Annotated in this window: 49 protein-coding genes (2 of these 49 cut by a window edge); 26 read left to right on the top strand and 23 right to left on the bottom strand. The window is 44.6% G+C overall.

Annotated features, from left to right (window positions below; all coding sequences use genetic code 11):
* From QF117_RS12210 to QF117_RS12200, 3 genes are all read left to right on the top strand, one after another.
* A protein-coding gene (locus QF117_RS12210) for a phage minor head protein (protein ID WP_282389169.1) crosses the window boundary here: on the top strand, positions 1–1,257 show its 3' portion. Its footprint begins 84 nt before the window's first position; only the last 1,257 of its 1,341 coding nucleotides appear in the window; its start codon lies beyond the left edge, outside the window; its stop codon occupies positions 1,255–1,257.
* Positions 1,258–1,332: 75 nt separating this feature from the next.
* A complete protein-coding gene (locus tag QF117_RS12205; RefSeq protein WP_282389168.1) occupies positions 1,333–1,524 on the top strand; it encodes a hypothetical protein in 192 nt (63 codons plus the stop codon).
* A gap of 189 nt (positions 1,525–1,713) precedes the next feature.
* Positions 1,714–2,769, top strand: a complete 1,056-nt coding sequence (locus QF117_RS12200) for a DNA methyltransferase (protein ID WP_282389167.1) — start codon at positions 1,714–1,716, stop codon at positions 2,767–2,769.
* A 46-nt stretch (positions 2,770–2,815) separates the two neighbouring features.
* On the opposite strand, the gene QF117_RS12195 is transcribed toward QF117_RS12200, so the two are convergent.
* From QF117_RS12195 to QF117_RS12185, 3 genes are all read right to left on the bottom strand, one after another.
* Positions 2,816–3,049 carry a DinI-like family protein gene (locus tag QF117_RS12195; RefSeq protein WP_172379794.1) on the bottom strand — a complete coding sequence of 78 codons (234 nt, stop codon included), beginning with the start codon at positions 3,047–3,049 and terminating at the stop codon, positions 2,816–2,818.
* Between the two features lie 50 nt (positions 3,050–3,099).
* Positions 3,100–5,655, bottom strand: a complete 2,556-nt coding sequence (locus QF117_RS12190; RefSeq protein WP_282389166.1) for a phage tail tape measure protein — start codon at positions 5,653–5,655, stop codon at positions 3,100–3,102.
* 138 nt (positions 5,656–5,793) lie between these two features.
* Positions 5,794–6,222 (bottom strand): hypothetical protein, encoded by a 429-nt coding sequence (locus tag QF117_RS12185; protein ID WP_282389165.1) that lies wholly within the window; start codon positions 6,220–6,222, stop codon positions 5,794–5,796.
* A 126-nt stretch (positions 6,223–6,348) separates the two neighbouring features.
* On the opposite strand from QF117_RS12185, the gene QF117_RS12180 reads away from it, so the two are divergent.
* The 3 genes from QF117_RS12180 to QF117_RS12170 are packed head-to-tail and all read left to right on the top strand — an operon-like array spanning position 6,349 to position 8,485.
* Positions 6,349–6,978 (top strand): phage tail protein I, encoded by a 630-nt coding sequence (locus tag QF117_RS12180; RefSeq protein WP_282389164.1) that lies wholly within the window; start codon positions 6,349–6,351, stop codon positions 6,976–6,978.
* Positions 6,975–8,069: a phage tail protein gene (locus QF117_RS12175; RefSeq protein WP_282389163.1), complete on the top strand. Its 1,095-nt coding sequence runs from the start codon at positions 6,975–6,977 to the stop codon at positions 8,067–8,069. Before QF117_RS12180 ends, QF117_RS12175 begins: the two co-directional genes overlap by 4 nt.
* Positions 8,066–8,485 (top strand): hypothetical protein, encoded by a 420-nt coding sequence (locus tag QF117_RS12170; RefSeq protein ID WP_282389162.1) that lies wholly within the window; start codon positions 8,066–8,068, stop codon positions 8,483–8,485. The genes QF117_RS12175 and QF117_RS12170 overlap by 4 nt, the downstream gene beginning before the upstream one ends.
* Positions 8,486–8,738: 253 nt before the next feature.
* On the opposite strand, the gene QF117_RS12165 is transcribed toward QF117_RS12170, so the two are convergent.
* From QF117_RS12165 to QF117_RS12150, 4 genes are all read right to left on the bottom strand, one after another.
* Positions 8,739–9,107, bottom strand: a complete 369-nt coding sequence (locus tag QF117_RS12165) for a response regulator (RefSeq protein WP_282389161.1) — start codon at positions 9,105–9,107, stop codon at positions 8,739–8,741.
* 34 nt (positions 9,108–9,141) lie between these two features.
* On the bottom strand, positions 9,142–9,891 hold the full coding sequence (locus QF117_RS12160) for a hypothetical protein (RefSeq protein ID WP_282389160.1): 750 nt from the start codon (positions 9,889–9,891) through the stop codon (positions 9,142–9,144).
* Positions 9,892–10,171: 280 nt separating this feature from the next.
* Complete coding sequence (gene serC / locus QF117_RS12155; protein ID WP_282389159.1) at positions 10,172–11,266, bottom strand: 3-phosphoserine/phosphohydroxythreonine transaminase; 1,095 nt, start codon at positions 11,264–11,266, stop codon at positions 10,172–10,174.
* A 135-nt stretch (positions 11,267–11,401) separates the two neighbouring features.
* Positions 11,402–12,664, bottom strand: coding sequence for a DUF945 family protein (locus QF117_RS12150; RefSeq protein WP_282389158.1), 1,263 nt, complete (start codon positions 12,662–12,664; stop codon positions 11,402–11,404).
* A gap of 174 nt (positions 12,665–12,838) precedes the next feature.
* Here QF117_RS12150 and QF117_RS12145 point away from each other — a divergent pair, with 174 nt between their 5' ends.
* The 3 genes from QF117_RS12145 to QF117_RS12135 all read left to right on the top strand — a co-directional run bounded on the left by QF117_RS12145 (position 12,839) and on the right by QF117_RS12135 (position 16,013).
* Complete coding sequence (locus tag QF117_RS12145) at positions 12,839–14,803, top strand: ATP-binding protein (protein ID WP_282389156.1); 1,965 nt, start codon at positions 12,839–12,841, stop codon at positions 14,801–14,803.
* 2 nt (positions 14,804–14,805) lie between these two features.
* Complete coding sequence (locus QF117_RS12140; protein ID WP_282389155.1) at positions 14,806–15,303, top strand: response regulator; 498 nt, start codon at positions 14,806–14,808, stop codon at positions 15,301–15,303.
* A gap of 170 nt (positions 15,304–15,473) precedes the next feature.
* Entirely contained in the window at positions 15,474–16,013 is a 540-nt protein-coding gene (locus tag QF117_RS12135; protein WP_282389154.1) for a hypothetical protein, read from the top strand.
* A 158-nt stretch (positions 16,014–16,171) separates the two neighbouring features.
* Here QF117_RS12135 and QF117_RS12130 read toward each other — a convergent pair whose 3' ends face one another.
* Positions 16,172–16,759, bottom strand: a complete 588-nt coding sequence (locus tag QF117_RS12130; protein ID WP_282389153.1) for a TfoX/Sxy family DNA transformation protein — start codon at positions 16,757–16,759, stop codon at positions 16,172–16,174.
* Between the two features lie 347 nt (positions 16,760–17,106).
* On the opposite strand from QF117_RS12130, the gene QF117_RS12125 reads away from it, so the two are divergent.
* The 5 genes from QF117_RS12125 to QF117_RS12105 all read left to right on the top strand — a co-directional run bounded on the left by QF117_RS12125 (position 17,107) and on the right by QF117_RS12105 (position 22,534).
* Positions 17,107–18,030 (top strand): HDOD domain-containing protein, encoded by a 924-nt coding sequence (locus QF117_RS12125; RefSeq protein WP_282389152.1) that lies wholly within the window; start codon positions 17,107–17,109, stop codon positions 18,028–18,030.
* A 64-nt stretch (positions 18,031–18,094) separates the two neighbouring features.
* Positions 18,095–19,000, top strand: coding sequence for a lysine exporter LysO family protein (locus QF117_RS12120; RefSeq protein WP_282389151.1), 906 nt, complete (start codon positions 18,095–18,097; stop codon positions 18,998–19,000).
* Positions 19,001–19,089: 89 nt separating this feature from the next.
* Entirely contained in the window at positions 19,090–19,602 is a 513-nt protein-coding gene (locus QF117_RS12115; RefSeq protein WP_282389150.1) for a hypothetical protein, read from the top strand.
* A 131-nt stretch (positions 19,603–19,733) separates the two neighbouring features.
* A complete protein-coding gene (panP, locus tag QF117_RS12110) occupies positions 19,734–21,398 on the top strand; it encodes a pyridoxal-dependent aspartate 1-decarboxylase PanP (protein ID WP_282389149.1) in 1,665 nt (554 codons plus the stop codon).
* Positions 21,399–21,679: 281 nt separating this feature from the next.
* A complete protein-coding gene (locus tag QF117_RS12105) occupies positions 21,680–22,534 on the top strand; it encodes a MurR/RpiR family transcriptional regulator (protein ID WP_017033787.1) in 855 nt (284 codons plus the stop codon).
* 137 nt (positions 22,535–22,671) lie between these two features.
* On the opposite strand, the gene QF117_RS12100 is transcribed toward QF117_RS12105, so the two are convergent.
* Entirely contained in the window at positions 22,672–23,904 is a 1,233-nt protein-coding gene (locus tag QF117_RS12100) for an iron-containing alcohol dehydrogenase (protein ID WP_282389148.1), read from the bottom strand.
* A 274-nt stretch (positions 23,905–24,178) separates the two neighbouring features.
* Between QF117_RS12100 and QF117_RS12095 the strand changes: the two genes are divergently transcribed.
* Together QF117_RS12095 and QF117_RS12090 are read left to right on the top strand one after the other, a co-directional pair.
* Positions 24,179–24,442, top strand: coding sequence for a GrxA family glutaredoxin (locus QF117_RS12095; protein WP_017033784.1), 264 nt, complete (start codon positions 24,179–24,181; stop codon positions 24,440–24,442).
* Between the two features lie 188 nt (positions 24,443–24,630).
* The gene (locus QF117_RS12090) at positions 24,631–26,313 is read left to right on the top strand and encodes an aspartate:alanine antiporter (RefSeq protein WP_282389147.1); all 1,683 of its coding nucleotides are present in this window, start codon (positions 24,631–24,633) and stop codon (positions 26,311–26,313) included.
* Between the two features lie 225 nt (positions 26,314–26,538).
* Here the strand turns inward: QF117_RS12090 and fabV are convergent, their stop codons facing one another.
* From fabV to QF117_RS12075, 3 genes are all read right to left on the bottom strand, one after another.
* Positions 26,539–27,741 carry an enoyl-ACP reductase FabV gene (gene fabV, locus QF117_RS12085; RefSeq protein WP_282389146.1) on the bottom strand — a complete coding sequence of 401 codons (1,203 nt, stop codon included), beginning with the start codon at positions 27,739–27,741 and terminating at the stop codon, positions 26,539–26,541.
* 290 nt (positions 27,742–28,031) lie between these two features.
* Positions 28,032–30,314 carry an acyl-CoA dehydrogenase gene (locus QF117_RS12080; RefSeq protein ID WP_282389145.1) on the bottom strand — a complete coding sequence of 761 codons (2,283 nt, stop codon included), beginning with the start codon at positions 30,312–30,314 and terminating at the stop codon, positions 28,032–28,034.
* Positions 30,315–30,411: 97 nt separating this feature from the next.
* Positions 30,412–31,038: a TetR/AcrR family transcriptional regulator gene (locus tag QF117_RS12075; RefSeq protein ID WP_282389144.1), complete on the bottom strand. Its 627-nt coding sequence runs from the start codon at positions 31,036–31,038 to the stop codon at positions 30,412–30,414.
* Between the two features lie 495 nt (positions 31,039–31,533).
* Here QF117_RS12075 and QF117_RS12070 point away from each other — a divergent pair, with 495 nt between their 5' ends.
* Positions 31,534–32,433, top strand: coding sequence for a 1-aminocyclopropane-1-carboxylate deaminase/D-cysteine desulfhydrase (locus tag QF117_RS12070; protein ID WP_282389143.1), 900 nt, complete (start codon positions 31,534–31,536; stop codon positions 32,431–32,433).
* 24 nt (positions 32,434–32,457) lie between these two features.
* Positions 32,458–32,751 carry a DUF1496 domain-containing protein gene (locus QF117_RS12065; protein ID WP_282389142.1) on the top strand — a complete coding sequence of 98 codons (294 nt, stop codon included), beginning with the start codon at positions 32,458–32,460 and terminating at the stop codon, positions 32,749–32,751.
* A 103-nt stretch (positions 32,752–32,854) separates the two neighbouring features.
* Here QF117_RS12065 and fruA read toward each other — a convergent pair whose 3' ends face one another.
* Genes fruA through fruB form a run of 3 tightly spaced genes read right to left on the bottom strand, consistent with a single transcriptional unit; the run spans position 32,855 to position 36,812 of the window.
* Positions 32,855–34,627 (bottom strand): PTS fructose transporter subunit IIBC, encoded by a 1,773-nt coding sequence (gene fruA / locus QF117_RS12060; protein ID WP_282389141.1) that lies wholly within the window; start codon positions 34,625–34,627, stop codon positions 32,855–32,857.
* A gap of 39 nt (positions 34,628–34,666) precedes the next feature.
* Positions 34,667–35,617 carry a 1-phosphofructokinase gene (pfkB, locus tag QF117_RS12055; RefSeq protein ID WP_282389140.1) on the bottom strand — a complete coding sequence of 317 codons (951 nt, stop codon included), beginning with the start codon at positions 35,615–35,617 and terminating at the stop codon, positions 34,667–34,669.
* A gap of 7 nt (positions 35,618–35,624) precedes the next feature.
* The gene (gene fruB / locus QF117_RS12050; RefSeq protein ID WP_282389139.1) at positions 35,625–36,812 is read right to left on the bottom strand and encodes a fused PTS fructose transporter subunit IIA/HPr protein; all 1,188 of its coding nucleotides are present in this window, start codon (positions 36,810–36,812) and stop codon (positions 35,625–35,627) included.
* Between the two features lie 248 nt (positions 36,813–37,060).
* Between fruB and cra the strand changes: the two genes are divergently transcribed.
* The gene (cra, locus tag QF117_RS12045; protein WP_282389138.1) at positions 37,061–38,041 is read left to right on the top strand and encodes a catabolite repressor/activator; all 981 of its coding nucleotides are present in this window, start codon (positions 37,061–37,063) and stop codon (positions 38,039–38,041) included.
* Positions 38,042–38,289: 248 nt separating this feature from the next.
* Here cra and ruvB read toward each other — a convergent pair whose 3' ends face one another.
* The 4 genes from ruvB to aspS all read right to left on the bottom strand — a co-directional run bounded on the left by ruvB (position 38,290) and on the right by aspS (position 42,396).
* Complete coding sequence (ruvB, locus tag QF117_RS12040; protein ID WP_017033773.1) at positions 38,290–39,294, bottom strand: Holliday junction branch migration DNA helicase RuvB; 1,005 nt, start codon at positions 39,292–39,294, stop codon at positions 38,290–38,292.
* A gap of 26 nt (positions 39,295–39,320) precedes the next feature.
* Positions 39,321–39,938, bottom strand: coding sequence for a Holliday junction branch migration protein RuvA (ruvA, locus tag QF117_RS12035; protein WP_282389137.1), 618 nt, complete (start codon positions 39,936–39,938; stop codon positions 39,321–39,323).
* 83 nt (positions 39,939–40,021) lie between these two features.
* On the bottom strand, positions 40,022–40,543 hold the full coding sequence (gene ruvC / locus QF117_RS12030) for a crossover junction endodeoxyribonuclease RuvC (protein WP_282389136.1): 522 nt from the start codon (positions 40,541–40,543) through the stop codon (positions 40,022–40,024).
* A 77-nt stretch (positions 40,544–40,620) separates the two neighbouring features.
* The gene (gene aspS, locus QF117_RS12025) at positions 40,621–42,396 is read right to left on the bottom strand and encodes an aspartate--tRNA ligase (protein WP_282389135.1); all 1,776 of its coding nucleotides are present in this window, start codon (positions 42,394–42,396) and stop codon (positions 40,621–40,623) included.
* Between the two features lie 287 nt (positions 42,397–42,683).
* Here aspS and QF117_RS12020 point away from each other — a divergent pair, with 287 nt between their 5' ends.
* From QF117_RS12020 to QF117_RS11995, 6 genes are all read left to right on the top strand, one after another.
* Positions 42,684–43,550, top strand: a complete 867-nt coding sequence (locus QF117_RS12020; RefSeq protein WP_282389134.1) for a DUF72 domain-containing protein — start codon at positions 42,684–42,686, stop codon at positions 43,548–43,550.
* Between the two features lie 203 nt (positions 43,551–43,753).
* Positions 43,754–44,494, top strand: coding sequence for a carboxy-S-adenosyl-L-methionine synthase CmoA (gene cmoA, locus QF117_RS12015; protein WP_282389133.1), 741 nt, complete (start codon positions 43,754–43,756; stop codon positions 44,492–44,494).
* Positions 44,495–44,698: 204 nt separating this feature from the next.
* Complete coding sequence (cmoB, locus tag QF117_RS12010; protein WP_282389132.1) at positions 44,699–45,670, top strand: tRNA 5-methoxyuridine(34)/uridine 5-oxyacetic acid(34) synthase CmoB; 972 nt, start codon at positions 44,699–44,701, stop codon at positions 45,668–45,670.
* Positions 45,671–45,803: 133 nt separating this feature from the next.
* Positions 45,804–46,553, top strand: coding sequence for an ATP-dependent zinc protease (locus QF117_RS12005; protein WP_282389131.1), 750 nt, complete (start codon positions 45,804–45,806; stop codon positions 46,551–46,553).
* A 10-nt stretch (positions 46,554–46,563) separates the two neighbouring features.
* Entirely contained in the window at positions 46,564–48,069 is a 1,506-nt protein-coding gene (locus tag QF117_RS12000; RefSeq protein WP_282389130.1) for an inactive transglutaminase family protein, read from the top strand.
* Between the two features lie 2 nt (positions 48,070–48,071).
* Positions 48,072–49,049 (top strand): alpha-L-glutamate ligase-like protein, encoded by a 978-nt coding sequence (locus QF117_RS11995; protein ID WP_282389129.1) that lies wholly within the window; start codon positions 48,072–48,074, stop codon positions 49,047–49,049.
* Between the two features lie 190 nt (positions 49,050–49,239).
* On the opposite strand, the gene mukB is transcribed toward QF117_RS11995, so the two are convergent.
* The 3 genes from mukB to mukF are packed head-to-tail and all read right to left on the bottom strand — an operon-like array spanning position 49,240 to position 55,830.
* Entirely contained in the window at positions 49,240–53,769 is a 4,530-nt protein-coding gene (gene mukB, locus QF117_RS11990) for a chromosome partition protein MukB (RefSeq protein WP_282389128.1), read from the bottom strand.
* Complete coding sequence (gene mukE / locus QF117_RS11985; protein ID WP_282389127.1) at positions 53,766–54,512, bottom strand: chromosome partition protein MukE; 747 nt, start codon at positions 54,510–54,512, stop codon at positions 53,766–53,768. Before mukE ends, mukB begins: the two co-directional genes overlap by 4 nt.
* A complete protein-coding gene (gene mukF, locus QF117_RS11980; RefSeq protein WP_282389126.1) occupies positions 54,493–55,830 on the bottom strand; it encodes a chromosome partition protein MukF in 1,338 nt (445 codons plus the stop codon). Before mukF ends, mukE begins: the two co-directional genes overlap by 20 nt.
* 498 nt (positions 55,831–56,328) lie before the next feature.
* On the opposite strand from mukF, the gene elyC reads away from it, so the two are divergent.
* Positions 56,329–57,132 carry an envelope biogenesis factor ElyC gene (gene elyC / locus QF117_RS11975; protein WP_282389125.1) on the top strand — a complete coding sequence of 268 codons (804 nt, stop codon included), beginning with the start codon at positions 56,329–56,331 and terminating at the stop codon, positions 57,130–57,132.
* A 184-nt stretch (positions 57,133–57,316) separates the two neighbouring features.
* On the opposite strand, the gene torR is transcribed toward elyC, so the two are convergent.
* On the bottom strand, positions 57,317–57,671 hold the final stretch of the coding sequence (torR, locus tag QF117_RS11970; RefSeq protein WP_282389124.1) for a two-component system response regulator TorR. The gene runs 362 nt beyond the window's last position; the window shows 355 of its 717 coding nt (coding positions 363–717); the start codon falls outside the window, past its right edge; the stop codon is at positions 57,317–57,319.

Genomic DNA, 57,671 nt, shown 5'->3' with positions numbered 1-57,671 from the left:
ACCGTCAAAAGCCTTTCAAGCGAACTGGAAGCGGCGTTCAAAGCGCATTCAAACCCAGACGATATTGATATCACCCAAGTGACAATGCAATACACCAACATCTATGCCGCTTCGATGATGGTGAGTTGGCTGCTGGGCCAAGCGCATATCCATAATGCGATCAATGATGCCAGCGAGAAACCTCTCGAACTCACTTATGCGCCGATTTATCTTGCCGTGGATGAGGTGCCTTTTCAGGAAGCGATTGATTCACTCAAAGCCATGATACCGACCGATACCAAAGCGTATCGGCAGATGGAAGCGGCAATGAAGCTGCGTGCCTTTACCGTAGCAAATGTCTCCAGTATTGATGCGGTCAATCGCGTTAAAAAACGTTATGAAGAGGCATTAGAAAGCGGCGCATCACGCTCTGAAACGTTAGGGAACCTCCGTCAACTTCTTGAGCAAGAAGGACTCTCTCAGGTCAATCCTTATTGGTTAGAGTTGCATTATCGCAATAATATGATGACCGCATACAATTCAGGTCGTTGGACTCAAATTGCTCATAATGATTTAGTCGAGTTTTTGGTCTATTCGTCGGTGCTCGATTCGGGCACCACAGAGCTGTGCAGAAAGCTTGATGGCGTTATTAAACCTAAAGACGACCCATTTTGGGAAAGTTTTTACCCGCCCAATCACCATAAATGCCGCGCGACCGTTTCAGTGCTATCACGCAAGCAATATGAAGCACTACCCGCATCGATACAGCAGGCTTCTGCTGAGGTCAGTGGCACAGCCTTGGATAAGGATGCGACAACAGATAAAGAGCATCAGTTTACTAGCTCACCATTAGTATCAATGAAAACGCTGCCAGTATCGATGATGGAGCGGGCGCAAGAATATGGACTGACCCAAAGCATTCTCAACTACTCTCACGCACAAAGTAAACGCGTCTTGAAAGAGCAAGCCGAAGTTGTCGCGAAACAAGGCTTATCGACTACTACACTCGATAACGCGATAAAGCAAGCGCCAGAGCTAGAGCCATTTCGGGAAATGATACAAGAGAAGTTGATGGTCTCGCCTGATGAGGTGTTGTTCGCTTTTGATGAGTTGGAAAGTGGGGACTTTTTACCTAGCGTGCAGTTTGTGCTTGAGTTAGACGATTCGCTCAGGGCGGTGGCGTTTGCGAGTGCGTATGATGAACGGACCATTTACAAACTTACCAGTATCAATACATCGACACTGGACAAGCAGAGTTCGAGTACGATTACGCCATAATCGAAAAAAACACTGGCTATGTTTTACACACCATAATAGTGTCGTGACCACTGTTAATTGTCATGGTATTTCAGCATGTTAGATGTAAAACCCGAAGCCAAGCCCCTTGTCAATCTCATCATCGAACATTCCCGTAAAGGCGACGTTGACCCAGAAGCGATCGCTTTAGCCCTACCAAAATACTCGGCTCATCATGTCGCCTTAGTGATCGAGCAACTCGCGCAGCTTCCCTATCCAGATTTAACGCAATTGATTCGAAACAATTAACTGTATAAATACACAGTTACGCGTGATAAGGTTGATCGGTGTTTTGATGCCTTGAGTACCTGAGACCCAAGATCTTTTTGATAAAGGAATTGGAGAGGAAGCAGCAAAACGCCGCCAGCTTTAATTCGTTATTGCTGGCGGCTTTCAATCGCTATTTGTGTTCAAGGCTCTTGCTAACAGGAGATAAGAATGCACCAACACACATTGCACGATGACCGTGCCACCCTCATCCATGCCGATTGTTTAACCTACCTTAAAACGCTTGAAGACAACTCCGTTGATCTGATTTTAACCGACCCACCATACTTCCAAGTCAAACGTAATGCCTGGGACAATCAGTGGCCAGATGTCGCTTCATTTCTGGCCTGGCTCGATGAAGTGCTTCTCGAGTTCTGGCGAATCCTTAAACCCTCAGGCGGTCTTTATCTGTTCTGTGGTTCAAAGCTGGCCAGTGACACTGAAATTCTCATCAGAAGCCGCTTTGAAGTGTTTAACCACATCATTTGGGCTAAACCGTCAGGCCCATGGCGAAGAATGCACAAGCCGGACTTGCGGATGTTCTTTCCGTCCACCGAGCGTATTTTATTTGCTGGCCACTATAATGCTGAAGGCTATGCCAAAGGTTGCTCTGGTTACGCTTCTCAATGCAATGAGCTCAAGAAACACGTATTCAGACCTTTGATGGATTACTTCATCAATGCTCGTAAACAGCTTGGTGTGACAGCAAAAGAAATCAATGCGGCAACGGGGACACAAATGTGCTCTCATTGGTTTAGTGAAAGCCAATGGAAACTCCCCAACAAAGCGCAATACCAAAAGCTTCAACAGCTTTTCGCAAGCAAAAAAGGAGAGTTAACGAAGACGCATGGCGACCTAGTGGAGGAGTATGACGCTTTAAAAAATAACTACCAAAACTTGGTATTGGAATACGATGATCTAAAAGCGCAATACGAACATTTACGTCGACCGTTCTCCGTCACCAGTGAGGTGCCTTATACCGATGTCTGGCAGTTTGCACCGGTGCAATATTATCCTGGTAAGCATCCTTGCGAAAAACCACAAGACTTACTGCAACATATCATCACCGCCAGCAGCCGTGAACATGATGTGGTGCTCGATGCGTTTATGGGCAGTGGCTCTACAGGTAAGGCGTGTTTGAGTTTGAATCGACGTTTTATCGGCATTGAAATGGAAGAGGAAACGTTTGAACAAACGCTGGAGTCGATGAGAAATATTCAATATTAGTCTGCAACTTAAAAAGAAAAGGCGCTTAATTGCGCCTTTGTTATATTTAGTTGTACAGCCACTCGTCCGCTTCATTGAACATCTCTTCCAAAAGCGCATGGGCTTTTTCTTTTTTGGTTTTATCCCTTTCCATGATATCCAGATGATTGTTTTCACCCTTGCGAATACGGACACAAACATCGGGATCGAGTACCGACAAACGCTTTTGAATTTCAGGCTCAATCAAAGAGAATGTCCCTTTGGGTAAACCAGAAGCTTTGACGATCATATCAACGCGCATAATAAACTCTCCTCTCAAATATACTGTATAAAAATACAGTATATTTATTTTTAGTTGAGGTCAACATGATCCATATCTTTCCAAAGTTCATCCATCACATCATGCAATGTCTGTTTGAGCTGAGGCGTCATATCACGCAGGGCTGCCACTAAAGTTTGAGCCATCACATCCGATTCGGTACTGGCGGCTTCAATCTGAATGACGGGAGCAAAACTGACCTCCACGGTCGCTGGTGGTTGAGTGATGATGGCTCTTGATTGTGCGCTTGCTGACTGTACAGTTTGTTCAACCTGGGCAACGGCTTGCTGGTTAACTTTATCGTCTCCACCATTGAAAACGTCATACAGCCAGCCTGCAATTTTATCACCTGCAATTGAGCCACCTATTGTCCCTGGGAGTGCGCCCACACCACCAAACAAGGCTCCAGCCAATCCACCAAGTCCACCGCCTACGGTAGAGCCGATACTACGCCAAACGTCTTCGGTATCACCATCCATTGCACTCATTCCGATGGATGCAGCGTTGAGCGCTGTACCAATAACAGGAAGCTTTTTGAGAACACCTTTACCACCACCTAATGCCTTTTGGCCTGCCGTAGACCAAAAGCTAGGACCTTTAGCAACGTTTGCCACAGGTTCAGCAGCGGATTTGGTAAACAAGCCGCTGAACATACTGGCAGGTTTGAAACTACCTTGAGATCCCATTGCGGTTCCGAGCACTTTATTGAAAGCGCCTTTACCTAAACGCGTAGCAAGTAAACCAGCAAAAGCCGTTAAGCCAATAGAGCCAACCAGACCTGCATAACCTAATCCAGCATTGTTGTTCATCCCACTATTCATAGTTCCGGTAACGCTCGATAGCGCATCACCAAAACCGAATAAATCACCAACGATATCTCCCATACGGTTAGAGAGAGTATCGGTTACTGAGTTGAATGCATTTATTGATTTGTCCACGCCAGTATTAATGCTCAAGCTTGCTTGTTCTAAAGTCTGAACGCCTTTAAAGACGCTCTCCGGATCTTGTAATGCTTCAGTGATTCCTTTTAGAACTTTAGGCCCAAGGTCTTCAGATAAGATGGTTCCACCCATTCCCTCTAAAATGGGTTTAATCGCTCCAGCATCTGTTGTCTTTGCTTTTTCAAGTAAAGCCATCATAGCTGCGAAGCTATTGGTTGGAGCTACGTTGTTGGACACATCAGCACGAATACGATAGGCCGCCGCTTTTAGTTGGTCTCTCAACTCGGTATTTTGAATGGAGTCAATGACCCCAGCTTTGTCACCTTCACCTACGAGCTTGGCAAATTCGCCTTCATCGGTAAAACGGGCGGTATAAGCTTCTTTGAATGAATCACCAACTTTGTCGGTGTTCCATACGCCAGCTTGGCGAGCCTTTACGATTGAAGCCGAAAACTGCTCAAACGAAATACTGTCACCCAATAATGGTGAATACTCCGCGAAGGTATCGAGAACGTCACCATTGGCATCACCAACAAGCTTACTGATAGCGTAGATTTTATTACTGGCTTCTTCAATTGTCACATCAAAGGCTTTAGATATATTCCCTAATGCACGAACGGATTCCTGAGAAGAGTAATCCGGGAATATTTGCTGTAGTTGAATAGCGGCTTTTGTTAGCTTTTGAGTTTCATCTTCAGTCAGGTTCTGTTGCTTGGCCATTGCTTGAGTAGCGAAGATAGTATCTGTGTCAGCCCCATATAAACGGATTAGATCGTTCCTAAATTGACGCTGTTGTGAAGACTGCACTTCTTCAAGTGAATAATTGGCTCTGGCCGCTAATAGACGTTCATTCTTGGCTTTATCGTTACCTGCCCAAGCAAGTCCGGCAGATGCCATCGCACCTCCTGCAATCGCTCCAAGCTTTTCAAAGTTCTGCAACTTACTAAACCCACGTCCTTGCTCTGAGATTTCTCTATTGGTTTTGTTTAGTTGATCTTGAAGGCGCTTCTCTTCCTGGATAATATCTTTGACATCTAAGCCTGCATCTTTCAATGACATGCCCAAACGAGAAACTAAGCGCTCATGCTCTTTAATCTCAGTCGTGTTCTTCTGGTGAGCCTTGGCTAAATCACCAAGTTCACGTTCTGTTGCTGAGATGGAGGTGCGAATACGGTTCTCATTCTGGGTCGCTTTCTGAAGCTTAGACTGATATTCCTGCAATCTCCGTTCGGCTTCAACGACTGCACCTGCCTTTTTCTTGAATGCTTTTGTATTGGTGTTTCCTGCCTCACTCAGGCCAGCCATATCCGTTCGGAGTTTGTTAATAACAACTCTAAGCTTCGATTCTTCACTGGCCAGTGTGCGCGACTGTTGTGTCGCTTTGGCAAGCTCTGCCTTCAGCTTCGGCAATTCACCTCTTTTTTGACCTAATATTTTGGTGTACTGCTTTTCCGCTTCGGTTAACTGTTCAATGGCAGACTCAGCCTTTTTAAACGCATCAACATCAGCAGTGGTTTTCTGTAGCTGCTTAAACTCTCGCTCCAGCTTATTCGATTCTTTTTCAATCTTTTTCGACTGCTGAGTAAACGCGTCTTTAACCCCAACAATGAGCTCTAACGCGTAACCACTGTCCTTATTTATTGTCATGATTAAAGACCTCTATGAGATACGTATATTGTGCCCAGTCGGCATTGAGTAATTCACCAACGGAGACAAGACCGATTTTCTTATGGGTGAGCAGTCGAAAAGAGTGATCAAAAATATTCTGTTTGATTCGAGCGAGGTTTAGCTCTTTCCCATCAGGTGAGCCAAGTTGATGTGCTCTTCATAGGGCAGGTTAATCAGCATATCGACAGGAATGACCACTTCGCCTTTCATACCCAAGTTCGTGAGCTTGCCATGCTCATCTCGCCTCTCTTCAATGCGTTCACCAAACACTAAAATGCTCGAGGCGATATGCGCGGTGATGGCATCGTTAGATTCAAAACCGTATTGCTCTTTGGTGAAACGCACGGCTTCAATTCGGTCTTTAACCAGTGCTTTGCGTACTCGCTTAGCACAGTTGAGTTCCATCCCACCAAATTGAACCGGAGTGTTCAACATGCAGATATCAAACTCCATCATTGCACGGGCAATATCTTCCAAAGTGAAGGTTCGAACTTCTGATTCTAATTCGGTTTCTACGGGGTTTTTAGTTTGATTGTCAGTGCTCATATCTTGTCTCGTTGTGAGTAATTTAGAGCCTGCATTGTGTCTTTATATATAGCATCCAGCTGCCGAACGGAAATTATGTTGTCAGGTTTGAATATCCTATAAATACTGGATAAACGAGACGAAATAATGCTTCCCAAAATCTTAAAGCAAGACGTTCGACTCCGAACGCTGAGTTTCCTGACAACGGAAGAGATGGACGAGCTTCGCTTAGCCATTCATGGTCTTCAGGTTCTCGATATTGATAACGTCCACGAATCTTACTTACCCTGGCTTTCTTGGTGGTTTCGTGTCGATACCTGGGATGACGCTTGGACAGTTGAGAGAAAGCGTGAAGTCGTCAAAGAAGGCTTAGTGCTTTATCGATACAAAGGCACGGTCTGGGCTGTAAAACGAGCGTTGGACCTAACAGGTTTCAACCCAACGCTGACCGTTTGGCATCAAATGAATCCAATGGGTGCTAAAGGCACCTTTTTGGTCGAAGTGATTCAAGACAAAGGTGGGTTGACTCAAAAAGACTATGAGAACGTCGTCACGGTCGTTGAGAGCAACAAACAAGGCTCTCAACATTGGCAAATGACGATAAAAAACAAGCCATCGACAGGAGGGATATTCAGCGTTGCAGTTTCAACAGGACGCAACCGAATTACCTCTAAAAACTTCCCAACCAATCCAACGTTAATTGGCGGACTATATTCAGCGGTCACCCTAAAGAGTCGACATCGCATGACTATCCGAAATAAGAGTAATGAAATATGAGTTTAGGATCTGCACAAAAGCACACGGCGGTGCTTACCGATAAGGGTAAAGAGCTGCTGGAAGCGGCCTACCAAAGTGGGCAAAAGTTATTAATTGACCAAATGTCTCTAGGCGATGCGAATGGATCAAGTGTCACGCCAACACCGGACGTCACGCACTTAGTGAATGAGTTCGGTCGACAAGATATTAATGAGGGCAACACGCAAGAGCACTGGTTCAATGCCATTGTCTATGTCGACGCGTCACGCTTTGCTGGGCGCTTTATTAATGAGTTTGGTCTGCATGATTCTGATGGCAATCTTATTGTTTATAGCTCGTACCCTTCAACACTCATTCCTTCTGTTGATAATCAATACGTTCAAATCGAAATTGAGTGCTCAATGGATTTGTACCAAGCCTCAGCGGTGACCATCAACATCACGCCAATTATCCCTCATGCTACCGAGTTAGAGTCAGGGATTGCGCGTATTGCCACTAATGCTCAGGTTGATGATGGAACCGATGACTCGGCATTCATGACTATCAAGAAGCTGCTGCGCAGAACCGCAACTACCTTGCGCTCTGGCGTTGTGCAATTATCGAACTCCTACCAAGGTCAGAGTGAATCAAAAGCGGTGACAGAAAAAGCGCTCAAAGAAGGCTTAGGGTCCGTTTATAGTCCAGATAATTTGCCACCATTAATCCTGAAAAAAGCTCGTTTATATCCTGATGATCTAACGATATCACTTTTACCTGTTGGGCAAACGCCAAAACCAGAATGGGTTCTGCCCGCTTCCGCATCAAAAGTGAAGTTCATTAATATCCAAACCAGAGTGATAACGAGTGAGCCGATCAACTTGTATGTCATTATGTATTGTCATGATAGCGAAAGTGGAGGGCCAACATATCCAATTGAAAACACTAGTATTTATTTTTCGGTACCAAACTTTACTACCACATACGGTGTATATAACGAATTTATTGTTCCAATCACTTTAGCTGATGGAGGGACACCGAAACGATTAAGTTTTATGACCGGTAATTATGGGCCTAATTCAAATGTCGTCTCGAAGTTTGAGGTAAATATTGATGCGGTATGGGAGAGCGAATGATGAGCACAGTGACTGTAAATACCGACGAGATGGGTGTTGTTATTGCTATTGGTAATGTAAGCCATAGCAACATCGCCCATAAGCACTCGGTTAACGCCAATGAGTTACCTGATGACATTAGAGAACATCTAGGTATCTATCATTATGTTGATGGCGTGTTTGAAAAAGTTACGATTATAAACGAGGTAGAAGAGCGCCACTGGCAGCAAACTGAACTTACTCATGTCAACGCAGCAATTACGGAGTATCAAGCGGATATGGCAATAGAGGAGCCGTATTCAGAGCTTAGAGCTGGAACTTATACAGAAGAAGACTACTTTAAATTGCTTGGTGATAGAAAAATGCTAATTGAGTATGTTCAACAAGCTGATTTTCCTGAATGTGGTCGTCCGAAGTTATCTGCTTCAGTGCGTTGATTGAGTAACGGCATATGCACAAAAGTGAATCGAAACATCACCTCAAATCAGGGCGCAATTATGCGCCTTTATAGATTTTGTTACGCACTAACATTAAATAATTCACGACAAAAATCACCTCGCTCGTTTCGCTATATCCCGCTTTATTTCGGGTAGTTTCGGATCAATTAACGTTTTAAGTTAAAAATACATGGTGTTTTAAGTTCCGCTCGGCGCTGTCAACATAAACGTTTACGTCCATCCATTTGCCCTTTTAAACTGACAGTAGCTTTGAGACTGCTTGTAACATCTGGTCAGGCTTAAATGGCTTGACCATCCAAGCTTTTGCCCCCGCCTTTCTACTTTCTTCTTTGAGATACTCTTGATTTTCCGTCGTTAACATTATGATTGGTGTGAACTTGTACTTATCTAAGGTTTTGACCTGTTTGACGAAATCAATCCCATCCATGTTAGGCATATTCACATCGCTAATAATCAGATGTACTCTTACGCCATTCAGTTTCTTTAAACCATCAACCCCATCTTTCGCCTCCAAGATTTCATAACCCGCTCCCCCAAGCGCGATGCTTACTACTTGTCGAAGCGATTCAGAATCATCAACAATCAGTATTGTTTTTTTCATTGCTTAATTTCTCCCATTAAAATTGGCTTCTCCACTAGAAATAGGTCACGCCTTCATCGGATTCGCTCTCGCTACGCTTTTTTATCATCGCGAGCTCGGTTCGATTAATGATTCTATTAAATTCACTATCCAGTAATGCTTCATCCCACCCTTCTCCCTTAAAATCGAGTGCTCGTAATTCTTTAATGAGCAATCCAAATAACTCCATGACACCCGCTTGCCGTTGCAAGTTTCTATCGCCGTGCTGGAGCAGCTCCATCAATTCGTTGTAAGCTCGGTTCATGTCTTTTTCTAAAAGCTGTTTCTCTTCTGTCAATTCATTGCAGTCCGTCGCCTTGGAGTCCGTGTCCATGAAAGAGGAGTCAATTTCGTTTCTGTTTTTGACCAGTTGGCTCAACTTGACGAACCGATGGGTTATTTGATTGATCGATTCATGGGAGTCTTGGTATGAAATTTCTAATTGTTTATTGAGCTTCGGAAGTAGGTGATTTTGCATGGAAGCTACCGCTTCTTGGTAGCTGTGATTTTGATGATTATCGCTCTTATGGCCCTGACTGGTGTTGTCTTGACTTCTGTTTTCTTGACTGCTGTGACTGGAGTTGTTGTGCTCGGGGCTCTTGGAAACGGGGCTTGTGTCGTTGGGGGTTTGACGCTGATGACACCAAATAAAGAATACACTAACGAGCAAGGTTGCAAGTATGGTCTTCCACGCCAAACCAAACAGCAGTAGCAGCGTGATAAAGACTCCAGTGATGACTTGCAAGATAACTCGAATACTGCCCACTCACTCTTTCCCTTTTATTTACAATCTAGTAAATAGCCTAGTTCAAATTCAGCAGCTTGCAGTAAAAAACGGTGAAATTACCCTCGGACAAAGACAGGGAACAACAAAAAGGCCTAGTCATTAATTATGACTAGGCCTTAAATATTACATCGTACTGTATCGTTGATGCGCTGCTTGTTAATGTGCTGCTTATAGCGGAAGAAGTGAAAGCTATCGAGTCACTCCTCGCCAGACACCACTTACCGCGATTAAAATTGCGTGGAAATGCCGCCTAATGCTGTTAAGCGAATTCTGCTTCAAACTCTTTCATCAGCTCGACTAGTGCTTGAACACCTTCTATCGGCATTGCGTTATACAGCGATGCTCTCATGCCACCCACAGCTCGGTGCCCTTTTAGCGCCACTAAACCGCGTTGCTCAGCACGCTCTAGAAACACGCTATCTAAATCTGGCTTACTCAGTTGAAAAGGAATATTCATCAACGAGCGATTATCAGGATGAACGTTATTTTGATAGAAGTTAGAATCATCGATGCAGTGATACAATAACGCCGCTTTTTCTCGGTTAACGCTCTCAAGCGCTTTAACGCCACCTTGCTGTTTTAACCATTTAAAAACGAGACCCGACAGATACCAAGCAAATGTTGGCGGTGTATTAAACATTGACTCTTTTTCTGCCAGTACTTTGTAATTCAATACACTCGGTAATACGCTGGTTGCAAGATCTAATAAATCGTCTCTAACGATCACAATGCAAAGACCAGCGGGACCAATATTCTTCTGAGCACCTGCGTAAATCACACCGTATTTTGAAACGTCAATCTCACGCGATAGTATCGTTGATGACATATCCGCAACGATGGGTTTATCCGTCACGGGTAGATCATTGATTTCTATACCATCGATGGTTTCGTTAGGGCAGAAGTGAACATACGCTGCTGCTTCGCTAATCTTCCAATCTCGAGCATCCACAACCGCCACTTGGTCATCTTTCAACGTTTTAGCCACAAAGACATCAGGTTGACAATATTTCTTGGCTTCAGTTATGGCGCTCTCTGCCCAGTAACCCGCATCAATGTACGTTGCTGTTGTTTTACTGCCTAACAAGTTCATAGGGATAGCGGCAAACTGAGCTCTTGCGCCACCTTGGCAAAACAGCACTTTATAATTGGAAGGAATCGCTAGCAGATCTCTTAAATCTTGCTCGGCTTCTTCCGCAACTTTGATAAATGCTTTACTGCGATGGCTGATTTCCATCACCGAGGTGCCTAAATTGTTCCAATCAATAAACTCGGCTTGAGCCTGTTTCATCACGGCCTTCGGTAAAGCCGCTGGGCCAGCACTAAAATTAAAAATGTTATCCGTGTTGGGCTGCATGAGTGTCCTTGCTCCTAATTTCAAAATGCTTTGTAGATACTAACTGTGATTAATAGCACGTTTTTTTAAGGATAAAAAGTGACAAAAGAGCTCTTTCAAGCTCTTTTATTATTCTATTGCTCGTTATCGACTCATTTATTGCATCAACATTGGCAGCAATAGCGACATTAAAGGAATTTCCTGCCCACTTTCAAATACTACATTGGCATCTTTTAGTTCTGCTTTAATCTGGTAACCCTGTTCGGTTTGTTCAATAATTTCCATCACAACCGCTTCATCAATGCCCTGCTTAATAAATGGGAAATCCATAACCAGTTGATTGGAAAAATAGGTGCTGATATCCCCCGTTAGAGCGGGTAATATTTTGGTTGGATCTTGTGAAACCTGGTCGGTTCCCTGTGGCACAGAGAGCTTCCACATCGACTCAAATTCACCTTCGCCCACTTTCAATGACATCTTATTCATTGCTAGATAAAAGCCTTGGGAGAAAAGAGAATCGACATAGGGAATCGCCTCTGCTATCTCTTCTTCTGTCATGATTGGATTACTTTGATACAGAGACATTAATCTTTCAAAAGCAACGCTATCAATGTCACCCATCGAAAAATCGAGGCTAAAATCATCTACCGAGCCATCGGGCGTAAATAGGCTCCCCATCGCAACTTTGTGGTTGCTGGTCAATCGACTTTGTTCATTATTAAACGCAGAGGTAAATTGATACTGGCCTTTCTCTATTTCAAATGATGTCTGCATCGCAGTGGTATCAGAAATCGTAAACTTCTCAATCGACATCGATTGATTGCCTAACCAAAATCCACTTTCATTTTTGCCCTCGCCTTGCCCCACGACATCCGTCAATATCAACTTTTCACCGGTTGAAAAATCCAGTTCGATTGAAGGCATATCGAGTTGGTAAGCAACCTGCCCCAACACGGTAATATTGCCAGTGATGGTAGAAGGAGATACCGAGATGGCCAATTCATCTGCACCTTGAGTTCGATAATACCAGTTTGCCAAATTCACCGTATAATCGGTATTCCCGTTTAACTGAGTAACGGTATCCACCGTCAACGGAAATTCACTTCCCGTTAGTGACGAATGCGCATCCAAACTTAGTAAGCCATGCTTGACCGCACTGTTGACCACAAACTCTGTCGGCAGACCATCGGCTTCAAACTGAGCAATCATATCAGCATCATTCAGCACATATCGAGTTTGAACGGTTGAATTTAAATAACCACGATCATACTCGATGATTTCTGCGCTAACCAAATCGTTACCTAAATGTGCAACCCCATCAGTAATAACCCTTTGGCCTATTTGACCAACAGCAAGTGGCCAGCACAATACAAGGAGTACAGCACCACTAATCGCGCCGATTTTTTTTAATTGTTTCATAGATTGTTGGGATTCCATTGGTTATTTGGCCCGTTTTTATACAGTAGAAAGTTTGAGTTAAATCAGAGTATTGCTTTTATTTTTGTTAAGAGCAAATTTCTAAAACCTAGCTCTCAAACCGATAGATTGATAATTGATACAGTTTTCATAGTTCCGTTTACCTGTGAGAAATTCGTGAATTCATTTGCGCTCTTGTATCTTGACAACAACCCTATAAGCGTAGAACAACTGCGTACTGAGCTTAGCCACTTTGCAACACGATTCGATATCCATGCAGTAGATAGTATTGAAGACGCACACTGCACCTTAGAGTTTTGTAAGCAGCAAGACCAAACGGTCGCGCTTGTCATCGCTAGTCACCATTCTGAATTTAATGGCGCTGAATTTTTAATTCAACTGGATAAATCTGCCCATACCAAAAGCGCGAGAAAAATCCTCTTAAGTTGTGGGCAAGACATACAGGCGATTTTGTCTGCGGTTAATGAAGGTCGTTTGGATCACTGTTTAACCAAACCGCTGCAAGACAACTTAGTCTATAAAACCGTCAAAAAAGAACTCACGACTTTTGTCATCGAACAAGATACCGATAACCTCCTCTCCTATAGTCTTATTTTAGATCAACAGCACTTACTTCGCGCTCATATCGACGCGAAGATGAAAAGCTACCAAGAAGGCTTTATTTCGGACCATCACAGGTTGTCCGATACCGAGCTAGCAGAACAGGTGATCTCAGCATTAGAAGCGTTCTTTCTTCAAGAAGACGACAGTAATGCCTGTCGGACCTATTCCGCCGATCACCTATTAACCAAAGAAGGGGAAGAAAATCGATTCTTATGGTTTATCACTGAAGGGAAAGTCGCCCTGTATAAAAAAGATGAACTCGGCCAACAGCGAGAAGTGGTTCGTCACGATAAGGGGAATATTGTTGGGGGAATGTCATTTGTCACCGGTGAGTTGTCCTTTTCCACGGCAATTACCCTGACCAAAACAAAAGTGATCAAGTTGGACCGCGATATTTTCACCAAGGTGATGCATTCCAACACACATCTTTTACCACTGTTTACCAACTTATTACTGCGCCACTTTAATCGCCGATTGCAACGCAGTATCAACACAAAACTTGAACTGCAAAAAACCTTAGAATCACTCGAAACGGCACACCAGCAACTGATCGAAAAAGAGAAGATGGCGATGTTAGGTCAACTCGTTGCTGGGGTTGCCCATGAACTCAATAACCCAATTGCAGCAATTTTGCGAGGAACAGAAACACTGACGAGTAAACTTGATCAATTATTGGAACTGGGGTCAATACGTACGTCTAACGAGATAACGACGCCTAACAAAAAAGGCAAGGCAATTTTGGACCAAGCATTGATATCAACCCCCACCTCGACGTCTGAAGAACGAGCTAAATCTAAGTTGCTGGAGAGTGAGATAAAACACCGCTTACTGGCCAAAAAATTGGTTAAACTCCGTCTCGACAATGATCAGGAACTCATCTCGCTCGCCAAACATAACCCTGAGCATGCGCTTGAGCTGGTGAATCAATACGACCTTTACCATTTAACCGGCAGCACGCTTCGCTCTATCGGGGTTTGTGCGCATAGAATTGCAGATATGGTCAAAAGCCTCAAAGGGTACGCTCGACCTGATGATGAATGTTTTCATTCGGCGAACATCTATGAAGGGATAGAAGATACGCTGGTGATCTTTGAAAATAAGCTAAAACGCCATACGGTTATCAAAGAGTATTGTGAGCTTCCAAAACTTTATTGCCAGCCGATTGCTTTACAACAAGTCTGGACAAATCTCATATCCAATGCCATTGATGCTCTCCCAATGCCTGGAGAACTCAAAATTCACACATCTATAGAGTCAATCGAAGACCAACACTGGGTTGTTATCTGTTTTGAAGACAACGGGGCGGGCATTAGCCCTGAGCTACAAGAACAAATCTTTACTTTAAATTTTACCACTAAGAAAGAAGGCAACTTTGGACTAGGGATTGGATTATCTGTTTGCCAGCAGATAGTAAATCAACACAATGGCAGAATTGAGGTTGAATCCGTTCCAAATGAATTTACTCGAATGGCGGTCTGGCTTCCTATTCACTGCCCACTACACGGCGACAAGGAGTAACCATGAACAAATATCTCATTCTATGTGTTGATGATGAACGCGATGTTTTAGACAGCGTCATGCAAGATTTGGACTGTTTTGAGGCGCACTTTATTGTTGAAGCGGCAGAGTCCGTCGCGGAAGCGAAGAACATTCTGTCAGAGTGTGCAACGGAACAGACAACACTCGCGCTGATACTTTGTGATCACATCATGCCAGAACAAACCGGCATTAATTTTTTGATTGAACTGAACGGTGATGAGCAAACCAGTGCCAGTAAAAAAGTATTGCTCACTGGCCAAGCAGGGCTCGATGACACGGTGGAAGCCGTTAATCACTCTAGCCTTGATTACTTTGTTGCCAAGCCATGGAATGGAGACGAACTGAGAAAAGTTCTGATCGCTCAACTCACTGCATTTATGATAGAGAATGAACCCGATCTCATGCCATGGGCCTCGGTTTTAGATACAGAGAAAATCTTCAATGCTATCGCTAAGAATCGCATTAGCTTTGGAGAATAGTGCGTTTTTAGGCACTTAAATTGCTTAGTTTTTGGTTAAACGACAAAAGAATGACATTTTTTGTTAGTGCCAATAAGCAAGGATGCATTATCATGTCGTGATATATCATAGTCATAGCGGTTACACTGCTTAGGACAACGGAAATAACTAGGAATAGGTTCATCGTAACTATGCATAAAAAAATCATTGCAACAGCTTTATTGCTCGCATCAGGTCAGGCCTTTGCAGAGACTGACCCTAATAGCCCTTCAGTAATGAGTAACTTCAGTTACGATTATTTTGAAGCTCGTATTGGCGCAAGCCCCGTGACTTTCGGCGCTGCCGTCAGCAAAACCATTCATCCAAACGCCCACTTTATCGGACGTATCGACTCGGAATTTGAGGGTGACTATGACGCTGCTGCTGGTTTTGGATTTCACGCACCAGTCAACAATTGGGCTGATTTTACCGGTGAGATGCTGTTTCGTATGCAAGATTTAGGTAGCACAGATACTGGAATCGAAGTTAACCTGGGTATTCGCCAATGGTTAGGTCCTCAACTTGAAGTCGGTGGTAAAGCGGGTTACGTTTCAATCGACAAAAAAGAAGACTGGCTAGGCTCTGCTCACATTCGTTTCCATTCAACAGAGCTTTTTTCTGTGGGAGCAGAGATCCGTATCAACGACGCATATGGCGATCAAGCGATTCTGACCGCAAGATTCAAGTATTAAACTCTTTAATTGAGTGCTGAACCGTCTAGTCTGATCGCTGTAATAGAAATGAACGGTTACCACTTAAAGAGTATCAACACTTTATTCACTGCTACTCGATTATAAAAAAGCCGCCCTGGAGTACCACGGCGGCTTTCTTTTTAATTGATAGAAAATAACTACTGGCAGCTTTCCAACAATTGACGTTTACGAGGCTCTTGAATTAATTTCCAATGAATACCTTCAACTGCACCTGCAAATTTCCATAACAATTTAACGTCAACATCGGTTCCGTACGCGGTTCTCACTTTAGAAAACACCGCCGAAGCGCCTAATTGCATGAATGTTTCTACGTCCTCGATGCCTGCCTTTTTAACCATGCGTTCTAGTGTCAACTGCATGTTAGGTAAGTCTCTCAGGCGTCGACTCGCAGACGATTTTTGGAACTTACGCTGATCCACAGACAATTTAATAGACTCACTTACGATCTCGTAAATAGCGTCACCTTTGTCGGCGAAAATTTGAGTTATATCGTAGTAGTTTACTGTTGCTGTCGTTTGCTTTTTCACATGACGGTATTTTTCACAACCGAGTTCGTTAAGCCTTGAATCGAGTTGATCTCCGCCACGAATGAAAATTCTACCGTTACTGAGTAGAGCAAACATCGCTTCATTTTTAAATAAGCCGATGCCACCAAACATTGAACGTTTCTGAAAAGAACCGAAATCGCCCACATAATCCATAAATAATTGTTCTGTCATATCCATTGATCCTTCTAATCATGTGTTACCCCGATTATTTGTGATCACCAGATAGCAGCTTTTTAGCGAAATATTTTTTGCTCTAAGGCTGATATTATAATTAAATTTGAGTTCGCCTTAGTTAGTAGGGAAATGATAGTTAACGACGAAAAATAAGTCTGTTCAAACTTCACATCATTTCAATAAAAAAGTCGATTTTGTGAGAGGGAAATCACACTTACAGTCTTTTATATTCAACATGATACACATTGCTCATACCAGCGCTAATGCAGACAGATTCTAATTATGTAAGTTGTTGCTAATCTACTCAGCATTTAGTTACACTGTAAGCCATATTTCTTTGGTGACTGGCTATGAATCATTTATCTTTTTATTGGCTTCCTGACAATAAGGAGGCTCTCGTTAAAAGTATAGAGAGCGAATTTTCCGAACTTATTGCTCATTCAGTGAGCACTGGCAAAATAACCTTACCCCCTATTCCAGAAGTCGTTTTACGCATTCAGTCCCTTTGTACTCAAGAAACAACTGAGATTATTGATATTGCAGACTGTCTTCTCGAAGACCCAGGGCTTGCTGCTGTAGTAATTCGTGTTGCAAATTCAGTTATTTTTAACCGACGAAACATTACCTGTACCGATCTTTTTACTGCGGTATCTCGTTTAGGTATCTTGCGTGTGCGAGACATTGTCACAGCGCAAGCGATTGAGCAATTAAAGCATACCGTCAGCTTAAGTAAGCGATGCAATAAAATTCTAGTGAAGAGCGCAGCAACTTCACGGGAACTCGCGGCGACCATGGTTATGGTTGCTAAAGCGTTTAAAGAAGCTCAACCCAAAGTTTATAATTACGTTGAAGTAGAAAAAGCGCTGTTATCCGGGTTACTTGCTGACATAGGCCTGTTTTGTATGGTTAATGAGTACCATCAGTACCTAGAGAATGGCAACTACCTTGATATAGATATCGCACTACGAATCTTTGATTCACAATGTGCGGCTTCAAGTCAACTGGTGCTATCAAGCTGGGGATTTGACCACGACTTTATCAGTGTTTCTAGCAACCAAAATCACACCCCTAATGTAGAAAGTCCATTGAGCTATCTAGACATCGCCCGAATTGCTCACCATACTCTCCTGTTCCGTAGAAAAGATGACGAACTGGATGAGCATTTTGTTGAAATTGATACAACAGGCGCCGATGTATTGTACAAATTAACCAACCTAAGCGATTTTGACTTTAATAATCAGATAAGCGAAGTCATTGTAGCAAGTGGTCTGTAGCCTTATCACCGCATAGCATTTAACGATACATTCGCTATACAACCGAGTCACAACAGGATTTTTAATGTTCTCAGGGATGATCTTTATCTTTGCCCCACTGGTGGTGGGGTATCTAATTTCGATATCGAAAGAAAAAACCTTACACCTATTAAACAAAATGACCTCGTATCTTATCTACGTCATTTTATTCTTAATGGGGCTGAGCTTGGCTGCTCTTGATAACCTAGGCGAAAACCTACAGCTCATCATCAAGTTCACCGCGACGTTTTTTCTCTGCATTGGTTTGTGTAACCTAGCCACATTGCCAGTTATCGATCGGCTATTTCCAATTAATGCCAGCAACACTTCTTCAAATTTACCGCTGGCTCTTATGGCTCTCGAATCAGCCAAGTTGATCCTTGTGGTTGGTGGTGGACTATTTATAGGTTTATTGGGTGTAATGAGTCTTCATTGGGTTGATACCGCAAGTGAATGGATACTATTTTTATTACTCTTTTTCATTGGAATTCAGCTTAGAAACAGCGGTTTAACCCTTAGACAAATCCTAATCAATAAACAGGGGATGCTCATCGCACTCATTATTGTGATCAGCTCGCTCATTGGCGGTTTGTTATCAGCGTATATTTTGGATATCGATGTTTACAAAGGATTAGCCATGGCTTCAGGATTTGGTTGGTACTCTTTGGCCGGCATTCTCATGGGCGACGCATTCGGCCCAGTCTACGGTGGTGCATCGTTTATGCTAGAACTATTAAGAGAACTAGTCGCATTGATCATGATCCCTGTATTGATCAGAGTAAAACCTTGTACCGCCATCGGCTATGCGGGTGCAACGGCGATGGATTTTACGTTACCTGTCATTCAAGCCACGGGTGGTGTAAAGTGTGTGCCTATCGCCATCGTCAGCGGATTTATTCTTAGCTTACTGGTTCCAATACTCATGCTGTTCTTTGTGTCATTAGCTGCGTAAAATCAAACTGATAATTCATCAACGCCAACTAACGACAACGATAAAGAAAGCCCAATAAGAACAAAAAAGTGTGTAAAAAAGGACGTATTATGAAACACATAGTGATTGCTGCATTATTAACTCTTTCATCAAGCTCAGTCTTTGCTAACAACACCCAGTGTTTAAGCGACAAGTACGATGCCTATATCGACGCGTCTCTAGCTTGGTACCAAGACCTTTCAGATCTCACCTCTGAGCGCTACCCTGATCTAAAGGAAGCGAGTCAATGGTTCTTAGAAGGTCGAAAAAACCATTTTGAGCTCAACCGAGCGGCTGTCCATTACTATTTAGGCAATGATGCGGCTAAACTTTCAACGGCACAGTCTATTGAAAGCTGGCTTCAGCTTGATCAAGCGGACATTAAAGCGCTTACACAGCGAGATGATGCGTTAGGCGAAGCCGCTCAGTTAACATTTTCCGACCGTCAAAATGCACCTCATGAGAAAAATTATCAACTTCGTTCCGCGTTCGCTGACCTATTGAGTCACCCAAAGCAAATAGATAATGTTTTACAGAAATACAATCGTTCTATAGCAAAACTTGAAGAAATGGATTGTAAATAACCGTTATTAGACGTCATTCCAGCCATTTATGATGGAAAAATACGCACTCTAAATTAAGACGGGACATTGGTTTCGTTTTGGTTTAGATTGTGCCGTTCGCAATGTAAACTAGATTGAATAAACGAAGTTGTATGGGATCAGAACAGAAAACTGTTGATGTAAACTTTGATAGTTTACTTCGTATTTTTACTGTGCCAGAAGGGCCAGATTCAACGCTAACAAAAATCGAAGAGGGCCTTTCTAGGAACCTCAACCAATTTTTGCGAGAGCATATCGTTGCCGAAGAGAAACCTTTAAGAGACATTGAAAAGGACTTTTCTAATCCTGCCATTCCTGAACAACCGGAATTCGTTTCCGATCATACCCAACACTTGCTCGATACGTTAGTGGCGCAATCGGTTCATACTTCTGCACCCAGCTTCATCGGACACATGACATCAGCGCTTCCCTACTTTCTGATGCCTCTGTCGAAAATCATGATCGCGCTTAATCAAAATCTGGTTAAAATTGAAACCTCTAAAGCATTTACCCCTCTTGAGCGTCAAGTGTTGGGCATGCTGCATCGCCTCATATACAACCAAGATGACACTTTTTACTCTCGTTGGATGCACAGTGCAGGTCACTCTCTTGGGGCATTTTGCTCAGGTGGGACTATAGCCAATATTACTGCACTTTGGGTGGCTCGAAATAATGCCTTAAAAGCGCAAGGTGACTTTGAAGGGGTCGAAAAAGAGGGCTTGTTTAACGCAATGAAACACTATGGCTACGAAGGGCTCGCAATCCTAGTTTCTGACCGTGGTCATTACTCTCTTAAAAAAGCAGCCGACACACTGGGTGTGGGCCGCCAAAGTATCGTTTCAGTAAAAACAGACGAAAATAATCGCTTGTGCACCCGCGATTTAAAAGACAAATTTGCTCAACTTAAACAACAGAATATTAAGCCTTTCGCGGTCGTCGGTGTCGCAGGCACGACAGAAACAGGCAATGTCGATCCTCTCAAAGCGATTGCCGAAATTTGTCAGCAAGAGCAGTGCCATTTTCACGTTGATGCGGCATGGGGTGGCGCAACGTTAATGTCGAACAATTACCGCCAATTGCTCGACGGTATTGAACTCGCCGACTCAGTGACCATTGATGCTCACAAGCAACTGTATATTCCAATGGGCGCAGGTATGGTTCTGTTTAAAAATCCAGATGCAATGCGCTCGATTGAACATCACGCGCAGTATATTCTACGAAAAGGCTCGAAAGATTTAGGGACACATACACTGGAGGGATCTCGCTCTGGTATGGCTATGCTGGTTTATGCCAGTATGCACATCATCAGCAGACCAGGGTACGAACTGCTTATCGACCAAAGCATCGAAAAAGCCCAGTATTTTGCCGACCTTATTGATGCTCAGCCTGATTTTCAACTTATTTCAAAACCAGAGCTGTGTCTTCTTACCTATCGCTACGTACCTGAGTTCGTAAAACAGGCATTAGAAATTGCAAACCAAGAACCGACTAATCATGAACAGGCAGAGCAGCTTAATTCACTGCTGAATGAGTTAACCAAGTTCATTCAGAAAAGGCAGCGGGAAACCGGTAAGTCGTTCGTATCTCGAACTCAGTTAAACCCAAAAGAGCTCAATCACCTAGACACTATTGTTTTTCGTGTTGTGCTCGCTAATCCATTAACAACGTATGACATTTTGAACGCTATTCTCTTCGAGCAAAGAGAAATCGCGAACAAAGCGCCTTTTTTAATGAATGAAATCAAACTATTGACCGAGCAAATATGTCAAACTACCTAGTGCTAGTTTGAAAAGTGAAAATTTCTTTCTACTTAATGTAACTACAGTGTCAGAATTGATTGTGTTAAAGCACAAAATTTCAATTTTCGTTCAAATTTCCTTTAAAAATTGAAATTTAGTTTGAGGTTTGTCATATTCTCACCAATTGCCCGCAGGTAAACCTTTTGCTTAGGTTTATACTCGTCCTATGGCGCTGATCTATTATTTTGGTTGTGACCGTTACAATTCGACCCTTAATAGCAAGATGATCAGCGAGTTGTTCTCTAGCCCTCGTGAACACTATGAACACATTAGAAAAAATTCAAAAGAACCTAGAAAATTTTAGCAAATCTGAGCGTAAAGTGGCCGAAGTGATTATGGCTTCCCCACAAATAGCGATCCACTCTAGTATTGCTACGCTTGCAAAAATGGCGGACGTAAGTGAGCCAACAGTTAACCGCTTCTGTCGTCGACTAGACACGAAAGGTTTTCCTGACTTTAAGCTGCATTTAGCTCAAAGCCTCGCTAACGGTACACCTTACGTCAATCGTAACGTCGAAGAAGATGATGGCCCAGATGCTTATACCCATAAGATTTTCGAGTCTACGATGGCTTGCCTTGACGTTGCAAAGAATAGCCTTGATGCGATGCAAATTAATCGCGCGGTTGACCTTTTAACTCAAGCTAAACGTATCTCTTTCTTTGGTTTAGGCGCTTCTTCAGCCGTTGCAAAAGACGCGCAAAACAAGTTCATTCGTTTTAATATCCCGATTACGTGTTTTGAAGATATCGTTATGCAACGTATGAGTTGCATCAATAGCTCGGACAATGACGTGATTGTCCTGATTTCACATACTGGGCGTACTAAAAGTCAGGTTGAGATTGCTCACTTGGCGCGTGAGAACGGTGCTACCGTCATCTCAATTACGGCGAAAGACTCCCCTCTTGATAAAGCTAGCTCTCTATCAATTACATTGGATGTACCTGAAGACACTGATGTGTACATGCCAATGGCAAGCCGAGTGGTACAAATGACGGTGATTGATGTGCTCGCAACCGGATTCACGCTACGTCGTGGGACAGGATTTAGAGAAAACCTCAAGCGCGTAAAAGACGCGTTAAAAGATTCTCGATTTGATAAGATGAATCAGTATTAAAATAAACGGAGCTTTCTTTAAGCTCCGTTTTTTCTTTTCTATACCCCTCCCATTTCAAGAGCGATAAGTTTTCTTTTCTATACCCCTCCCATTTCAAGAGCGATAAGAAGGTCAACTAAATAAAGGTTTCGATTCAATTAGGTTAGCTTTTCTTCCACAGAATTCGTTAAGATTTCGACCTTACTGGTTCGCTCTGTTTGCTCACCATGACAATCACCCGAACAATGGCACACTTGATCCAGTATATAGACTAGGCGTTCTTTCGTTAACGGTAACGGATTTCCTTTAATTGCAACCGACATCAGAGCATCCTCGGCAACCTTATCGAATGACGTTGAACAAACGCCATACTCACTCAGCACAGGCAACTCCAACTTATCAAGCATCATCTGCACCCACAGTACGCCATCTTCTACATGTACGTTTGTTCTCCCGGTGACCAATTGTGCTAGCCTGATATAGCGTTTCAAAACATCTTTTCGGCCCGCGTCTTTCGCCGCTTCAATATTCTCTTTCATCACATAAGGTGCAAGACGACTAGTGATCACACTGTGTGGCGCATTCAGTTTACCCCCCAATGCCGCAGCAAGCCCATGAGCAGCCCCCAGTTTCGCGTTAGTCATAGCCATGCCACCTAGCATCGCAGCAAACGACAGGTCAGCTCTGGCCGTATAATCATCCCGTCGGCACGCCGCGATAACCGAATGAGACAACTTGCGTAACCCTTCCTCACACACCATATCCGTTAACGGATTTGGGTCGCCACAGACATAAGCCTCCATTAAGTGAGTAAACGCGTCCATGGCGCCTCGAGCCGAAGTATGGACATCGGTTCCATAGGTAAGGGTCGGGTCAACAATGGCGACATCAGCGAGCATATCGGGGCTGCGTAAACTGACTTTGACTTTATCTTGTCCTGAGCGAAGCACCGCGTTACGGGTGACTTCCGAACCACTGCTCGCCGTAGTAGGGATGGCAATAAAAGGAAGAGGCTTGGTTTTCAAAGGGACACTCCGACCGACGACTTCAACGTAGTCGTACACATCTCCTTGGTTAGGGATAATCGCTGCTAGGGCTTTTCCCATGTCAATAACACTCCCTCCTCCTATGCTGACGACCATATCCGGTTTAAACTTTCGTCCAACCACTGACGTTTCTTCAACCATAGTGATATTCGGCTCCCCCAAGATACTCACATGCTGATAGCGCATGTTTTGTGCCTTTAGGTACGAGATCAGAATATCTGAACGAGACTGATCTTTTCCGGTCACCAATAGAACGCTATAACCGTATTGATTCAGTACTGATAGTGAGGACTGTAGAGCGCCTTCTCCGAAGATAATTCGAGTCGATGTCATGAACTGAAACATACTGCATCCCTCTTTCAAGATGAAATTTAATCTCTTTTTAGCTTGCACTCATCAACGAATAATTTGTTTGACCGAGTGCAACTTGCTGGATAATGCCCCGACCAAAAGTAGGTATTTTTGCGGCACATCACGCGGAATGCTCACCGACATCATTTCTTTCATCTCCTGAACGAGATCAATAGGTATTCCCTATCGTAGCAAGAGGCAATTGCTTCTTTATTTCCAGAAAAGATTGGGGCATAGTTGCACCTATCAGAATAAAGGAGAAAAAGTTATGTTCGTTGTTATTTTTGGTCGCCCAGCATGCCCATATTGTGTTCGTGCTAAAGAACACGCAGAGACGCTTAAAGCGAATCGTGATGACTTCAATTATCGCTATGTTGATATTCATGCTGAAGGCATCAGCAAAGCGGATCTAGAAAAGACGGTCGGTAAGCCCGTTGAAACGGTTCCACAAATCTTTGTAGACCAAGACCACATCGGTGGTTGTGATGACTTCGAAGCATACGCAAAAGAGCATTTAGGCCTATTTAGCTAAACCGCCTAACCCTTTGCAAAACGGCTTGCCCCCTTGCAAATGATAAACCTGCCCACAGTGGCAGGTTTTGTTTTACTTGCCCTATGTGAAGTAATTGCAAATTATAAAAAAACTCACTTATCTTTTGAGCATAATCCGCTACAATCCCCCCACTTAAACAACCCCAGTTCTTGCAACAAGAGCCAATCGTGAATATTGACGTTATACAATTACTAGAGCAAAACCCCATCCTACTTATCTTCGTCGCCTTAGCATCGGGCTTGGCGTTCGGAAAAATCCGTTTCGGCAGTTTTCAGCTTGGCAATTCAATCGGTGTCCTCATTACGTCATTGATCATGGGCCACTTAGGCTTTTCATTTAGCCCAGAAGCCCTAACTATCGGTTTTATGCTCTTTATCTACTGTGTTGGTATTGAAGCAGGACCGAATTTTTTTGGTATTTTCTTCCGCGATGGAAAGCATTATTTCATCCTGAGTTTAGTGGTATTGTCTACCGCTCTGTCAATTACTCACTTTGCCTCTCGTTTGTTCGGGCTTGATTATGGCATGGCCGCTGGAATGATGGCTGGAGCTCTAACAGCAACACCCGTGCTCGTCGGTGCGCAAGATGCCATAACCACCGGGTTAGCAACGATACCAAGAAATATGGATCTGACTCTGGTCATGGAGAACCTATCCGTGGGATACGCGATGGCCTACCTCGTGGGTTTGATCAGCATGATCACTTTTGCCAAGCTATTACCCAAATTACAGAAGCAAAACCTGTCTGACTCTGCGCAGCAAATCGCACAAGAACGAGGCATTGGAAGCTCTAGTCAGCGTAAGGTCTATTTACCGATCATTCGTGCTTACCGAGTCGGCTCTGAGCTCATTGCATGGACAGACGGCAAGAACCTACGTGAACTGGGTATCTATCGTCAGACAGGCTGTTATATCGAACGTATTCGTCGCAATGGCATTCTCGCCCACCCCGATGGTGACGCGATATTACAAGAAGGTGATGAAATCGCTCTGGTTGGTTTTCCAGACAGCCATGCGCGTCTGGATCCAAGCTTTCGCAACGGCAAAGAGGTATTCGACCGAGACTTACTTGACCTAAGAATTGTTGAGGAAGAGATTGTTGTAAAGAGTGACAGTATGGTTGGGAAAAGACTCTCAGAGCTCAACCTCTCTGAATTTGGCTGTTTCCTCAACCGAGTGGTGCGTGCTCAAATTGAAATGCCAATGGACTTAGACATCGTTCTTGCTAAAGGCGATGTATTACAGGTCAGTGGCGAAAAAAGCCGAGTTCTAGGTCTTGCTGAAAAAATCGGTTTTATCTCAATTCATAGCCAAATCGCCGATTTGCTGGCGTTCTGTAGCTTCTTCATTCTTGGTTTAATGTTCGGCTTGATCACCATGACATTTGGTCAGGTTTCCTTTGGGTTAGGTAACGCGGTAGGACTGCTTCTTTCAGGGATTACCCTTGGGTTTCTGCGTGCCAACCACCCGACTTTTGGTTATGTTCCACAAGGTGCATTGAATATGGTCAAAGACTTAGGGCTTATGATTTTCATGGTGGGTATTGGGTTAAGTGCTGGGGGCAAGATTTTCGAACACCTATCTCAAGTCGGTCCACAAATCATCGGTCTCGCGTTTCTAGTCAGCGTGGTTCCCGTTGCGATCGCTTACCTGGTTGGCGCTTATGTTCTTAAAATGAACCGCGCTTTACTATTTGGTGCCATTATCGGTGCTAGAACCTGTGCTCCGGCTATGGATATCGTGAATGATTATGCGAAATCAACCATCCCTGCGCTAGGCTATGCAGGTACCTATGCCATTGCCAATATTCTTATGACGCTTGCCGGAACCGTTCTGATTATCATTAGTTGATGGTCGCTTATTAAAAATAGAAAGATGAAAGTGAAGCGCTAGAAAGCTAGAAAGCTAGAAAGCTAGAAAGCTAGAAAGAAAAAATACCGAATAGAAACACAAAGAACAGCGAAATCATTACAGTAAGACCTAAAAAAGGCGCTCAGTGAGCGCCTTTTTAGTCTCTAAATAAACTCTATCAATCCTATTTGGGTAGATTGACGGTCACTTAGCTTTAACTAGATATTAAATAGCGATGATGTCTGATTCCACCGCTGGGTTAACATCCGCTTCGTAATCAACACCTTCAACACCAAAGCCGAATAGCTTTAAGAACTCTTCTTTGTATTCAACGTAATCGGTCAAATCTTTCAGATTCTCAGAGGTGACTTCAGGCCATAATTCACGACAATGCTTTTGAATGTCTTCACGCAGTTCCCAGTCGTCAAGACGTAGGCGGTTCGCTTCATCTACTTCTGGAGCGCTGCCATCTTCTTTATATAAACGCTGGCTAAACATGCGATAGATCTGTTCCATACAACCTTCATGAACACCTTCTTCACGCATTTTTTTGAATACCATAGCGATGTAAAGTGGCATCACAGGAATCGCCGAGCTTGCTTGCGTAACCACAGACTTCAGAACAGCCACATTCGCACTGCCACCGGTTGCTGAGAGCTTTTCATTAAGCTCATTCGCAGCACGGTCTAGGTCCATTTTCGCTTTACCTAACGCGCCTTCCCAATAGATAGGCCAAGTCAGTTCAGTTCCAATGTAGCTATAAGCGACCGTTTTACAACCGTCAGCAAGAACACCCGCTTCAGAAAGCGCATTGATCCAAAGTTCCCAGTCTTCGCCGCCCATCACGGTAACCGTGTCTTTAATTTCTTCTTCTGTTGCAGGCTCGACTGACGCTTCAATAATCAAATCTTTATTGGTATCAACAGCCGTTGCTGTATACGTTTCACCAATAGGTTTCAGTGCTGAACGGATCAGCTCACCGGTTTCTGGCAACTTACGTACTGGTGACGCTAGCGAGTAAACCACCATATCAATCTGACCTAGGTCTTCCTTGATAAGCTCAATCGCTTTTTGCTTCGCTTCGTTTGAAAACGCATCGCCGTTCAAGCTTTTAGAATACAAGCCTTCTTCACGAGCGAGCTTGTCAAATGCCGCTGCGTTGTAAAAACCAGCGGTACCGGTTTTACGCTCAGTCCCTTCTTTTTCAAAGAAAACACCGATAGTAGAAGCACCGCCGCCAAATGCAGCCGCAATGCGAGAAGATAGACCGTAGCCACTAGAAGAACCAACCACCAATACACGTTTTGGTGCATTTTGAATTGGACCTTGCGCTTTAGTGTAGGCAATTTGTTCTTTTACGTTTGCTTCACAGCCCACAGGGTGTGTTGTGGTACAGATAAATCCACGAATTCGAGGTTTGATGATCATATTCAACTTCCTTAAAAAATCATCGCTAGAATAAAAGGTTCACGACTAAATCGCATCAAGTTTCTGCAAAAACAGGGAAAATAGACAAGTGGTTGGATCACTCAAGCGTGACTCTGATTCAATTTGTGCTTTTATCATTACTTTAAAGATTAGATTTAACTGTTCGATCCCACTATTCGATCCCACTATTCGATTTCACTATCTCATACGAATGATTCCAGCCATGAAAAAGGACCTCTGATTCAGAGGCCCCTTGCGATTTAGTGATAATTTATGATAACAACCAAAAACTAGGCAACACTGTTGAGCTTAGGTTGATTGTTTTTGTGTGTTCTCACTTCACTGTAATCATGGCTAAAGTCATCGACTTGAATCGCTTTGTAGCGAAGTCTATCCGCCGCAACAATCGTATCGACTTCTTCCTGCGTAAGCACTTCAGCCGCCAACGCTTGTGCTAGTTTTTCCGTTAATGGCGCTTTGCGAACCACTTTGCCTGCCTTAACCGCTTTATTGAGCTTTCTCTCTAGGCTCTTAATGTCGTACATAGCTAGGAACGCTTTTTCCATTAGACCTACGCTGTCATCTTCACTGTCTCCGACATAACATAAGTGAGTCAATCGATCTCGGCATGCGCCCGGCGTCATGACACTTTCAGCAAGTTTGACCGCTAACTGGTCACTTGGTTTGTCGAAGTGATTCCCCAATGGAAATACAAGCAATTTGAGTAAACGCCCGACCATTTTTTGTGGGAAGTTTCGATACGCTTCTTGCAACGCCTCAGCACCTTTATGGAAACAGTGTTGAATGGCGTAATGCACGTAGTCTAAATCTTGCTGCTGACGGCCTTCGTCTTCGTACTTTTTCAATACAGCAGACGCCATGTAGAGATAGCTCAGGCCATCACCTAAACGCGCTGAAATCATCTCTTTACGTTTCAAATCGCCACCGAGTGTCAACATAGCAAAATCGGCACTGACCGCGAGTGCACGACTAAGGCGAGTCAAATCTTTGTAATAAACCTGAGTGGGTCCACTCATTTCGGCTTTAATAAAGCGCGATCCGGTTAACCCTGCACCAAAGGCGCCAAGGGTATTTTTGGTCGCATGCCCAATATGTTTAAACAGCAACTTATCAAACGCTTTTGCCCCTTCTTTTTCATCAGGGTTCGCCGCCGCTTCCATTTCTTTAAGTACGTAAGGGTGACAACGTGTCGCACCTTGACCAAAAATCATCAAGTTACGCGTAAGAATGTTCGCGCCCTCTACCGTTATCGCGACTGGCACACCCAGATAAGCCGACGTCAGATAGTTCATCGGGCCTTCTTGAATCGCACGACCAGAATGAATATCCATTGAGTCATTCATAATGGTTCTTGCGATTTCTGTCATATGGTATTTAGCAATGGCGGTAACAATGCCTGGCTTTTCTTTCATGTCTAAAGACGTGGTTGTTAACGTTCGTGTCGCCTCAAGAAGGTAAGTCATCCCGCCGATGCGCCCTAGCGATTCCGCCACACCTTCAAACTTACCAATCGACATACCAAATTGTTTACGCACATACGCATAAGCACCCGTAGTACGAGAGGTGAGATGACCAAGTGCCGTGCCCAGAGCCGGTAAAGAAATACCACGCCCCGCTGACAGGCATTCCACCAACATTCTCCAGCCTTTGCCTGCGTATTCAGAGCCGCCAATGAGCCACTCAATTGGAATGAACACATCCTTGCCACGAGTTGGGCCATTCATGAACGCCAAACCGATAGGGTCATGGCGTTCACCCACCTGCACACCCTCATGCGAAGTCGGAATAAGCGCACAAGTGATCCCCAGCTCTTCTTTGTCGCCCAGTAGGTGGTCGGGATCGTTTAGTTTAAAAGCCAAACCAAGCACGGTAGCAACAGGCGCTAACGTGATGTAACGCTTGTTCCAGTTCAAGCGAATGCCAAGCACCTCTTTACCTTCATGAGTGCCGTAGCATACGGTACCTTGATCGGGAATGCTCCCGGCATCCGAACCCGCTTCAGGCCCCGTTAATGCAAAACATGGGATATCGGTACCGTCGGCTAAACGTGGCAACCAGTAGTCTTTTTGGCCTTGCGTACCGTAGTGAGAAAGTAACTCACCTGGCCCAAGAGAATTCGGTACCATCACGGTAACCGCAGCACTGATGCTGCGAGTCGCAATGCGAGAGACGATGGTTGAATTGGCAAGCGCTGAAAATTCACGACCACCATATTGCTTAGAAATGATGAGAGAAAAGAACCGCTCTTTACGTAAGTAATCCCAGACATCTTTAGGAAGATCGCGGTCCTTTTTGACAATTTGATAGTCATCAAGCATCGACAACAGAGTTTCTAGCTCGTTATCCATAAAAGCTTGCTCTTCATCAGTCAAGCTTGGCGCAGGATACTGATGAAGCTTCGAAAAATCAGGGTTACCAGAAAACAGCTCCCCATCCCACCAGACACTTCCGGCTTCCATCGCTTCTTTTTCCGTATTGGATAATGGTGGTAGAACTTTCTTAAAAAATTCAAAAGCGGGATCACTGACCCATTTTCTTCGTAGAGAGCACATATTCATATCCTTTTGTTCACGTGTTGGTGTGTTTTTATATTTATTAGGTTTTTATATTTATTCGTCTTTTGTTTCAGTTGAGTTAACTGGCGTTTAATTAATGGGCTGCGACCCCTGCTGACAAGTAAGGGATGAGCCGATCAACCACCGCTTTAGAATCCACTTTGGTGCCAAAATCGTTTTCGGCTATCTCAGCCAACGCCTGGCTAGATGCCATAGTAAATACGCAAGTTCCAAGCGTAAAATGAAGACGCCAGAACAGAGTTTCTTGAGTTAAATTAGGGTTCGCCTTAAGCACAGATTGAGTGAACAAAGACAAAACGCCTTGATAACGTGTGGTGATGAACCAGCGCAAATGCCCCTGCACGTCGGTGTATCCACGACCAATAAGCAGCATAAATCGACTTGTTCCGTCTGGTCTCACACTGTTGAGAGCCCTTAACGGCTGACGTAACGATTCGAATACATCAGCCACTTCAAAATCGCTGCGTTCATTAAGCGATTCCAACGACTGCTCAAGTGCTGGCATAAACGCTTCTAAGTATCGGTCGATGACAGCTCTAACTAAGGTTTTCTTATCGCCAAAGTGATAGTTAACCGACGCCAAGTTCACGCCTGCTTTGCTCGTAATCGTTCTTAATGACGTGTCATTAAACCCTTGCTCCGAGAACAGCACTTCCGCCACATCTAGAATTTTATTTTTGGTATCGTTTTTGGCTGCCATTTCAATCGCTCGTATTAAACATCTGTTTGAAATATACAGATCGAAAACATGATTAACAAGCTATTAACATCACATTTATGACCATTGGTCTGACCAGAATAGTGCGTAACGCTTTAATTTATTGAAAATAAAAGAGTTAAAAAAACTTCGATTTTTATTACAAAATGATGGAACTGTTTTGGGAAAGGCGGGTCTTACTAAGTGTAGTTGGCAGAGTTTTAAGAGTTTCACTGGCCGTCAGACTTGTTTTTATACTGCCACTACCGTTTAAACTGCTTTTTCATATTAACTCCTATGTTTGTATCTGCCCAGAACCTGATTGTTCTGGGCTTTTTTTATTCTGCTGTTTTTATTTTATTCTATTATTTTATCCTGATGTTGTGGTTTGTGGTTTCGACGCAAGCAAATAGCTGCGGAGCAAATAGCGACGGAGCAATAGGAAAAATGGCGACAAGATTGATATACTTCCCCAATGTCACACTCTTGAGCCTTTCCATGATCCTAAATAATTCTCCCGTCACTCAACATCGCTTTCAAGATATTGCGTTTTTCCTCAAGAGAGACGATAAGCTTCACAGCCAGTTTAGCGGTAATAAAGCTCGAAAATTCAAGTGGCTACTGAATAACAACGACGAAACGATTACCACAATTATTGGCTATGGTTCTGCTCAAGCCAACTCGCTGTATTCCCTTGCTGCCCTTGCAAGCATTAAAGGGTGGCAACTTGAATTTTATGTTGATCATATTCCCCATTGGCTCAAGAAAACGCCTATCGGTAATTATCGAGGTGCACTGGATTTAGGGGCAAAGGTCATTGCAGTAAAAGACGTGATTTCGACGCCTCTTCACCCTGCGGATTTCATTGCTCAGGTTCGTCAGCCCAACGAGCGTTGTATTGTTGTCCCAGAAGGTGGACGTTCAACTTCGGCCGCATTAGGCGTGACTGAGCTTGCAGAGGAACTTTTGCAATGGGCGAGATACGACAGTAGCCAACGTTGTGTTGTGGCTCTACCATCAGGAACAGGCACCACATCGCTCTATCTAAGCCAATATTTAAAGCCACATGGGATTGATGTACTGACCTGCCCTTGTGTCGGTGGCCGTGATTATTTGACACAACAGTTTCATGAATTAGAGCCTCACAACCACCCTGAAATCCTGACGTTAGACAGCAAGCATCACTTTGGAAAGCTTGATCATGAAGACTATTTGATTTGGCAGCAATTACTCGACGATACTTATGTCGAGTTTGATTTACTCTATGATCCGATGATGTGGCGCTGTTTGCTCAAACATAGACAATACTTAGAAGACAAAACGCTGATCTATGTTCATCAAGGTGGGATCTTAGGCAACGAGAGTATGCTACCTAGATATCAAAGGCAGTGGGATTAAATGAAACCAGTAAGGACGATTTGAATGATAAAATATCCACTGATTGCGCTCACTTCTATCGTTTCAATGACCTTTATCGTTGCAATGATCGCGCTTCCATTAAATGCAAAAGTCATTTCAACACCGGGGAAAAGCATCATTGCCGTTGATGGCGCAAGCGCAGCAAAACGGGTTTGCTATTACCAAGACCAAGCCTACTCATTAGGGGCTATCCTTCAGGTCGGCGAGCATTACATGATCTGCAAAGAAGCGAATGACTTTGAAACCAATGGTGCCTTAAAATGGGTTCAACTGAAATCTTCATCACAAGATAACTAAAAAAGCGCTACCGAAGTAGCGCTGTGATGCCTGTTTCTAGGGGGGAAAGCATCGAAATTAAACGGTAGTGGTGAGTCTGAGAGCTCTTACTTTACTGTTATTCTTACGCGACCGCTGCCTCTTTGCTTGATTCTCTTTGCTTTAAAAACGCATAACCAAACCCAGTCACCGCTGTACCTGCCGCTATTGCCACTAAGTACATCAGTATTGGAGAAATGGCACCAGGGATAAGCAACACAAATAAACCACCGTGCGGTGCCATCAGTTGAGCGCCAAACAGCATCGAAAGTGCCCCCGTTAATGCTCCGCCTGCCATACACGCTGGAATAACACGCATCGGATCTTTTGCAGCAAATGGAATCGCACCTTCAGAAATAAAACACAATCCAAGAACAAACGAGGCTTTACCTGCTTCTCGTTCACCCGCTTCAAACTTATCTTTTGCTAACCACGTCGCAAGGCCCATGCCTAAAGCCGGAACCATACCCGCGGCCATAATGGCAGCCATTGGCGCATACGTTTGTGATGCCAATAGACCCACACCAAATGTATAAGCTGCCTTGTTGATTGGGCCACCTAAGTCAAAGCACATCATTGCACCAAGAATTACACCTAGAAGTACCGCGTTCGCTGATCCCATGTTGTTTAGAAAATCCGTCATCGCTGACATAATTCCAGAAACAGGACCGCCAACGATGTAGATCATCACAAGACCGGTGAACAAACTTGCCACAAATGGAATGATCAATATCGGTTTCAGCGCTTCCATAGATTGAGGAAGAGAGACTTTGTCAGCGATGAGTTTCGCGGAATAACCCGCAATGAACCCCGCAGCAATACCACCAAGAAAACCGGCTCCGGTTGAACTTGCTAACATACCGCCAATCAAACCAGGGGCAAGACCCGGACGATCCGCAATGGAAAAGGCAATGAACCCAGCGAGTACTGGAATCATCAAAGCAAAGGCAGAGCCTCCACCAATAGTCATCAATGCCGCGGCTAATGTTCCTTCTTCCTTAAAGGCTTCAATACCAAAAACAAACGAAAGCGCAATGATCAAACCACCTGCAACCACGACAGGTAGCATGTGAGATACCCCGGTCATAAGATGCTTATAAGCGCCTTTTTTCTCTTCACCGGCGGTTGACTGATTTGCACTACCACGGTGTTGGTATGGTGTGGCATTTGCAAAGGCCTTGCTGATCTCTTGCTCTGTTTTCTTCAGAGCTAGACTTGTGCTGGTTTTATAAAGCGCTTTGCCATTGAAACGATCCAAAGGCACTTCAATATCGGCGGCAATAATAACCAGGTCAGCCTGTTCAATATCTTGATCCGTTAACTGGTTCTTAGCCCCTACGGATCCCCGAGTTTCAACTTTAATAGTGTGGCCTAGTCGAGCACTCTCTTTTTCCAGCGCTTCTGCCGCCATAAAAGTGTGCGCTACTCCAGTGGGACAAGCGGTTATCGCGACAATGTTCTTCGCTACTTTTTCCGTTACCTTTCCCGCTACTTGGGTTGCTACTTCTACACCTGACTCATGCTCTAAGCGATTAGCTTGATTCGATTGAAGTTCATTCGCATCCGCAATAGCAGAGGTTAAGAACGCCACCGCATCGGCAGTACAATCTGAAATCGTCGCTTGGTAAACGCGCTTTCCAATGAAGCGAGCCGTATCAACCGGCGTGTTGGCAGCGATAACGACAATATCGGCATCCGCGATTTGTTGCGGTGTTAATGGCGCATTATCGATAACGCTTGAGTGACATTCAGTCACGGTATCATGGCCTAATGTTTCTGCTGCTTTTTGCAATAAACCAGCGGCAATAACACTGTTGGCAACACCACTTGGGCAAGCGGTAATGATGGCAATTTTCATAATGTTGACCCTTTTCCTTGTTGGCCTAATAGCCGTTAGCTATTGGCTTATGATGTCTATCTGAGTTTGCGTCTGTAGAGTGTGTAGTTGTTCTTTTGAGGGTATTCCAACGCCTATTTGTGTCACCGCTAAGGCAGACAAAGCGGTGGAAAATTGAAGTAATTCGGTTTTGTTCATCTGTTGCATGTGGCCCCAACAGAGGCCCGCTACCAGCGTATCTCCAGCACCGACTGTACTCACCACCTTCATTTTGGGTGGTTTTGCATGGAGCCACTCGCCTTGATTTAGCCACATAACGCCATCCGCTCCCATTGAGATAACAATGTTCTCTATGCGCTTTTCGGCCAGCGTTTCTGCGGCGGTTCGACACTCGTTAGGACTAGATAAAGAAAGTCCCATAACCTGTGACAGTTCTTCTTCGTTAGGCTTTATCAACCACGGGCTCGCATCAATGCCTTGAGCTAATGCATTTCGGCTGCTATCAAAAATGACTTTTTTTCCTAATGAACGCAGTTTTTTAATCCAACTTGCGCAAAGCTCAGGGGAAATACCGGGAGGCAAGCTTCCCGCTATCACGAAATAGTCATGATCTTCAGCTAAATCCAACAATGTTTTTTCAAACTCAAGTACAGCTTGAGGAGTCACTTCTACACCCGGGAAGTTGATGTCACTGACACTGCCCGATTGTTCAACCAGCTTGACGTTAATACGAGTTGAACCAGGAACCCTAACGAACTTGTCGGTTGCGCCAATCTGTTCAAACAGCTGACAAAACATTTCTTGGTTATCAGTCCCTAAGAATCCGGTGACCGTGACCTCAGCCCCAAGCTCTGATAGCACCTTGGCCACATTTACGCCTTTACCTGCCGCGTGAAGTGAACCTTCATCGACCAGGCTGACACCACCGGGATAGATAGACGGTAAGTGCCCAGTAAGATCAAGCGCCGGATTCAAAGTGACCGTTACGACTTTACTTGTTTTCATTGTCATCACTCTCTCACCCTTCACCCAGACCGGATTGAATCGCTTTACCTATCGCTTCTATGGCTTGTTTTGAATCTGGCCCATCGGCCGTAAATTTGAGCGTGTAACCATGCTTAACCCCCAATGAAATGACCTTCATAAGACTCTTCGCATTCACTTCCTCTCTGTCACCATTGAGGTTGGCGACTTTAATCGTCGACTCAAATTTTTTCGCTTCAGCAACGAGCATAGCGCCTGGTCTCGCGTGCAGGCCGTGGGCATTTCGAATCGTAAATTCACCGCTATTGACGAGTTCGCTATTCATTGGGTTCGACTCTAAGACCGCGTTATCTGACATCTCTTCAGTTTGATTGTCATCACGTACGAACAGCGCCACCAGCTGATCTTCTGACAGAGTAAATAATGATTTTTGCTGCTTTGAAAATACCAGCTCTGTTAACTGTTCAAGAACGGGTTTATGGCGCTGATTACAGGCTGAAATAACCAGTAGAGCTTTCACTGGCTGATGGTTCATTTCAAATGGCTGCGCCGCTGAAACAAAAGCCATTCCTGTTTGATTCACCGAACAATCACTGCTGACTAACCACAAGCCATCGCCCAGAGATGTTGGCGCTTTATTAATTACGTCGGAAATAAATTCAGCGTCGACGCAGCCTTGATTGCGCAGCAACCCACTGGCGACAGCGCTCATCTGAATCATATCGGTCGCGGGGAACTCACGTTGAATAAGAGAAGCAGAAAATGAAAAACTGCTTTGGTTCTTGTCGCTTTGCGCATCGCCATTCAAAATAGCGATCAATTGATCTTTAGTACTGGCTTGCTTGAGCAATAACTCAACATTCTCATTCGATAAAACATGGGTCAGTTGCTTCAATATGCCAAGGTGCTCATCAGATTGAGCAGCAATACCAATAGCAACATAAACAATATTTCCATCGCCCCAGCTCATTCCCTGCGGAAAATGATGCAGTGACACCCCTGTTTGTTTCACCAAATCGCGTGTTTGAGTCGTACCATGAGGGATCGCGATACCATTCCCCAGATAAGTAGAATGTTGAGATTCGCGCGCCAGCATTCCTTCAACATAGCCATCTTCAACATAACCCTTGCCAGATAAATCTAACGCAATGGCTTGGATAGCCTCAGTCTTGTTATTAAAAGACTGGTTTAAAGTAATGTCATCTAGTGTCAATTCGAGCATAGCTGCTGCCTCAGTGTTATTTGATTTCATCAGATGCTGAATCGATTCAGCTTTTATCTAAAAAAAACTAACAAAGAAGTTTTTGTCATCTTCAATGTTAGCAAGAAACAACACAGCTCATAAAATTCAAGATTGAGAACTCTGCTGAATCCTTTCAGCTTTTATACTGAATCGATTCAGCGTATAATGCAACTCTTGCTCAACGTAAGATCGTATTTTTATGATCAATGGCACAAAAAGGATCCATAATGACGTTAGATGAAATCGCAAAATTGGCAGGGGTATCTAAGACGACGGCGAGTTATGTCATTAATGGTAAGGCCCAGAAATACCGAATTTCTCAAAAAACTCAGCAAAAAGTCATTGCCGTTGTTCAAGAGCATAACTACCGCCCTGACCACGCCGCATCATCGCTACGCGCAGGAAACAGCCGTTCATTTGGCTTAATTATCCCAGACTTGGAAAACACCAGTTACGCGCGCATTGCTAAAATCTTAGAGCAAAACTCTCGCAAAGCTGGCTACCAGATATTAATTGGTTGTTCTGATGACGATCCTGACACTGAAAAAAATGTCACCGAGGCGCTCATATCAAGACGCATCGATGCACTTTTTGTCGCCAGTGCCCTTCCAGACGCCAATGATTTCTACTTAGCCATTCAGCAAGCAGGTACCCCAGTCATTGCGATTGACCGACCCTTGGATGACGAACACTTCGCGTGTATTGTCAGTGAAGACTATGATGCAGCGTTTGAATTAACCCAGTCGGTTATTGATTCCAACACAAACATGGTTGGGCTTATTGGGGCGTTACCCGATCTTAATATATCGAAAGAGCGCCAACTAGGGTTTGAATCCGCAGCGAAAGAAAGGAATGTCCAGACACTGTCTGGTTATGGCGAACACTTCAACCGACAAGACGGCTATGCTCAACTGAAACACTGGATTGAATCGGCTCAAATGCCCGATGCCATTGTAACGACTTCTTATACGTTGTTAGAGGGTGTGCTTGACGTGTTTTCAGAAAAACCGGAGTTGATGACGAAAATAAAGTTAGCGACCTTTGGTGATAATCGCTTACTCGACTTTTTGCCTTTCAAGATAAACTCTTTACCCCAGCAGTTTGATTTGATCTGTGACAGTGCGTTAGAACAAGCACTCAACGCCTCACAAAAACGATATAACCCCGGCGTTGAACTTATTCCAAGAAAGATCGTAGTTCGTCGTTGATTGAGTAGTGAAGTCGCATTTCGCCCAACAAGTCATTAACCCGTCGCTCAACATCACAAACACTGGAAAGACAAAGATCAAGGCGATGGCTTAAACCGAGATGAGATTTATCACGTTCAGGCTTGGGACACACCCATAAAAAATCCAAATGCATAAAAAACATTTGGATTTTTACCTCCCTAGAGGATCGTTCAGCCGATCACTTTAACGCTAGGGCGTGTTGATCGGTATTTGGCCCTAAGCTCTTTTTATTTATCGATTCCGAAATGAAGGTAAGCTCTGTCGGTTGCAATTCGCCCCCTTGGAGTGCGTTGTAAATAGCCTTGTTGGATCAGGTACGGTTCCAATACATCTTCAATGGTGTCTTTCTCTTCACCGATAGCCGCGGCCATGTTATCTAGCCCCACCGGACCGCCACCAAACTTTTCCATAATGGCTAACAGAAGCTTTCTATCCATGTAGTCAAACCCTTGCGCATCCACATCAAGCATGTTCAACGCTTTGTCAGAAATCGCTTCACTGATATGGCCATCCCCTTTCACTTCCGCGTAGTCGCGAACTCGGCGCAACAGGCGGTTTGCGATACGGGGAGTCCCTCGAGCACGGCGAGCAATTTCCAAAGCCCCCTCTGGTTCCATAGAGAGATTCAAGCAATTAGCACTGCGCTCAACGATGTACTGTAAGTCGGGGACTTTATAATATTCGAGGCGCTGAGTAATGCCGAAACGATCACGCAGCGGGGATGTCAAAGAACCCGCTCGCGTTGTCGCGCCAATCAGGGTAAATGGAGGTAAATCTATTTTAATTGAACGAGCAGCAGGGCCTTCACCAATCATGATATCGAGTTGGTAATCTTCCATAGCTGGATACAACACTTCTTCGACCATTGGGCTGAGTCGGTGAATTTCATCAATAAAGAGAACGTCATTCTCTTCTAGGTTCGTCAGCAAAGCCGCCAAGTCCCCTGCTTTTTCCAATACAGGGCCAGAGGTGGTGCGAATGTTCACTTCCATCTCATTGGCTACGATATTCGCCAGTGTTGTTTTTCCTAAACCAGGTGGGCCAAAAATAAGCAGATGATCAAGAGGCTCATGTCTTAACTGGGCAGCTTTGATAAAGATTTCCATTTGATCTTTAACGTGATCCTGCCCTCTATAATCAGCGAGTTTTTTAGGCCGTATTGCCCTATCAATAAGCTCTTCTTCTTTAAAAACTGGGCTGTCAGGGGCAATCAAACGATCGGCTTCAATCATAACGTGTAAAATTCCTATAATATGCCTTAAACCATAGATTTAAGTGCATCACGGATAAGTTGTTCACTGGTCATATCATCACGGGCAATCTGTGAAATCACTTTAGACGCTTGTACGGGTTTATAACCCAGTGCCAATAATGCACTCACGGCTTCATCTTGTGCACTTTGAGCGCGATGAACAGGCCCTGAGTCTGAAGGAGCAGCGTCCGTCGCTGGAGTAAATAGATCGCCAGCTCCCCATCCTTTCAAACGGTCTTTCATTTCGACAACCAAACGTTCAGCGGTTTTTTTACCAACACCAGGAAGCTTCACTAATGTGGAAATATCTTCTCTTTCAACCGATGAAACGAACTGGCTCGCTGACATGCCCGATAGAATACCGAGCCCCAATTTCGGGCCAACACCATTGGCTTTAATGACTTCTCTGAAAAGGGCACGCTCTTTCACTGTATTAAAACCATACAAGAGTTGTGCATCTTCCCGCACAACAAAATGAGTATAGATAATGGCTTCTTCACCAAGCTCAGGAAGTTCATAGAAACAGCTCATCGGCATTTGTACTTCGTAGCCAATACCGTTGACTTCAATTAATAACTCTGGGGGCTGTTTTTCTATCAGTAAGCCGCGAAGACGTCCAATCACACTCGATTCCTTTAAGACAATAATGTCTAGCGATGATAATAAATAACTGGATGGATAGCCAGTAAAAGATAGTCGTTAAAATGTTAGCGATAACGGCCTTTTTTGGCGCTCGTCGCTTTGCCAGCTAATGCAGCCAAGGTTTTATTGGTATTGGCATGACAGATTGCTACGCCAAGGGCATCGGCAGCATCGGCTTGAGGTTTTGCCGGGAGTTTCAGCATGTGTTTGACCATGTGTTGCACTTGTTGTTTATCCGCCCCACCGGTCCCCACCACCGCCTGTTTTATTGAACGCGCTGAATATTCGAACACAGGTAAATCTGCGTTCACCGCAGCGACAATGGCACTGCCTCTGGCCTGGCCTAGTTTAAGCGCTGAATCTGGGTTTTTCGCCATGAACACTTGCTCGATAGCAAACACTTCTGGCTGAAACTGAGTGATGATTTCTGAAACACCTGCATAAATCTGCTTTAGTCGACCAGGAAGCTCTTTTTCTGAAGTACGGATACAGCCACTGCCTAAATAGTGAAGGTGGCGACCTTGCTGAGAAATAACCCCATACCCGGTAATTCGTGAGCCAGGATCAATCCCTAAAATAATTGTCATTAATGGTTACCTACCAACAAAAAATGCCCACTGAGTAGGGGGCATTTTTATTTCATTCACTGACACAACGCAAGTTGTTATTCAGCGTCTTTCTTCGCCGCTGTCACCGTTACGGCCAGCTCTTCAAGAGATGCCGGGTTTGCAATGCTTGGTGCGTTAGTAAGTAGACAAGCTGCGGCGGTTGTTTTAGGGAAGGCGATAACATCACGGATGTTCTCGGTTCCACAAAGCAGCATCGCCAAACGGTCAAGACCGAATGCCAAACCAGCATGAGGCGGCGTACCGTATTTAAGGGCATCAAGTAAGAAGCCAAACTTCTCTTGCTGCTCTTGCTCTTCAATACCTAGAATACCAAATACTGCGGTTTGCATGTCTGCGTTGTGAATACGCACAGAACCGCCGCCTACTTCGTAGCCGTTGATGACCATGTCGTAGGCATCAGAATTTGCTGCTGCTGGGTTCGCTTTAAGCTCTTCCGCGTTCACACCTAGTGGTGAGGTGAATGGGTGGTGCATCGCATGCAAGTTACCTTCGCCATCCTCTTCAAACATTGGGAAGTCAATAACCCAAAGAGGCGCCCAAGCTTTCTTATCTGTAAGCTCAAGATCTTCACCCAGTTTGATACGTAACGCGCCCATTGCTTCAGCAACGATGCCCGCTTTGTCTGCGCCGAACAGAATGATATCGCCAGATTCAGCTTGAGTGCGATCTAGAATACCGTTGATTACGTCTTCGCTTAGGAATTTCGCAACTGGAGATTGAATACCTTCCATGCCTGCAGCACGGTCGTTAACCTTCATCCAAGCTAGGCCTTTCGCGCCGTAGATGTTTACGTGTTCTGCGTAACCGTCGATTTGCTTACGAGTTAGCTTAGCACCACCTGGTACACGGATAACCGCTACGCGACCTTTTTCGTCGTTAGCAGGGCCTGAGAATACTTTGAACTCAACGTCTTTAACTAAGTCAGCAACGTCCACTAGCTCTAGCGGGTTACGTAGATCTGGCTTATCAGAACCGAAACGACGAATCGCTTCAGAGAAAGGCATGACTGGGAATTGGCCCAGTTCAACATCTAGCAGCTCTTTCCACATATCGTGAACTAACTTCTCTGTGATGTTACGTACTTCTTGAGAAGACATGAACGATGTTTCGATATCGATTTGAGTGAATTCAGGCTGGCGGTCAGCACGTAAATCTTCATCACGGAAACATTTAACGATTTGGTAATAACGGTCAAAACCAGACATCATCAGCAGTTGCTTAAACAGCTGAGGAGATTGAGGAAGTGCGTAGAAGCTGCCTTTGTGAACTCGGCTTGGTACTAGGTAGTCACGAGCCCCTTCTGGTGTCGCTTTTGTCAGTACTGGAGTCTCGATGTCTAAGAATAGGTTTTCATCGAGGAAACGACGAACGAAGCTAGAAGCGCGTGCACGCAGTTTAATGCGATCGCTCATTTCTGGGCGACGCAGATCGATATAACGGTACTTAAGACGCTGCTCTTCAGAGTTCGTTTGGTTGAAGTCGAGTGGAAGCGCATCAGAACGGTTGATGATCTCAAGACCCGTCGCGTAAAGTTCTACCTCACCAGTGGCCATGTCTTTGTTTACTTGGCTGTCTGGGCGAACACGTACTTCACCAGTGAACTTGATACAGAATTCATTACGCAGTTGGTTGGCGATTGGAAAGATATCTTTCATATCTGGATCAACAACAACCTGAACGATGCCTTCACGATCTCGCATATCGATAAAGATAAGACCGCCTAAATCACGGCGACGGTTTACCCAGCCGCACAATTCTACAGTTTGTCCCGCCAGGGACTTGTTCAGGTTACCACAGTAATGGGTACGCATAATGAATTTCCCAATCTCTTAATTATTTACTAGTTTCCAAGCTGTCGGCGGTAATATCCACCCAACAGAGCAAAGGATTATTTATACGCGGAAACTCGCTTAAAATCGACCTTCCACACGTGAATTTGTTGTGTTTTATCTTGCTTTGCTGCTTTTTAATGCGCCAAACGTGCAAATATTCAGCAAAAGCAAAAAAATGGCGTTAATTATATCTCGAAAGTACCTTAATCAGCAAAAGTCTCGTACAGTAGTTTTTGGTTTTAACCCAAAATAATGATGTGGTGACTATGGCAACTTTACCTTTAAGGCTTGGACTCACGATGTGGTCTCATTCTGAGTGGCAAAGTCCGTTCTATGGAAAAGGTACCAAACCTGCAGAGCGCCTAGAAAAATACAGTCAAGTTTTTCATACGGTTGAAGGGAATACGACGTTTTACGCTACGCCGAGCCTACCCACAGTCCAAAACTGGAAAGCAGCGACTCATGAGGATTTTCGCTTTACGTTTAAACTGCCCAAATTCATTACTCACCAACAGCAACTCCGGCAATGTCAGGCAGAGTTGAAAGAATTTTTGGCCACCATGTCCCCGCTGCACGACCGGATAGGGCAATGGACAATTCAACTACCACATAGCTTTGAACCCAGCATGCTCCCTACCCTACAAAAATTTTGTTCGTATTTCCCGAATGACATGCAGCTCGGCGTCGAAGTTCGCCACCTTGGTTTCTTTAACAAAAAGGATGAAGAAAAACACTTTAATCAATGGCTCGTTGAAGAAGGCATCAATCGCACGATTATGGATAGCCGCCCAGTCTTTTCCGCACCACCAACGACAGAAGCGGTCATCGATGCGCATCAAAAGAAACCACGCGTTCCTGTTCATGCCATTGCCACCGCAGAAAACCCAATGATTCGATTCATAGGCCACCCCGAACAAGACGCCAACGTAGCTTTCTTTGAACCCTGGCTAAAAAAATTGCCAATATGGATAGCTGAGGGAAAACAACCTTACGTGATGATCCATACGCCCGATAATGTCGAAGCCCCGCAACTTGCGTCACGGCTATACGAGAAGTTAGCTGAGGAAATTTCGCTTCCTCCTCTCGCTGATTTTCCCGCAGTGGAAGGCGATCACCAAATGTCGATGTTCTAGTTTCTGTCTACCGACATAGGTGATAGAAGCAGATAAATGAGTCAAGTTCAGAATGGATCCCCATAGGTTTAACCTCGAATTATCTGCGTTTACTGATGTTGTGCTGCCGTGATTTCGTGACATGGGACTAATTATTACGTAAAATACGCCCCCTTTTATTGGGGATGTTGTACCCCTATTGCTGACAACCACGAGAGAACACCATGAGCAACAAAGCGAGTAACAAAGACGCTATCTTTTCCGCTCCCATTGATAAGATCGGTGACTTCACCTTTGATGAACGCGTTGCGGAAGTTTTTCCAGACATGATTCAACGCTCTGTTCCAGGTTACAGCAACATCATTTCGGCCATTGGCATGTTGGCCGAACGCTTTGTCAAACCGCATTCCAATATCTATGATTTAGGTTGCTCATTAGGTGCGGCTACCCTGTCAATGCGCCGCCATATCCAACAAGAAGGTTGTACGATTTTTGCTGTCGATAATTCGGCGGCAATGATTGAACGCTGTAAGCTTCACGTGAACGCTTATCGCTCAGATACGCCGGTTCAAGTGATTGAAGCCGATATACGGGAAATCGCCATTGAAGATGCCTCTATTGTGGTCTTAAATTTCACCTTGCAGTTTCTTTCTCCAGAAGACCGCTATGCATTGCTCAAAAAAATTCATACGGGTCTGCGCCCCGGTGGTATTTTAATTTTGTCTGAAAAATACGTTTTTGACGACGACAATGCCAATGAACTGTTGATCGACTTACACCACGATTTCAAACGTGCAAATGGGTATAGCGAGCTTGAAGTTAGCCAGAAGCGCAGCGCCATTGAAAATGTCATGCGCCCTGACTCCATCGACACGCATAAAAAACGCTTTAATAAAATTGGTTTCTCGAGCAGTGAAGTGTGGTTCCAATGCTTTAACTTCGGCTCAATGTTTGCCATAAAATAACGTTCGGTTTTAATTCAGCGTACTTAGTTTTAATTCATTACAATTTAATTCAGCACGCTTGTTAATTGAGGGCACAGAGAATGAACACTCAAAGTGTGCCTAATTTTGTTCAGTCATTTTCTTTTTGCATCCAGCTTTGGAAAAAATAAGCGATGTTTTGATCATGACTGCTAGAACATTCGATCTCTTTACAGGAACACAACCATGTTCGATTTTGCAAATATCTATCAACTCATCGCGAATGATGACCGCCTTCAACCTTGGCTCAACACTCTCCCACAGCAGCTAACGGATTGGCAAAACGCAGAACATGGCGACTTTGAACGCTGGCTAAGAGCCCTTAAGAAGATCCCATCGGGTAAGCCCGATAATATCGATCTAAAAGAATCGGTGTCTTTAAGCAACCAAACTCCCCTGTCACAAGGGGAAACTAAAAAACTAGAAAACTTACTTAAGACTTTTCACCCTTGGCGTAAAGGCCCTTACACCGTTCATGATATTCATATTGATACCGAATGGCGAAGCGACTGGAAATGGGATCGCGTCCTTCCTCATATTTCACCTCTTAAAAATCGGTCTGTACTAGATGTTGGCTGTGGCAATGGTTACCACATGTGGCGAATGCTTGGCGAAAAGGCCCGTCTCTGTATCGGCATTGATCCTTCTCACCTATTTTTGGTTCAGTTCGAAGCGATTAGAAAATTGATGGGGGATGACCAGCGCACACACCTATTGCCTTTAGGTATTGAGCAATTGCCAAGATTGGAAGCCTTTGACACCGTATTTAGCATGGGGGTGCTTTACCATCGCCGTTCACCCCTTGATCATCTTATTCAATTGAAAGATCAGTTAGTAAACGGTGGAGAGTTGGTGCTAGAAACCTTGGTCATTGAAGGGGATGAAAACACGGTGCTCGTGCCCGTCGACCGCTATGCGCAAATGCGAAACGTCTATTTCTTCCCATCAGCTCGTGCGTTGAAAGTTTGGCTAGAACAAGTTGGCTTTGTTAACGTCCGTATCGTGGATGAGAATACAACCACCATCGGAGAACAGAGAACGACGGAGTGGATGACACATAACTCACTACCCGATTATCTCGACCCAAATGACGCCAGCAAAACCCGCGAAGGGCACCCTGCGCCACGTCGCGCAATTTTGATCGCGAATAAGCCATAATTGACAATATTCTAACCTGCATTTTAGCTGATAAGATATTCTCCTGCTGCTATTAAGAAGGGAAGCCAAAAAAACCCTTCTTTTGCAGGAAAATACACGAATAATTACGCTTAATGGCCCTTTAAGGTTTCCAATGTTGAAAAGATTAGCTCCCGTTCTCGCCCTTGGTTTTTTGTCTGGTTGTGTTCAAACCAATAGCGAACAATTTCATTACGACACTATCTCTGCTATTCAAGAATCAAACGCTCTCCTTACGAATAAATTGACTAACATCGAATTGGCGGTGAGTAATCAGACCGATTATGTTGACAGTTTAGAAGCTGAAATCCTGTCTCTTCAAGAAAAACTGCAGCACGCGACGATAACGTTAGTTCCCGCGCCTCGCTCCAAGGGAGCGGAAAAAGAAAGCACGCCAACTCAAGTGGTGTTTACCCCAGCCTCTTCAACACAAAAAATTGTATTAGGTGAGATAGAGCACGTCACCATCGACGCGATAAATCAGGCTTTTGACGCCCGGATTGATACTGGTGCGGCGACTTCGTCACTCAATGCTATCGACATTGAAGAATTCGAGCGTAACGGAAAAAACTGGGTACGTTTTCATCTGTCTGATGGCGTTACCGAACTCAGCGATGAAAACTGGATAGAATTACCTGTTCTGCGCTTTGTCAAAATAAGACAGTCGACCAGCGAGTCGGTTGAGCGTCGCGCAGTTGTGGAACTTTGGGTCAAAGTGGGCAAAATTCACGAAAAAGCACAATTTACCTTGGCAGACCGCTCTCAAATGAGTCATCCTATTTTACTCGGGCGAGAGTTTATTCGCGATATCGCGCTCGTAGATATAAGTCGCCAGTATATACATACGGAAATCAAACAAAAATAATAGGTAAGTTATGACGTCAAAAGTACCATTTTATCTGTCAGTTGTTCTGCTGATCATCGCAGGGATTGCACTGAGTGTGCTAAGGCATCAGACCTATGGTGTTCCTTGGATACCAGGTGAAACACGCCAAGTCTGGGATATTGAAGCGCGGATTGAGTTTACGGCTCAGAATAAACCTGTGAAAGCTTCTCTCGCCGCCCCTCATACTCAAGCCGGATACACGCTCGTCAACGAATCGGCCTCATCACCTGGCTACGGTGTCTCTTATATCAATACCGATTCCGGTCGACGTGCTGAATGGTCTATTCGTGAAGCAGACGGCGCTCAAACTATCTATTATAAAACGCAATTCTTAGTCGACCCGCAAGCGAAAGTGAGCCCGATCAAACCAAGTGGTGAGATTGTGAAGCCAACGTTTGATGGCCCAGTGGAAGCGGCGGCAAATGCGCTCATTGAACGTGCTAATCAACGATCGGCTGATGATGTTACTTTTACTCGCGAGCTCATTAAAACGCTCAACGACAGTGAAAGCCAAAACTCAGCGCTTATATTGAATACCCTCTCCAAAGTCGAAGCCGTAGACAAGCTTCTCGCCTATGCGCAAATACCGAGTAAAGTCGTCGGTGTTATTGAATTGGAAGATGGGCGTCGACGTCAAAGCATCCAACAAATGAATCAGGTGTGGGATGGCAATAAATGGGAACTATTTAACCCAACTTTAGGCACTCCTGAGACTCAAGACAATCTGCTTATTTGGGACGAATCCAACGTGTCCTTGCTCGATCTGGTCGGTGGTAAAAACAGTCAGGTGCATTTCTCTATGATCGCTCAAGAGGTGTCACCTAAGCAAGCGACCAACGGAAAAGTACAGGCTGATGGGCTACTCAACATTTCTATTCATAGTTTGCCACTCGAAGAGCAAGCGATGTTTAAAACCATTATGTTGATCCCTATCGGTGCGCTTCTGGTTGTTTTCCTTCGTGTCATTGTGGGGCTAAAAACATCCGGCACCTTCATGCCTGTTCTTATCGCCGTGGCCTTTGTACAGACTCAACTGATTACCGGCATTGTTGGTTTCTTACTCATCGTCGGCACAGGCTTAGTGATTCGTAGCTACCTTTCTAAGCTCAACCTATTGCTTGTTTCGCGAATATCCGCCGTCATTATTACCGTAATAATGATCATCTCGGTCTTTACCGTCATTGCTTTCAATATTGGCCTTACAGAAGGGCTATCGATTACTTTCTTCCCTATGATCATCCTTTCATGGACCATCGAACGTATGTCGATTCTGTGGGAAGAGGAAGGGCCTAAGGAAGTGGTACTGCAAGGTGGTGGTTCATTGCTAACCGCGGTCCTTGTTTATTTAGCGATGACCAACAGTTACATTCAGCATTTAACCTTTAACTTTATTGGTCTTCAGCTGATTGTATTGGCCGCTATTTTGTTGCTTGGTACCTACACTGGTTACCGTTTAACTGAACTGCGCCGCTTCAAACCACTCGCGGAGGACTAACTATGTTTTCACAGTTTACCTCTCCAAGTAAATTGAAGCGCAAAGGTATCATGGGAATGAATCAGCGTAACCACAGCTATATTGCTCGTTACAATGACCGCTCTAAATACCCTTTGGTTGATGACAAGCTGAAAACCAAAATTATTGCCGAGCAAGCGGGATGTACGACTCCCGCATTGATTGGGGTTATTAGCCATCAAGCCGAAGTAAAAACCATCCACAAAATGGTGCTTAAGTGGCCTGGTTTTGTTATCAAACCGGCCCAAGGCAGCGGTGGTAAAGGAATCTTAGTGATCGTCTCCCATAAGGATGGTGTCTATACCAAGCCTTCTGGAGATACGGTTGGCAAAGAAGATGTAGAACGTCATATTAGTAATGCATTGGCGGGGCTGTTTTCTCTTGGTGGTAAAAATGATGTCGCCGTCGTAGAAAACCTGATCAAATTCGATGAGTGTTTCAATGGCTACAGCTTTGAGGGCGTACCTGACGTGCGTATCATCGTGTTTAAGGGCTACCCAGTCATGGCGATGATGCGATGCTCAACCGCCGCCTCTGATGGTAAAGCTAACCTACACCAAGGTGCGGTCGGTATTGGTATCGATATCGCCACTGGGCGAGCGGTTCGGGCCGTTCAGTTCGATAAACCTATCACCCATCATCCTGATACAGAGCAAGAACTTAGCCAGTTACAAGTGCCTCATTGGGAGAAGCTTTTAACATTAGCAGCAAGCGCTTGGGAAATGACGGGGCTGGGTTATATGGGGACCGATATGGTGCTCGACCAAGAAGAGGGTCCAATGGTTCTAGAACTGAATGCTAGACCGGGTCTTGCTATTCAAATTGCGAATGGTGCCGGACTCGTACCTAGATTGCAGCATATCGAAAGCTTAGGGATGCCTGCTGAATACCCGAAACCGGCTGAACGCGTTGCCTACGCCGCTAAGCAGTTTGGTATTTTCAGTAAGACGATTTCGGGCTAGTTGAACACTATCCTTTTTGTCGACACCGCAATCACTCGCGTCTAGCCTTCGACAATCAAAATGCTTTCTCGCATAAAAATGCCTTCCATGTGGAAGGCATTTTTTGCTTATGAGTATGTCATTCAGGGAGAATGGGGCAGTGGCTCAATCACATAGCTAATTCGCCACTAGCCTGCATTATGGACCTGAGCTACAAACCTTCAACCCATTCTGCGTTCATCGCTTCGCCTTGTTCTTCACTTAGCTCATTATTGAATGATTCATTGCGAGTCGCCTCAAGTGAATCCATGGCTGGTGACGACTTTGCTACTTGCCCAAAACCTCGCAGACCAACGACATGCACGTGTTCATGATCTTTAAAGATTTTACGTACTAATTTATACGTAGTTCCTTTTTCTGGGCTGATGTTCTCTGGGGCTGCGATCAAGAGCTGCATATCCAGACGGTCACAAAGCTCAAACAGGGTCGAGATTGATTTGGTATCCAAACGCGCGGCTTCATCCAAGAACAGCAAACGACATGGAATGATATCCTTACTGCGTAGACGACGAGACTCCTCTTCCCAACTTTGGATAACCATCAGCAAAATCGACTGACCTGTACCGATCGCCTCGCCCGTGGATAATGCGCCTGATTCAGCTTGAAGCCAGCCATCAGAACCGCGGCTAACTTCAACACTGAGTTCTAGATAGTTTCGATAATCCAGTAACTCTTCACCGAGCACTTGAGGAGAACGTTGGCCCATGTCGATATGCGGGTTAACGCGCTGGAACAGTTTTGCCATCGCTTCGGAGAAAGTAAAGCGTGTACTTTCAAACAAGTCTTTATGCTGAGACTGTTGATCAGAAAGCCCATTTAACAAAATCTCATGGCTTTCTCTGACTTTAACGTTGAGACGAACCCCTTTAACCTGACCAAATCCAATGTTAGACAGCCCTTGGTTCAACATGCGAATGCGATTTTGCTCTCGTAAGATCGTCTTCTTAATGATGCTCGCTACCGAATCTGAACTGATCGCTAAGCGATTTTCACGCAACGTTAACTCTTCCGTTAATCGGGCCAGTTCGACTTCCATTTCTTCGATCGCTTCAACTGGATCATCGGTACGGATAATATCCTGACGAATACGTTCACGTAGATGCTGATACACCGCAATGTAAAACAGAACTTTACGTTCAGGGTGGGCATTGTCTTCTGACTGGCGAAGTGCATCGCGTAAGTCATCATTATTCGCGACCGCTAAACGGAGGGCACCTAATGATTTATCCGACATAGAGCGTAATTCGCCCGCGGACAAGTACGCCAGTTCACGTTTGTGCAAACGACGCTCAACGTCATTTTCACGAGCTAACCGCAGCACCGAACACCAGCCGGCTTTCGCCGCAACAACGAACGTTCGCAGTTCAATGTATTCCTTCTGAACTTTTCTTAGTCGCTTAGCCAACCCTTTCATTTCAAGCTCAGTCGACGTAATGGTTCTATCGCACTCACTCTTTCGATTTCGAGTAGTGTGTAAGAGTTCATGCAATTCGTCTTTACGGCGTTGTGCTCGTTCTACCGCGCTTTCATCCGCGGTGACTCCGTACTCTTTCAGCTCTTGCTTAAATTCTTGTACCGTTTCTTGCTTGGCTTGATGTGAACTTTTTAGTGACGCAAGAACTTGCTGGTATTGGTTCATCTGCCCTTGAACTTGCTTATAGTCTTCACGATGACGACTGCGTGCACGTTCAGCATCAACCAACTTCGATTTCAACTGCTCACTCAGTTCACTGCTTTGATTCAATAGATCGACAGAGTCGGAATAGCTAAAATACTGTTTACGCTCAACCAGATCCGCCACCGCAAAGATTTCTGCTTTTAGCGACTGTAGTTTTTGGTCTGCATCTTGGTATTCAAGTGCTAAGGCTTCATACTGCTCAGGATCACTGTCTAACGCATTGACGATTTGAGACAAAGCGTCAACTTGTTTGCCATGATGAGATAGAAAAGCTTTTGCTTCTGTTAACGAAGCCATCTTACTCTCTAATTCATCATAGCGAGCACCGAGTTCTGTGTCCTCAATGAGCCCCATCATCGGTGCCAATTTATCTAACACTGTTAGTGCTTGCTTACTTGCTTGACGCTGGTTGTTAAGCTGCTGCTCTTTAGACTCTAAATCTGATAGTAAACGCGCCCCTTGAGTATGAATCTCTCTTTGCTTAGCAAGTGCTTGCTCTGGATCTTGTTCAAAAGCAACTTGAATATGGCTCGCGACAAAGCGGTTGAAGCTTTGGTACAAACGAGACAATTTTTGCGAATCAAAAGCCGCCTTGGCATGATGTTCTAATACCTCTTCACGTTCCTCTCGCAATAGCTCTAAACGCTGTTCACGTGCCGCTCGGCCAAACAGCGGGATCTCTGGAAAACGCGAGTAACGCATTTGACGGTCGTTAAGCAGAACACAAACCGCCCCTTCAAGTTCATCGGCATTAAATGAACTGTCATCAAAAGCGTCGATATCCCCTTCAATGATGTAAAGGTCTTCTGGGCAATCATCAAGATCCACCAGCTTCTCTTTGATATCAGTAAGATCGGAAACCACAATCGCGTTACGTGCCGGGCCGTACATTGCACTGAAATAAGGCGCATCACCGAGAGTAATGTCATCGTAGATTTCAGAGAGCAAGACACCGCCTAAGGTATCGGCCAACCCTTTCAAACGAGGATCATTTGAACCACCTGGCGATGCTAGGCGTTCAATTTCTGCATCTAATTCTGTTCGTTTTAGAGCTAAGCGATCTTTCTCAATTGACAAGGTTTTTTCTTGCTCTAAGACTTGCTGCATGGTGTGCATAACCGAGTGGCTATCAGGCAGCTCAGAACCACTCTGCTCTCTTAACCCATTTAACGCATCATTCGCCGCGATCCATGTCGGGGCTATCCCTTCTAGCCTCTTAATTTCACCACTCACAGTCTGAAGCTGATTGCGCTGCTCACTGCGCTTTTCACGCTGCTCTTCTAGGGCGAACTCTACGCTGTCAATTTGCTCTAAGTGGTGCTCTCGCTCTTGCTCCAAACTGACTTCATCAACCAAGTTAACGTGATATTGCTTTTGATAGCGAGCGACCGAGTCCAAGAGCTGCTTCTGCTGCTCTAATTGACGCTCGACCTCTCGGAACTGTGCTTTCCATTGATGCTCATTTTGAGTGGTTTGCTCAGCATTACGACGGTTATTGAGTATCTCTTTCGCCACACTAGCAGCATCAACACGTTCAACTGGGCCAGCTACCGATTTCACCAGTGCCAGTGCTGCTTCAAATTGCTCCGCCGCGGCCGATGAAACATCAAGCTTATGCTTCAGTGCCAGTAATAACGTTGTCTGTTGTGTCTCTTCGCGCTTTAGCTCGCTTAATACTGACGAAGCAGAGTCGGCGGTTAGGTCATCATTAGCAAGTAAGGTTTTGGCTTTAGTCAACGCCTGTACAGCTTGTTGATATTGCAAAGCTCGAGTTTGCTGAACATCTAATGCTTGTTGATAATCCGCCAACTGCGTTTTTAGGCTGTCCACTTCTTCTTCAGCAATATGCGCTTGCTGTTCAACCGTCATGAGTTGCTCTTGAGCTTCTTCAACCACCATCAGCTGCTCTTCAAGGCGCTCATTCAGCTCTTCCAAGTCCCCTTCATAGCGTTCTACTTTTTCTTGCTGTCTTAACGCAGTGAGTACTAATTGAAGATGATCGGAAGCACCTTGATGATCTTGTTCCAGTGCCGACTCTTTTTCTACAATCGCTTCAAGTTCTTGCTGCACATTGGTCAATAAATCGTGTTGCTCAATGAGAGTGCTTCGTGAACTAAACAGCTCGGAACGAAGCGCCAAGGTATTATCCAGCTTAGCCTTGCGCTCATTAGCGTGACGCATGTAATCGGCAGCAACGTAGTGTGTTGATTCGGTAATAAGGTGCTTGAACAGATCACGATCCGCTTGAGTCATTTTGATCGCCTCAAGGGTCATGCGGTTTTCACGCAAGGCGGATTCCATGTCTTGGAACGCTTTTTTAACGCCACCATTTTGTGGTAACAAGTAATCACGTAATGAACGGGTAATCGCGCTCGAAATACCCCCGTATAAAGACGCTTCAATCAGGCGGTAGAATTTAGAACGATCGCCGCTGTTACGCAGTTTTTTGGGTACCACACCATAGTCGAACATCTGCCCGTGGTAGTCGACTATCGAGCTAAATGCTTTAAAGTGAGCCCCTTCATATTGAGCGGTGACGTCTTTCACTTCATTCAGTTGACGAACGCGAGCGTGGCTGTCTGAAACGCTTTCAATCAGAATATCCGTTGGCTTGATATGGCTCGGTAAACCTTGGATGACAAACGGTTTAATATCGACTTTTTTGTCTCGACCGGCCACCTGCTGAAGTTTCACGGCAAACAGTAAACGTTGTTTTTTCGAGTTCACAACGTCAAGAGCTGCGTAACATGCGCCAGGCTGCAACTTCCCGTAAAGCCCTTTATCACGAGAAGCTTGTGAGCTACCCGCTTCGGTTGTATTTCTGAAGTGAAGTAAGCTTTGGTCTGGAATAAGCGCCGTAATAAAAGCCGCCATAGTGGTCGACTTACCCGCACCGTTCCCACCAGACAAAGTAGTAACTAAATCATCAATATCAAAGGTTCGCGCAAAGAAACCGTTCCAGTTGATCATCGTAAGTGATTGATACTTGCCTCTTTCAATCATGCGTTACCTTCCATATTTGTTGCTTCTACTTGGTTATATTGAGCGTCATCATTGTCTTCAGAGTCGTCGCTATCTTGTAACAACTCCCCTTGGTTTGGTTGTTGAGTATGAACCACCGCTTCACCATCTCGAATCAAACGCAGCTGCGCGTCTCTGACATCATCACCAATACGAACATCGGCGCCAAAACGAAAAACCGATTCGCTTATCTGAAATTTACCGGTTTCACCCACATTAATTACCATGCCCAATCGGCGTAATCGACGCAGTGAGGTTCGTACTTTTTCAAACAGTTTTTCTCGATCTAAATCTGACCCGCTTGCCCTGTTTGTCACTAACTTCATGAGTTTCTTTTCATCAGCGAGGTTCAGTAGCTCTTCATACAGCTCTTGATTGGTAAAAATGCCTTCATGGGCCAGTCTCTCGGGGCTCAGATAGAGGAAACACAAAACTTTACCCACCAGCATATCGAGCTCAGTTAATACACTGCGGTTAATCAGCGAGGTTGAACGTGGGCGAAGATAGAAAAAACCTTCCGGAGCTTTCACCAACTCAACGTTATAGCGTTGATAGAAAAGGGCTAATTCTGTTTCAAAATCACTGAGTAAAGCGTGTTTATCCAGATCGTCACTCGATACATGACGCCCCATGCGCAATAGGCTGTCGAGTTCTGGAAACAGTGGGTTTGATATTGCTTTTGCCAGGTTTTCTGGCATGTATTCATTAATATCGGTCGATGACATTTGCTTGTACCTTTGCACCAAAATCATTAATTGCTTGCCAATTAGGTTGAATCGCTCGGTAGTCTGATTCCGAATACCCTAATCGAACGGCTTGATCAATAATCATTCTGGCTAAATCAAAATGATGAGTCTGTGGATAAGTGAATAGATAGTCGCGCAGCACCTGACTTAGATCGATGTGGCTGCCCTGTTCTTTATGCTGTTTAAGCATCGAACTGATTTTGGTTGATAACTCAGTATTCACTTGTTGAATTTCTTCATACTCAACGTCAAGTGGAACTTGCCCTGTGACTTCATCATCACGAAGAACAAGGGCTTCATCTCGTAAGTCACTCAATCGTTCAGCATCGGCATAAGTCAGATGCCATGGAGAATCAAAATAATCGGCAACCGATTGACGCAGGCGTTGGCTGAATGCACGATTTTGATCCATGTCTATCGCCGTACGAATGAATTTATGCACATGGCGATCGTACCCTATCCAAAGGTCGATAGCCTGCTGACCCCAGCTGATGATTCGATCTAGTTTAGTTTGCAAACTGAACAAAGCTTCTTCAATCTCTGCAAGGGCAGGATCACCATAGACCAACCCTTGAATATCGAGAATTTGGGTTTGCAGTTCATCACCTGCGGCTTGCAAGGTATCTTGCAGCTCTTTTAATGTCGACGACGTTTCTGACAGTAAAGATTCGCAATTATTAATGGCTTCTCGCCAGTCTTTATTCAATAGCTCTGCTATTTGAAGCTTTACGTTCTGCTGCTGTTCGTCCATCACTCGTTGGTTGAGATCGATTTGGTCGAATATTTCACCCACCGAGTATTTCAAAACGCCATACACTCGCTTTTTCCAGTGCGTCGCATCGCCACCTTCGTGGGCTGACTTAGACGCTTTCGCCATTTCATCAGCAGCCATAGAAAGCTGAATTGATAGTTTCAACTTGGAAAATTCTCGGTGACGCAGGTAGTAATCGGTGATGCCGATAGCAAGCGATGATAATCGGTATATACTCGCCCCATCCGTCACTTCACTGGTGAAACGGCTGATTAGACGTTGCTTGACCAATTCATTGATCGCGTTATTCGCGCGAAAGGCGGAGGCTTCTCCGGTATTTTCAAACATCCGAGTGACGATGGTAAAAGCATCATGCAACTCACCTTCACCCAGTTCTTCATCAAACCTATTATCACTTAAAACCGCTAACGCTATTAAAAATGCGAGCCGTTCGTTTGAGAGGTTTAATGAGAAATCGTGCTGCTTTACCCAACCAACCAATTCATCCACTGGCTGTTCAGCAACATTGAGAGTCATCTCACTCATGTCTATTCCTGATTTCTTTTTCTTTTTACCAACACATCGATACGTCAATGCATCGGCCTAATGGCAAGTACTGCTCTTCATCGACATGACTGTTTGTCTCGAGTCAGCACTGCTTCTTATTATGGGTTGTTCCCTATCCACGCCATACTCTGTGTCACGTTTACGTGAACAAATGTCTAACGAGTGTCGTATTATTTTCTCCTAACGAGCCCAATATAATCGAGTCGCTAAGTGCTTTCTGTAACAAAGACCCATGTTCATACCTTGTAAAAAGAACCGAAGGTCTTCCCAAACAATGACTTGGCGTGCCTAGGCTTTACTCAAACCATCCATGTTTTTTACAAATTTGTGGGCGATATCGTCGAAATCACGGCGTTCGCTTACAACAGTTGGGTTATGATAAAGAATTGTCCCGCTATTCTGTCATAGGAATGGTAGGAATAGAGAAGGATTCTCCTATTTTTATTATCAAGTGGTGTTTTTTCGGACTATTTTTGTATGTTTGAGCTGAAAAAGATTGTTTCTTCATTGTTGATGCCTTTACCTGCAATGCTCATTGTTGGTTTTTTAGGCTTGATGCTTATTATGTTTACCGCTAAACGAAAGACAGGATGTTTTGTCGTATTGTTTTCTCTTTGCGGTATTTTCCTCATTGCTTTCCAACCTATCTCTACGCGCCTGCTAATGCCAATGGAACGTACTTACTCCGCCTTTTTACCCATCGATGAACCTATCGATTACGTGATGGTTCTTGGCAGTGGGCATGTGGTCGACGATCAAATACCCCCCACCTCAGAACTCAGTCGTACTGCGTTGATGAGACTGAGCGAAGGGATTCGGATCTCTCGTATGTACCCTGGTTCTAAACTGATTCTTTCAGGTTACGCTGGAGGTTCTGAATTTAGTAACGCGCGAATGATGGCGAAAGTTGCACTCGCGTTAGGGGTATCCAAGTCTGATATTATCTTGCTGGAAACAGCCAAAGATACGTGGGAAGAAGCGCGACAAGCCGCGGCGTTTGTCGGCCAGAAAAAACTGATACTCGTCACATCCGCAAGTCATATGCAGCGTTCACTAAACGAGTTTCACTCCGCTGGGATTAAACCCGTTCCTGCGCCGACTAACTACTTGGCCCACCAAAATATTAATCAGCCGTGGGAAAAATACACACCAAGAGCGCGTTACCTAGAGCAAACCGAACGATATTGGCACGAAACCTTAGGGACGGCCTGGCAGACATTACGTGATAAAGCCGCCAATTACGAAGAAAACGTTTTGGAAGTGGAAGATAATACGCTTTAGGCGTCATCCATAACACGGTTAACTCTACAAATCTCCGAGATAGAACGCTCCCATATTAAAAAGCCCGAAGTCATCAACTTCGGGCTTTTTTGTCTATCCTATGGATAAATCCAATGATTATGGGAATGCCATGGTTGTAGGAATACAGTGCTTGTGGGAAGACAATATTGTGGGAATACTAGATTTAATCTCCGGCAAACATATACCCCTCGCCATGGACAGTGACAAAAATTTGCGGGTTCTTTGCATCGTATTCCATTTTCGCTCTCATGCGTCTGATCAACACATCAATAGTACGATCGTTTGGTGCATCGACGCGGTGACTGATCATGTTGAGTATACGTTCTCGGCTTAATACTTGGTTAGGGTACGATGATAACGCAACAAGCAATTCGTATTCTGCTTTGGTCAGTTTAACCGGAACACCATCACGGCTAAGTGCTCTGCGCTGAATATCAAACGTCCAATCACTAAAGTGAACCAATTTCTCGTTGGCGTCTTTTTTTACCGCAGAGAGAGAAGAGGCATTCTTTGCTGTT

The sequence above is a fragment of the Vibrio sp. YMD68 genome (assembly GCF_029958905.1).
Classification (GTDB): Bacteria; Pseudomonadota; Gammaproteobacteria; order Enterobacterales; family Vibrionaceae; genus Vibrio.
The sequence above is the reverse complement of the archived record's forward strand: the minus strand, read 5'-3'. Positions and strand labels throughout refer to the sequence as shown.

Bases quoted from the DNA above. Each gene is read 5' to 3' on its own strand.
- QF117_RS12205 (WP_282389168.1), top strand. From the start codon at position 1,333: ATGTTAGATGTAAAACCCGAAGCCAAGCCCCTTGTCAATCTCATCATC.
- QF117_RS12200 (WP_282389167.1), top strand. From the start codon at position 1,714: ATGCACCAACACACATTGCACGATGACCGTGCCACCCTCATCCATGCC.
- QF117_RS12195 (WP_172379794.1), bottom strand. From the start codon at position 3,049: ATGCGCGTTGATATGATCGTCAAAGCTTCTGGTTTACCCAAAGGGACA.
- QF117_RS12190 (WP_282389166.1), bottom strand. From the start codon at position 5,655: ATGACAATAAATAAGGACAGTGGTTACGCGTTAGAGCTCATTGTTGGG.
- QF117_RS12185 (WP_282389165.1), bottom strand. From the start codon at position 6,222: ATGAGCACTGACAATCAAACTAAAAACCCCGTAGAAACCGAATTAGAA.
- QF117_RS12180 (WP_282389164.1), top strand. From the start codon at position 6,349: ATGCTTCCCAAAATCTTAAAGCAAGACGTTCGACTCCGAACGCTGAGT.
- QF117_RS12175 (WP_282389163.1), top strand. From the start codon at position 6,975: ATGAGTTTAGGATCTGCACAAAAGCACACGGCGGTGCTTACCGATAAG.
- QF117_RS12170 (WP_282389162.1), top strand. From the start codon at position 8,066: ATGATGAGCACAGTGACTGTAAATACCGACGAGATGGGTGTTGTTATT.
- QF117_RS12165 (WP_282389161.1), bottom strand. From the start codon at position 9,107: ATGAAAAAAACAATACTGATTGTTGATGATTCTGAATCGCTTCGACAA.
- serC (WP_282389159.1), bottom strand. From the start codon at position 11,266: ATGCAGCCCAACACGGATAACATTTTTAATTTTAGTGCTGGCCCAGCG.
- QF117_RS12150 (WP_282389158.1), bottom strand. From the start codon at position 12,664: ATGAAACAATTAAAAAAAATCGGCGCGATTAGTGGTGCTGTACTCCTT.
- QF117_RS12140 (WP_282389155.1), top strand. From the start codon at position 14,806: ATGAACAAATATCTCATTCTATGTGTTGATGATGAACGCGATGTTTTA.
- QF117_RS12135 (WP_282389154.1), top strand. From the start codon at position 15,474: ATGCATAAAAAAATCATTGCAACAGCTTTATTGCTCGCATCAGGTCAG.
- QF117_RS12130 (WP_282389153.1), bottom strand. From the start codon at position 16,759: ATGGATATGACAGAACAATTATTTATGGATTATGTGGGCGATTTCGGT.
- QF117_RS12125 (WP_282389152.1), top strand. From the start codon at position 17,107: ATGAATCATTTATCTTTTTATTGGCTTCCTGACAATAAGGAGGCTCTC.
- QF117_RS12120 (WP_282389151.1), top strand. From the start codon at position 18,095: ATGTTCTCAGGGATGATCTTTATCTTTGCCCCACTGGTGGTGGGGTAT.
- QF117_RS12115 (WP_282389150.1), top strand. From the start codon at position 19,090: ATGAAACACATAGTGATTGCTGCATTATTAACTCTTTCATCAAGCTCA.
- panP (WP_282389149.1), top strand. From the start codon at position 19,734: ATGGGATCAGAACAGAAAACTGTTGATGTAAACTTTGATAGTTTACTT.
- QF117_RS12105 (WP_017033787.1), top strand. From the start codon at position 21,680: ATGAACACATTAGAAAAAATTCAAAAGAACCTAGAAAATTTTAGCAAA.
- QF117_RS12100 (WP_282389148.1), bottom strand. From the start codon at position 23,904: ATGTTTCAGTTCATGACATCGACTCGAATTATCTTCGGAGAAGGCGCT.
- QF117_RS12095 (WP_017033784.1), top strand. From the start codon at position 24,179: ATGTTCGTTGTTATTTTTGGTCGCCCAGCATGCCCATATTGTGTTCGT.
- fabV (WP_282389146.1), bottom strand. From the start codon at position 27,741: ATGATCATCAAACCTCGAATTCGTGGATTTATCTGTACCACAACACAC.
- QF117_RS12080 (WP_282389145.1), bottom strand. From the start codon at position 30,314: ATGTGCTCTCTACGAAGAAAATGGGTCAGTGATCCCGCTTTTGAATTT.
- QF117_RS12075 (WP_282389144.1), bottom strand. From the start codon at position 31,038: ATGGCAGCCAAAAACGATACCAAAAATAAAATTCTAGATGTGGCGGAA.
- QF117_RS12070 (WP_282389143.1), top strand. From the start codon at position 31,534: ATGATCCTAAATAATTCTCCCGTCACTCAACATCGCTTTCAAGATATT.
- QF117_RS12065 (WP_282389142.1), top strand. From the start codon at position 32,458: ATGATAAAATATCCACTGATTGCGCTCACTTCTATCGTTTCAATGACC.
- fruA (WP_282389141.1), bottom strand. From the start codon at position 34,627: ATGAAAATTGCCATCATTACCGCTTGCCCAAGTGGTGTTGCCAACAGT.
- pfkB (WP_282389140.1), bottom strand. From the start codon at position 35,617: ATGACAATGAAAACAAGTAAAGTCGTAACGGTCACTTTGAATCCGGCG.
- fruB (WP_282389139.1), bottom strand. From the start codon at position 36,812: ATGCTCGAATTGACACTAGATGACATTACTTTAAACCAGTCTTTTAAT.
- cra (WP_282389138.1), top strand. From the start codon at position 37,061: ATGACGTTAGATGAAATCGCAAAATTGGCAGGGGTATCTAAGACGACG.
- ruvB (WP_017033773.1), bottom strand. From the start codon at position 39,294: ATGATTGAAGCCGATCGTTTGATTGCCCCTGACAGCCCAGTTTTTAAA.
- ruvC (WP_282389136.1), bottom strand. From the start codon at position 40,543: ATGACAATTATTTTAGGGATTGATCCTGGCTCACGAATTACCGGGTAT.
- aspS (WP_282389135.1), bottom strand. From the start codon at position 42,396: ATGCGTACCCATTACTGTGGTAACCTGAACAAGTCCCTGGCGGGACAA.
- QF117_RS12020 (WP_282389134.1), top strand. From the start codon at position 42,684: ATGGCAACTTTACCTTTAAGGCTTGGACTCACGATGTGGTCTCATTCT.
- cmoA (WP_282389133.1), top strand. From the start codon at position 43,754: ATGAGCAACAAAGCGAGTAACAAAGACGCTATCTTTTCCGCTCCCATT.
- cmoB (WP_282389132.1), top strand. From the start codon at position 44,699: ATGTTCGATTTTGCAAATATCTATCAACTCATCGCGAATGATGACCGC.
- QF117_RS12005 (WP_282389131.1), top strand. From the start codon at position 45,804: ATGTTGAAAAGATTAGCTCCCGTTCTCGCCCTTGGTTTTTTGTCTGGT.
- QF117_RS12000 (WP_282389130.1), top strand. From the start codon at position 46,564: ATGACGTCAAAAGTACCATTTTATCTGTCAGTTGTTCTGCTGATCATC.
- QF117_RS11995 (WP_282389129.1), top strand. From the start codon at position 48,072: ATGTTTTCACAGTTTACCTCTCCAAGTAAATTGAAGCGCAAAGGTATC.
- mukB (WP_282389128.1), bottom strand. From the start codon at position 53,769: ATGATTGAAAGAGGCAAGTATCAATCACTTACGATGATCAACTGGAAC.
- mukE (WP_282389127.1), bottom strand. From the start codon at position 54,512: ATGTCATCGACCGATATTAATGAATACATGCCAGAAAACCTGGCAAAA.
- mukF (WP_282389126.1), bottom strand. From the start codon at position 55,830: ATGAGTGAGATGACTCTCAATGTTGCTGAACAGCCAGTGGATGAATTG.
- elyC (WP_282389125.1), top strand. From the start codon at position 56,329: ATGTTTGAGCTGAAAAAGATTGTTTCTTCATTGTTGATGCCTTTACCT.